At 60.4% G+C, this 56,152-nt stretch carries 54 protein-coding genes (1 of these 54 cut by a window edge); 32 read left to right on the top strand and 22 right to left on the bottom strand.

Annotated elements, in window-relative coordinates; genetic code table 11:
• Both AD662_RS23640 and AD662_RS23635 read left to right on the top strand, forming a co-directional pair.
• Window positions 1–581, top strand: partial view of a DUF1329 domain-containing protein gene (locus AD662_RS23640; protein WP_053189837.1) — the final stretch only. It extends 787 nt beyond the left edge of the window; the window shows 581 of its 1,368 coding nt (coding positions 788–1,368); the start codon falls outside the window, past its left edge; the stop codon is at window positions 579–581.
• A gap of 299 nt (window positions 582–880) precedes the next feature.
• Window positions 881–3,430 (top strand): helix-turn-helix transcriptional regulator, encoded by a 2,550-nt coding sequence (locus tag AD662_RS23635; protein ID WP_053189836.1) that lies wholly within the window; start codon window positions 881–883, stop codon window positions 3,428–3,430.
• Window positions 3,431–3,492: 62 nt separating this feature from the next.
• On the opposite strand, the gene AD662_RS23630 is transcribed toward AD662_RS23635, so the two are convergent.
• Window positions 3,493–4,290 (bottom strand): IclR family transcriptional regulator, encoded by a 798-nt coding sequence (locus AD662_RS23630; RefSeq protein WP_018604204.1) that lies wholly within the window; start codon window positions 4,288–4,290, stop codon window positions 3,493–3,495.
• Between the two features lie 151 nt (window positions 4,291–4,441).
• On the opposite strand from AD662_RS23630, the gene hmgA reads away from it, so the two are divergent.
• Genes hmgA through maiA form a run of 3 tightly spaced genes read left to right on the top strand, consistent with a single transcriptional unit; the run spans window position 4,442 to window position 7,703 of the window.
• On the top strand, window positions 4,442–5,746 hold the full coding sequence (gene hmgA, locus AD662_RS23625) for a homogentisate 1,2-dioxygenase (RefSeq protein WP_053189835.1): 1,305 nt from the start codon (window positions 4,442–4,444) through the stop codon (window positions 5,744–5,746).
• 3 nt (window positions 5,747–5,749) lie between these two features.
• Window positions 5,750–7,054 carry a fumarylacetoacetase gene (gene fahA / locus AD662_RS23620; RefSeq protein WP_053189834.1) on the top strand — a complete coding sequence of 435 codons (1,305 nt, stop codon included), beginning with the start codon at window positions 5,750–5,752 and terminating at the stop codon, window positions 7,052–7,054.
• A gap of 10 nt (window positions 7,055–7,064) precedes the next feature.
• Window positions 7,065–7,703, top strand: a complete 639-nt coding sequence (maiA, locus tag AD662_RS23615; RefSeq protein ID WP_018604210.1) for a maleylacetoacetate isomerase — start codon at window positions 7,065–7,067, stop codon at window positions 7,701–7,703.
• A 142-nt stretch (window positions 7,704–7,845) separates the two neighbouring features.
• On the opposite strand, the gene AD662_RS23610 is transcribed toward maiA, so the two are convergent.
• A complete protein-coding gene (locus AD662_RS23610) occupies window positions 7,846–8,649 on the bottom strand; it encodes a SirB1 family protein (protein ID WP_018604212.1) in 804 nt (267 codons plus the stop codon).
• A 187-nt stretch (window positions 8,650–8,836) separates the two neighbouring features.
• On the opposite strand from AD662_RS23610, the gene AD662_RS23605 reads away from it, so the two are divergent.
• Window positions 8,837–9,856 (top strand): Glu/Leu/Phe/Val dehydrogenase family protein, encoded by a 1,020-nt coding sequence (locus tag AD662_RS23605; RefSeq protein WP_053181781.1) that lies wholly within the window; start codon window positions 8,837–8,839, stop codon window positions 9,854–9,856.
• Between the two features lie 138 nt (window positions 9,857–9,994).
• On the opposite strand, the gene glyA is transcribed toward AD662_RS23605, so the two are convergent.
• Window positions 9,995–11,233, bottom strand: coding sequence for a serine hydroxymethyltransferase (glyA, locus tag AD662_RS23600; protein WP_053189833.1), 1,239 nt, complete (start codon window positions 11,231–11,233; stop codon window positions 9,995–9,997).
• Window positions 11,234–11,361: 128 nt separating this feature from the next.
• Window positions 11,362–12,567 carry a benzoate/H(+) symporter BenE family transporter gene (locus AD662_RS23595; RefSeq protein WP_053189832.1) on the bottom strand — a complete coding sequence of 402 codons (1,206 nt, stop codon included), beginning with the start codon at window positions 12,565–12,567 and terminating at the stop codon, window positions 11,362–11,364.
• Between the two features lie 321 nt (window positions 12,568–12,888).
• Here AD662_RS23595 and AD662_RS23590 point away from each other — a divergent pair, with 321 nt between their 5' ends.
• Window positions 12,889–14,277, top strand: a complete 1,389-nt coding sequence (locus AD662_RS23590) for an aminotransferase-like domain-containing protein (RefSeq protein WP_053189831.1) — start codon at window positions 12,889–12,891, stop codon at window positions 14,275–14,277.
• A gap of 71 nt (window positions 14,278–14,348) precedes the next feature.
• On the opposite strand, the gene AD662_RS23585 is transcribed toward AD662_RS23590, so the two are convergent.
• Window positions 14,349–14,609, bottom strand: a complete 261-nt coding sequence (locus AD662_RS23585; RefSeq protein ID WP_003205410.1) for a YebG family protein — start codon at window positions 14,607–14,609, stop codon at window positions 14,349–14,351.
• A 321-nt stretch (window positions 14,610–14,930) separates the two neighbouring features.
• On the opposite strand from AD662_RS23585, the gene AD662_RS23580 reads away from it, so the two are divergent.
• Window positions 14,931–15,431, top strand: a complete 501-nt coding sequence (locus tag AD662_RS23580) for a phosphate-starvation-inducible protein PsiE (protein ID WP_018604220.1) — start codon at window positions 14,931–14,933, stop codon at window positions 15,429–15,431.
• Here AD662_RS23580 and AD662_RS23575 read toward each other — a convergent pair.
• Window positions 15,428–15,745, bottom strand: coding sequence for a DUF3509 domain-containing protein (locus AD662_RS23575; RefSeq protein WP_018604222.1), 318 nt, complete (start codon window positions 15,743–15,745; stop codon window positions 15,428–15,430). The two genes, AD662_RS23580 and AD662_RS23575, sit on opposite strands and share 4 nt — an antisense overlap.
• 510 nt (window positions 15,746–16,255) lie before the next feature.
• Between AD662_RS23575 and AD662_RS23570 the strand changes: the two genes are divergently transcribed.
• Window positions 16,256–16,666: an HPF/RaiA family ribosome-associated protein gene (locus tag AD662_RS23570; protein ID WP_018604223.1), complete on the top strand. Its 411-nt coding sequence runs from the start codon at window positions 16,256–16,258 to the stop codon at window positions 16,664–16,666.
• Window positions 16,667–16,805: 139 nt separating this feature from the next.
• On the opposite strand, the gene AD662_RS23565 is transcribed toward AD662_RS23570, so the two are convergent.
• Window positions 16,806–17,681 (bottom strand): helix-turn-helix domain-containing protein, encoded by an 876-nt coding sequence (locus tag AD662_RS23565; protein ID WP_053189830.1) that lies wholly within the window; start codon window positions 17,679–17,681, stop codon window positions 16,806–16,808.
• A 136-nt stretch (window positions 17,682–17,817) separates the two neighbouring features.
• Between AD662_RS23565 and AD662_RS23560 the strand changes: the two genes are divergently transcribed.
• Complete coding sequence (locus tag AD662_RS23560; RefSeq protein ID WP_053189829.1) at window positions 17,818–18,714, top strand: DMT family transporter; 897 nt, start codon at window positions 17,818–17,820, stop codon at window positions 18,712–18,714.
• Window positions 18,715–18,767: 53 nt separating this feature from the next.
• On the opposite strand, the gene AD662_RS23555 is transcribed toward AD662_RS23560, so the two are convergent.
• The 5 genes from AD662_RS23555 to norR form a co-directional block, all read right to left on the bottom strand.
• On the bottom strand, window positions 18,768–19,739 hold the full coding sequence (locus tag AD662_RS23555) for a 2-hydroxyacid dehydrogenase (RefSeq protein WP_053189828.1): 972 nt from the start codon (window positions 19,737–19,739) through the stop codon (window positions 18,768–18,770).
• A 228-nt stretch (window positions 19,740–19,967) separates the two neighbouring features.
• The gene (locus AD662_RS23550; RefSeq protein WP_053189827.1) at window positions 19,968–20,717 is read right to left on the bottom strand and encodes a YkgJ family cysteine cluster protein; all 750 of its coding nucleotides are present in this window, start codon (window positions 20,715–20,717) and stop codon (window positions 19,968–19,970) included.
• 79 nt (window positions 20,718–20,796) lie between these two features.
• A complete protein-coding gene (locus AD662_RS23545) occupies window positions 20,797–21,123 on the bottom strand; it encodes a hypothetical protein (RefSeq protein ID WP_018604234.1) in 327 nt (108 codons plus the stop codon).
• Window positions 21,124–21,224: 101 nt separating this feature from the next.
• Window positions 21,225–22,127 carry a chemotaxis protein CheV gene (locus AD662_RS23540; protein ID WP_014340109.1) on the bottom strand — a complete coding sequence of 301 codons (903 nt, stop codon included), beginning with the start codon at window positions 22,125–22,127 and terminating at the stop codon, window positions 21,225–21,227.
• A gap of 325 nt (window positions 22,128–22,452) precedes the next feature.
• Window positions 22,453–24,009, bottom strand: coding sequence for a nitric oxide reductase transcriptional regulator NorR (gene norR, locus AD662_RS23535; RefSeq protein ID WP_053189826.1), 1,557 nt, complete (start codon window positions 24,007–24,009; stop codon window positions 22,453–22,455).
• 152 nt (window positions 24,010–24,161) lie between these two features.
• Here norR and hmpA point away from each other — a divergent pair, with 152 nt between their 5' ends.
• The 9 genes from hmpA (at window position 24,162) to AD662_RS23490 (ending at window position 32,592) form a co-directional block, all read left to right on the top strand.
• Window positions 24,162–25,343, top strand: a complete 1,182-nt coding sequence (gene hmpA, locus AD662_RS23530) for an NO-inducible flavohemoprotein (protein WP_053181748.1) — start codon at window positions 24,162–24,164, stop codon at window positions 25,341–25,343.
• Window positions 25,344–25,664: 321 nt separating this feature from the next.
• Complete coding sequence (locus AD662_RS23525; RefSeq protein WP_053189825.1) at window positions 25,665–26,174, top strand: disulfide bond formation protein B; 510 nt, start codon at window positions 25,665–25,667, stop codon at window positions 26,172–26,174.
• Between the two features lie 776 nt (window positions 26,175–26,950).
• Window positions 26,951–27,898, top strand: coding sequence for a ubiquinol oxidase subunit II (gene cyoA, locus AD662_RS23520; protein WP_024616398.1), 948 nt, complete (start codon window positions 26,951–26,953; stop codon window positions 27,896–27,898).
• Window positions 27,899–27,901: 3 nt separating this feature from the next.
• A complete protein-coding gene (gene cyoB, locus AD662_RS23515) occupies window positions 27,902–29,932 on the top strand; it encodes a cytochrome o ubiquinol oxidase subunit I (protein WP_014340104.1) in 2,031 nt (676 codons plus the stop codon).
• 3 nt (window positions 29,933–29,935) lie between these two features.
• Complete coding sequence (locus tag AD662_RS23510) at window positions 29,936–30,562, top strand: cytochrome o ubiquinol oxidase subunit III (protein ID WP_014340103.1); 627 nt, start codon at window positions 29,936–29,938, stop codon at window positions 30,560–30,562.
• Entirely contained in the window at window positions 30,563–30,898 is a 336-nt protein-coding gene (cyoD, locus tag AD662_RS23505) for a cytochrome o ubiquinol oxidase subunit IV (RefSeq protein ID WP_014340102.1), read from the top strand.
• Window positions 30,899–30,909: 11 nt separating this feature from the next.
• On the top strand, window positions 30,910–31,797 hold the full coding sequence (gene cyoE, locus AD662_RS23500; protein WP_003178131.1) for a heme o synthase: 888 nt from the start codon (window positions 30,910–30,912) through the stop codon (window positions 31,795–31,797).
• A gap of 139 nt (window positions 31,798–31,936) precedes the next feature.
• Window positions 31,937–32,281 carry a hypothetical protein gene (locus AD662_RS23495; RefSeq protein ID WP_013694185.1) on the top strand — a complete coding sequence of 115 codons (345 nt, stop codon included), beginning with the start codon at window positions 31,937–31,939 and terminating at the stop codon, window positions 32,279–32,281.
• Entirely contained in the window at window positions 32,278–32,592 is a 315-nt protein-coding gene (locus AD662_RS23490; RefSeq protein ID WP_003205391.1) for a helix-turn-helix domain-containing protein, read from the top strand. The genes AD662_RS23495 and AD662_RS23490 overlap by 4 nt, the downstream gene beginning before the upstream one ends.
• A gap of 105 nt (window positions 32,593–32,697) precedes the next feature.
• Here AD662_RS23490 and AD662_RS23485 read toward each other — a convergent pair whose 3' ends face one another.
• From AD662_RS23485 to AD662_RS23475, 3 genes are all read right to left on the bottom strand, one after another.
• On the bottom strand, window positions 32,698–33,402 hold the full coding sequence (locus AD662_RS23485) for a hypothetical protein (protein WP_018604248.1): 705 nt from the start codon (window positions 33,400–33,402) through the stop codon (window positions 32,698–32,700).
• A 104-nt stretch (window positions 33,403–33,506) separates the two neighbouring features.
• Window positions 33,507–34,520 (bottom strand): sensor domain-containing diguanylate cyclase, encoded by a 1,014-nt coding sequence (locus tag AD662_RS23480; protein WP_024616397.1) that lies wholly within the window; start codon window positions 34,518–34,520, stop codon window positions 33,507–33,509.
• Between the two features lie 264 nt (window positions 34,521–34,784).
• Window positions 34,785–35,702, bottom strand: coding sequence for a LysR family transcriptional regulator (locus AD662_RS23475; protein WP_053189824.1), 918 nt, complete (start codon window positions 35,700–35,702; stop codon window positions 34,785–34,787).
• A 99-nt stretch (window positions 35,703–35,801) separates the two neighbouring features.
• On the opposite strand from AD662_RS23475, the gene AD662_RS23470 reads away from it, so the two are divergent.
• Window positions 35,802–36,977, top strand: a complete 1,176-nt coding sequence (locus tag AD662_RS23470) for an aspartate aminotransferase family protein (RefSeq protein ID WP_053189823.1) — start codon at window positions 35,802–35,804, stop codon at window positions 36,975–36,977.
• 152 nt (window positions 36,978–37,129) lie between these two features.
• Complete coding sequence (locus AD662_RS23465; RefSeq protein WP_053189822.1) at window positions 37,130–37,864, top strand: YiaD family glycine zipper/OmpA-like lipoprotein; 735 nt, start codon at window positions 37,130–37,132, stop codon at window positions 37,862–37,864.
• A gap of 264 nt (window positions 37,865–38,128) precedes the next feature.
• Here the strand turns inward: AD662_RS23465 and AD662_RS23460 are convergent, their stop codons facing one another.
• Window positions 38,129–38,563, bottom strand: coding sequence for a Z-ring associated ZapG family protein (locus AD662_RS23460; protein ID WP_014340085.1), 435 nt, complete (start codon window positions 38,561–38,563; stop codon window positions 38,129–38,131).
• Window positions 38,564–38,710: 147 nt separating this feature from the next.
• On the opposite strand from AD662_RS23460, the gene AD662_RS23455 reads away from it, so the two are divergent.
• From AD662_RS23455 to zapE, 3 genes are all read left to right on the top strand, one after another.
• Window positions 38,711–39,340, top strand: a complete 630-nt coding sequence (locus AD662_RS23455; RefSeq protein ID WP_053189821.1) for an alpha/beta hydrolase — start codon at window positions 38,711–38,713, stop codon at window positions 39,338–39,340.
• Window positions 39,341–39,364: 24 nt separating this feature from the next.
• Entirely contained in the window at window positions 39,365–40,720 is a 1,356-nt protein-coding gene (locus AD662_RS23450) for a tryptophan--tRNA ligase (protein ID WP_053189820.1), read from the top strand.
• Window positions 40,721–40,822: 102 nt separating this feature from the next.
• Window positions 40,823–41,917 carry a cell division protein ZapE gene (gene zapE / locus AD662_RS23445; RefSeq protein ID WP_053189819.1) on the top strand — a complete coding sequence of 365 codons (1,095 nt, stop codon included), beginning with the start codon at window positions 40,823–40,825 and terminating at the stop codon, window positions 41,915–41,917.
• 193 nt (window positions 41,918–42,110) lie between these two features.
• Here the strand turns inward: zapE and AD662_RS23440 are convergent, their stop codons facing one another.
• Entirely contained in the window at window positions 42,111–43,007 is an 897-nt protein-coding gene (locus AD662_RS23440; RefSeq protein ID WP_172436044.1) for a GlxA family transcriptional regulator, read from the bottom strand.
• Between the two features lie 244 nt (window positions 43,008–43,251).
• On the opposite strand from AD662_RS23440, the gene AD662_RS23435 reads away from it, so the two are divergent.
• A complete protein-coding gene (locus AD662_RS23435; RefSeq protein WP_003205367.1) occupies window positions 43,252–44,388 on the top strand; it encodes an acyl-CoA dehydrogenase family protein in 1,137 nt (378 codons plus the stop codon).
• Between the two features lie 129 nt (window positions 44,389–44,517).
• On the opposite strand, the gene AD662_RS23430 is transcribed toward AD662_RS23435, so the two are convergent.
• The gene (locus tag AD662_RS23430; protein ID WP_053189818.1) at window positions 44,518–45,558 is read right to left on the bottom strand and encodes an NADP(H)-dependent aldo-keto reductase; all 1,041 of its coding nucleotides are present in this window, start codon (window positions 45,556–45,558) and stop codon (window positions 44,518–44,520) included.
• A 245-nt stretch (window positions 45,559–45,803) separates the two neighbouring features.
• Between AD662_RS23430 and rplM the strand changes: the two genes are divergently transcribed.
• The 7 genes from rplM to AD662_RS23395 all read left to right on the top strand — a co-directional run bounded on the left by rplM (window position 45,804) and on the right by AD662_RS23395 (window position 50,681).
• The gene (gene rplM, locus AD662_RS23425) at window positions 45,804–46,232 is read left to right on the top strand and encodes a 50S ribosomal protein L13 (protein ID WP_003205365.1); all 429 of its coding nucleotides are present in this window, start codon (window positions 45,804–45,806) and stop codon (window positions 46,230–46,232) included.
• Between the two features lie 14 nt (window positions 46,233–46,246).
• Window positions 46,247–46,639: a 30S ribosomal protein S9 gene (rpsI, locus tag AD662_RS23420; RefSeq protein ID WP_003205364.1), complete on the top strand. Its 393-nt coding sequence runs from the start codon at window positions 46,247–46,249 to the stop codon at window positions 46,637–46,639.
• Between the two features lie 256 nt (window positions 46,640–46,895).
• Window positions 46,896–47,489, top strand: coding sequence for a ubiquinol-cytochrome c reductase iron-sulfur subunit (gene petA / locus AD662_RS23415; protein ID WP_018604281.1), 594 nt, complete (start codon window positions 46,896–46,898; stop codon window positions 47,487–47,489).
• Window positions 47,489–48,700: a cytochrome b gene (locus AD662_RS23410; RefSeq protein WP_014340078.1), complete on the top strand. Its 1,212-nt coding sequence runs from the start codon at window positions 47,489–47,491 to the stop codon at window positions 48,698–48,700. The genes petA and AD662_RS23410 overlap by 1 nt, the downstream gene beginning before the upstream one ends.
• On the top strand, window positions 48,700–49,482 hold the full coding sequence (locus AD662_RS23405) for a cytochrome c1 (protein ID WP_018604286.1): 783 nt from the start codon (window positions 48,700–48,702) through the stop codon (window positions 49,480–49,482). The genes AD662_RS23410 and AD662_RS23405 overlap by 1 nt, the downstream gene beginning before the upstream one ends.
• 151 nt (window positions 49,483–49,633) lie before the next feature.
• Complete coding sequence (locus AD662_RS23400) at window positions 49,634–50,251, top strand: glutathione S-transferase N-terminal domain-containing protein (RefSeq protein WP_003178195.1); 618 nt, start codon at window positions 49,634–49,636, stop codon at window positions 50,249–50,251.
• Between the two features lie 16 nt (window positions 50,252–50,267).
• Window positions 50,268–50,681: a ClpXP protease specificity-enhancing factor gene (locus AD662_RS23395; RefSeq protein ID WP_018604290.1), complete on the top strand. Its 414-nt coding sequence runs from the start codon at window positions 50,268–50,270 to the stop codon at window positions 50,679–50,681.
• Between the two features lie 1,093 nt (window positions 50,682–51,774).
• Here AD662_RS23395 and AD662_RS23390 read toward each other — a convergent pair.
• The 4 genes from AD662_RS23390 to AD662_RS23375 form a co-directional block, all read right to left on the bottom strand.
• A complete protein-coding gene (locus tag AD662_RS23390) occupies window positions 51,775–52,353 on the bottom strand; it encodes a BON domain-containing protein (protein WP_003178201.1) in 579 nt (192 codons plus the stop codon).
• Window positions 52,350–52,943, bottom strand: a complete 594-nt coding sequence (locus AD662_RS23385; protein WP_007904374.1) for a phosphoheptose isomerase — start codon at window positions 52,941–52,943, stop codon at window positions 52,350–52,352. Before AD662_RS23385 ends, AD662_RS23390 begins: the two co-directional genes overlap by 4 nt.
• 102 nt (window positions 52,944–53,045) lie before the next feature.
• The gene (locus AD662_RS23380; RefSeq protein ID WP_014340075.1) at window positions 53,046–53,408 is read right to left on the bottom strand and encodes a YraN family protein; all 363 of its coding nucleotides are present in this window, start codon (window positions 53,406–53,408) and stop codon (window positions 53,046–53,048) included.
• A complete protein-coding gene (locus AD662_RS23375) occupies window positions 53,408–55,219 on the bottom strand; it encodes a penicillin-binding protein activator (protein ID WP_018606067.1) in 1,812 nt (603 codons plus the stop codon). The genes AD662_RS23380 and AD662_RS23375 overlap by 1 nt, the downstream gene beginning before the upstream one ends.
• Window positions 55,220–56,152: the final 933 nt, after the last annotated feature.

Here is a 56,152-nt window from a genome sequence, read left to right as displayed (position 1 = left end):
AACGCCGTGTGCGTCGCGCCCCGCAAGTAGCCTACGACGGCCCGGGCACCGCCGCCGACGGGTTGCGCACCTCCGACAACTTCGACCTGTTTTCCGGCGCGCCGGACCGTTACGACTGGAAGCTGATCGGCAAGAAGGAAATGTACATCCCGTACAACAGCTACAAGCTCGATTCGCCAAGCCTCAAGTACGACGATGTGATCAAGGCCGGCCACATCAACCAGGACCTGACCCGTTATGAGTTGCACCGCGTCTGGGAAGTGGAAGGTACGGTCAAGCCCAGCGAACGGCACATCTATGCCAAGCGCCACATGTACTTCGACGAGGACAGCTGGCAGGCGGCGCTGGTGGATCACTACGACGGTCGCGGCCAACTGTGGCGGGTGGCCGAAGGTCATGCCCAGTTCTACTACGACCATCAGAACCCGGGCTACACCCTCGAGGCGCTCTACGACATCATCGCCGGCCGCTACATCGCGCTGGGGATGAAGAACGAAGAGAAACACAGCTACCAATATGGTTTCGAAGCCAAGGCAGCCGACTACACGCCGGCGGCGCTGCGTTCGGAGGGGGTTCGGTAACCCTGACTGTTGGAAAGATAACTGTGGCGAAGGGATTTATCTGTGGGAGCAAGGCTTGCCCGCGATGAACGATAACGCGGTTCAGCTTTTGGACCGCGGTGAGGCTATCGCGGGCAAGCCTTGCTCCCACAGTGAATCCTTTCCCCACAAGGTTGTGTCTGACTTGATCATCGTGATCGACCGGCAGCGCTCCTGCCGGTCGTTTTTTTATGGGCGCCAATCAGCGCGCTGAATACTTCTCCAAAGCTCGGCGACACAGGACTAGGGTGGTGAGATAACAATAAACAGGATCTTCCCCCATGACCGCCATGACTCCGTGTCCGGACCGTCCAGGATTGCTGCCGCGCCTGTCCTCGACGCATCTGCCGCGGCGGTCCCTGAGCGAGCCGCTGCTGACGTCCGAAGCGCGGGTAAAACTGCTCTGCGCGCCCCCGGGCAGTGGCAAGAGTGCGTTGTTCGCCGAGTGCTTCCTGCAGGCCCCCAGCGACTGTCGACTGCATTGGTTGCCACTGGGGGGCGCGGCGTTGAGCGCGGCGCAAATGTGCGAGCAGCTGGCGCAGACCCTCGGGCTGCCCCTGCAGGACGAAGCGGGACTGCTGGCCCACCTGGCGCGTTTGCAAACCCCCACATGGTTGTTCCTGGATGATTACTGCCGGGCGCCGAATCCCGAACTGGACCAGTTGCTCGACCGTCTGTTGAACACCAGCAGTCCGGCGTTGCACCTGTGGTTGAATGGCCGCCGCCGTCCCCACTGCAACTGGCCGCGGCTGTTGCTTGATGACGAGCTGCACGAGTTTGATGCGCAGGCGTTGTTTTTCACCCCTGACGATATCCAGCCACTGCTTCGTCATCTGGCCGGCCCCCAGGCTGCCCGCACCGCCCGCGAGGTGATTCAGCGCAACGGTGGCTGGTGTGCCGGGGTGCGCATCACCTTGCTTTCGCGCTGCGAATGGGCGCGCAGTCAGGCGACGCCAGGACGGCCGGGGACCTTGCTCGACTACTTGGAGTACGAACTGTTCAGCACCCTGACCCCGGATCTGGCGCAGGCCTGGCGTGTGCTGGCGCATCTGCCGCGCTTCAATGCCCGGTTGTGTGAACACCTGTTCGGCGACACCGTGGGTGCGCAATGCCTGCCGTTGTTGCTGGAGCTGGGGTGTTTCATCGAGCCGTGGGAACAGACCTCGGATTGGTTGCAGATTTTCCCGGCCCTGGCCCGGCTGGTGCGCGAAGAGCCCTGGTCGCAGGGGCGTTCCTGGCATCGACGGGCCTGTCAGTGGTTTGCTGCCGAGCAGGACTGGCAAATGGCGTTCGAGCAAGCCATGTTGGCCGAGGAGTTCGAGACTGCCGTGAGTTTCTTGCAGCATCTGAGCTTCGAGCACGTCTTGCAGCGCCGCAACGTGGTGCTGTTGCTGGGCTTGCACGATCAACAAGGCGAAGCGCTGAGCCTCGGTACGCCGCAATCGGTGGGGTTGGTCACCGCTGCGCTGTTGTTCGCCGGGCGCTTCGACGCGGCATCGACATGCATTGAGCAACTGGCCCGGTTCATGCCGCAGCCTTCGGCCTGCCGGCAGCGACAGGTGCTGGCCAGGTGGCTGGTCTTGCAGGGCTGGTTGTCGCACCTCTCGGGTGATGGTGAACTGGCGCGCGAGCATTTCCTCCAGGCCCAGGCCAGTCTGGACCCCGACGCCTGGGCCCAAAGGGTGCTGTGCCTGGGAGGGCTGACGCAGCAGGCGCTGCTTGCAGGCGAACTGGCTTCTGCGCATCGGATCAACCGCCAGGCACTGTGCCTGGCGCGTGCGCAAGGCTCGCTGGTATTCGAAGGGTTGCTGGAACTGGACCACGCCCAAGTCCTGGAACAACGTGGCGCGCCTCACCGAGCGGATCATCTGCTGGCCGCCGTTCAGGCGCTGCTGGATAAACCGGGCCAGGATTTTTCCCCGTTGTTGGGACGTATTGCCCTGCGGCGCGGGCGCCTGGCATTGCGCATGGGCTTCGAGGAACGGGCCGCCGAGCAGTTTCAAACGGGCCTGGAAACGGGCCTGCACAGCCAGGACAAACAGGTGCTCTATGGCTTTCTCGGCAAGGCCAGCCTGGCGGCCAACCAGGGCGACTATGGCGAGGCTTTCATGCAATTGCGCGATGCCGAGCGGATCATGCAGCAGCGGCACATCCCCGACACCGTCTACCGTGGCGTGTTGTTGCAAACCAGTTGCCAGTTCTGGTTGCAACAGGGGCGGGCGGAACTGGCCCATGAGGCCTTGATCCGCGTCCTGCGCCATTTTCACGGACCGCAGGCCAAGCACGCACCTCCCGCGACCCTGGAGTTGATTGCGCGGCTTGAATACCTGCTGGTGCTGGCCGAGGTCTACCTGCAACGGGCACAGGATCCGCAGGCGCGCCTGCAAGCCATGATCGACCGGGCACAGCAGAGTGAAATGCACAGCTTGGAAACCGAACTGCATCTGGTATTGACGGAGGTTGTCTGGTTGTCCGGCGATCGTTCCCAGGCCCGGACACTCCTGCAAGAGGGGCTCAAGCGAGTCACTTGCTGGCGGGCCCAGCAAGCCTTGTGCGAGCTGCGCTTGCGCCAGCCCGAGCTGGTGCGCGGGGCACAATCGGCAGAGCCGGTCGAGCTACCTGCCAGCGCCGAGGACACCTTGCTCAGTCATCGCGAACTGGAAGTCCTGGAGCTGATTGCGCAAGGTCATTCAAACCAACAGATTGCCGAAAAACTGTTCATATCGTTGCACACGGTGAAAACCCATTCGCGGCGAATCCACAGCAAGTTGGGCGTCCAGCGGCGTACGCAGGCGGTGGCAAAAGCCAAGGTCATGGGGGTGATGGGCTAATGTCCCCATCGGCAACTGATCACCCTCATCTCAATGATCTAGTGATCAGGATTGTCCCAGATTTACTGGGCTGATCCCGGACTCGCTTCATACCCCATCCGCCAACTCACGGCCCGGGTCGCCGCCAACAGGCGTTGCGCCGCCGGGCCGTTTTCGTCGGCGTGGAACAGCGAGGTCGGACCAACGATGGTCATCACCGCTTTCACCTCGCCGACGGCATTGAAGACCGGAGCGGACAAGGCATCCACGCCCGGCATCAGCAAACCATGCACATGGTGCAGGCCGCGACTGCGAATCTGCTCGCACAGGGCGGCATAGACGTGGTCGTCGGCCAGAGCGTGGCGCTCGGTGCCTTGTACTTCCTGCTCGCGCAAGCCGATGGTCTCGCGCGCCGGCAGATAAGCGCTGAACACCAGCCCAGTGGACGAACTGAGCAGTGGCAATACCGAGCCCAGTTGCGTCACCACGGTCACGGCCCGCACGGCGGGTTCGATGCGCACCACGGTCGCGCCATGGTTGCCCCACACCGCCAGGAAGCAGGTTTCGTTCAAGTCGTCGCGCAATTCGGCCAGGGGCAGGGCGGCCACTTGCAGCACGTCCATGCCGTTGAGCGCTGCCAGGCCTACGCGCAGGGCCTCGCGGCCCAGGCCGTAGTGGTTGGTGGCGGCGTTCTGCTCGGCAAACCCACTGGCGATCAAGGCCTGCAGATACCGATGAACCTTGCTCGCCGGCATTTGCACGTGTTCGGCCAGCCGCGACAGCGACGTGGAGGGCGACAGTTCGGCCAGGGCCTTGAGGATGTCGGTGCCGACTTCGGCCGAGCGGACTTTCTGTTTACCGTTGCTGAGCGGGGTTTCCATAAAGGCGCAGGGTCCAGAGGCGAATGGGCGTCTTTATAGCTTGACGGTCGCTGTCGAGCAAATTACGTTATGCGTAATCGAATTACGATAAAAATAACCCGGTGCGCCTCAACCACTCCGTTGAGTGACGGGCCGCATTCCTGGAGGCTCCATGAACCTCGATTCCCCAGCGTCGGACCTGGCTTACCAATCAGGCTTGGGCAACGAATTTGCCAGCGAAGCTTTACCCGGCGCACTGCCCGTCGGCCAGAACTCGCCGCAGAAAGCCCCGTACGGTCTCTATGCCGAGTTGTTCTCCGGCACGGCGTTCACCATGGCCCGCAGTGAAGCGCGGCGTACCTGGATGTATCGCATCCGGCCGTCGGCCAATCACCCGGCCTTCACCAAGCTCGAACGGCAACTGGCGGGAGGCCCGTTGGGCGACGTCACGCCCAATCGCCTGCGTTGGAACCCGCTGGAGATCCCCGCCGAGCCCACCGATTTCATCGACGGGCTGGTGTGCATGGCGGCCAATGCCGGTGCGGACAAACCGGCCGGCATCAGCCTTTATCAGTACCGGGCCAACCGCTCCATGGAGCGGGTATTTTTCAATGCCGACGGTGAATGGCTGATCGTGCCGCAACTGGGACGGCTGCGGATCGCCACCGAGTTGGGCGTGCTGGAACTGGCACCGCTGGAAATCGTCGTGCTGCCCCGGGGCCTGAAATTTCGCATTGAACTGCTCGACCCGCAGGCCCGTGGTTACCTCGCCGAAAACCATGGCGCGCCGCTGCGCCTGCCGGACCTCGGGCCCATCGGCAGCAATGGCCTGGCGAACCCGCGGGACTTCCTGACGCCGGTCGCCCATTACGAGAACCTCGCGCAACCGACCCCGCTGGTACAGAAATTTCTCGGTGAGTTGTGGGGTTGCGAGCTGGATCATTCGCCCCTCGACGTGGTGGCCTGGCACGGCAACAACGTGCCGTACAAATATGACCTGCGCCGTTTCAACACCCTTGGCACGGTCAGCTTCGATCACCCGGACCCGTCGATTTTCACCGTGCTGACCTCGCCCACCAGCGTCCACGGCCTGGCCAACCTCGATTTCGTGATCTTCCCGCCACGCTGGATGGTGGCGGAAAACACCTTCCGTCCGCCGTGGTTCCACCGCAACCTGATGAACGAATTCATGGGCCTGATCCAGGGTGCCTACGATGCCAAGGCCGAAGGTTTCCTGCCGGGCGGCGCGTCCTTGCACAGCTGCATGAGTGCCCATGGCCCGGACGGCGAGACCTGTACCAAGGCAATCAACGCTGAACTTCAACCAGCGAAAATCGACAACACCATGGCCTTCATGTTCGAGACCAGCCAGGTATTGCGCCCAAGCCGTTTCGCCCTGGACTGCCCGCAACTGCAAACCGACTACGATGCTTGTTGGGCCTCGCTGCCTGTCACGTTCGACCCGACCCGGAGATAACCCATGACTCAACTTTCCCCTGCCCGTAGCTGGGTCGCCTGTGCCAACGGCCATGCGGACTTTCCGTTGCAGAACCTGCCATTGGGTATCTTCAGTGTCGATGGCGGTGCCCTGCGCAGCGGCGTGGCGATTGGCGAGCGGATTTTCGATCTGCAGGCGGCGCTGCACGCGGGCTTGTTTGACGGCGCGGCACGCCAAGCTGTCGAAGCCATGGCCGACGGCCAGTTGAATGCATTTTTCGACCTGGGCCGAGGCGCCCGGGTTGCCCTGCGTGAACGACTGCTGGAACTGCTGCGCGAGGACAGTCCCCTGCGGGGCAAGGTCGAAGCCCAGGGCGCGAAATTGCTGCTCCTCGCTGCCGACTGCCAAATGCACTTGCCGGCCAGGATCAACGACTACACCGACTTCTACGTCGGTATCGAGCACGCGCAGAATGTCGGCAAGCTGTTCCGCCCCGACAATCCGTTGCTGCCCAACTACAAATACGTCCCCATCGGTTACCACGGTCGCGCCTCGACCATTCGCCCGTCTGGCACCGACGTGCGCCGCCCCAAGGGCCAGACCCTGCCGGCCGGCCAGACCGAGCCGACCTTCGGCCCGTGTGCGCGGCTGGACTATGAGCTGGAGCTGGGCATCTGGATCGGCAAGGGCAATGCCCTGGGCGAACCGATCCCCATCGGTGATGCCGCCGAGCACATCGGCGGGTTCTGCCTGCTCAACGACTGGTCGGCCCGAGATATCCAGGCGTGGGAATACCAGCCCTTGGGACCATTTCTGTCGAAGAGTTTCCTGACCAGTATTTCGCCATGGGTGGTGACGGCTGAAGCCCTGGAACCGTTCCGACGCCCGCAACCGGCACGCCCGGAAAGCGATCCGCAACCGCTGCCGTATCTGCTGGACAAGCGTGACCAGGCCGGCGGTGCCTTCGACATCGAACTGGAAGTCCTGTTGCTGACCGAGGCCATGGGCGAGCAAAACCTGCCGGCCCAGCGCCTGACCCTGAGCAACACCCAGTACATGTACTGGACCGTGGCGCAAATGGTTGCGCACCACAGCGTCAACGGTTGCCAGTTGCAGGCCGGCGACCTGTTTGGCTCGGGCACCTTGTCGGGCCCTGAAAACCATCAATTCGGTAGCCTGCTGGAAATCACCGAAGGCGGTAAAAAGCCGATCGAACTGGCGTCTGGCGAAGTGCGCCGATTCCTCGAGGACGGTGACGAAATCATCTTGCGAGCCCGCTGCCGTCGCGAGGGTTTCGCGTCCATCGGCTTCGGCGAGTGCCGGGGCAAGATTCTGCCGGCGCGTTGAGGGGCAGCGCATGGAACTCTATACCTACTACCGCTCCACCTCGTCCTACCGGGTACGCATTGCGTTGGCGCTCAAGGGCCTGGATTACCAAGCCTTGCCCGTCAACCTGATCGCTGCGCCTGGGGGCGAGCATCACCAGCCGGCCTACCTGGCGATCAACCCCCAGGGCCGGGTACCGGCGTTGCGTACCGATGAGGGTGCGCTGCTGGTGCAATCGCCCGCCATCATCGAATACCTGGAAGAACGTTATCCACAGGTGCCGCTGCTCAGCGCCGACCTGGCGGTGCGCGCCCATGAGCGTGGCGTCGCCGCGCTGATCGGTTGTGATATTCACCCCCTGCACAACGTCAGCGTGCTCAACAAGCTGCGGCAGTGGGGCCACGATGAAACGCAGGTGACGGAGTGGATCGGGCACTGGATCAGCCAGGGATTGGCGGCGGTGGAGCAGTTGATTGGCGACGACGGCTATTGCTTCGGTGCAGTGCCGGGGCTGGCGGATGTGTACCTGATCCCGCAGTTGTACGCGGCCGAGCGGTTCAATGTTTCGTTGCTGGCATATCCGCGGATCCGTCGCGTCGCGGCCTTGGCGGCTGGGCATGCGGCATTCCAACAGGCGCATCCGGCGAAGCAGCCGGATACCCCTGCTTGATATTGATGTTGGCTGGTCTGCCGTCTTCGCGAGCAAGCCCGCTCCCACATTGATTCGGGTGTACGCCGATCAAATGTGTGGGAGCGGGCTTGCTCGCGAAGGCGATTCAACCGTCGACAAAGATGTGCAGCCTTACGACCACTCAATGCACCACCGAATTCGGCGGCAAATGCCCCAGCCGCTCCGTCAGCCGGATTCGCTGGATCGGATCGTCGCTGAGCATCAGGGCATGCTCCAGGTCGAAGCGTTCGGCGTTGGGGCAATCGAGTCGTTGATACAGGCTGGCGCGGGCCAGGTAGTCGGCGGCGCTGGCGTTGCCCAGTTCCAGCACCCGTTCGGCGTCGATCAGGGCCGCGATGTAATCGTCGTTCGCCAGATGCAATTGACGCAGGTTGCGCGACAGGCGTTGCAGCATCTGCATCGGCTCGGCGTTGACCAGGTGCTCAGCCTTGAGCGGCATGTTCGCGCCGTATTGGCGCTGTAGCAGTTCCCGGCAGTCATTGGGGTACAACCGGCGGCCACCGCACGGATCGAGCAGGTGATCGGCGCCGGGTACCTTCAATAGGAAATGCCCGGGGAAATTGACACCGACCATCGGAATTTCCAGGCCTCGGGCCAGTTCCAGGGCAATCAGGCCGAGGGCCAGGGGTTGCCCGCGTTTGCGTGCCAGGACTTTGTCCAGCAGCGCCGCTTGCGGCCGTAGAGGTGTGAAGTCGTCCTGGGCGAAGCCCAAGTCATTGAGTCGCCGCAGCAAGGGCTGGCCCAGTTCGCTGACTGGCAGCATCGGCAGGCCATGGCTGACCCGCTGTTGCAGCTCCTTGAAATCCTTCAGCAAGGCCGGTACGTCGACCTCGCGATCATGTTCGGCAGCGATCCACAGCGCCGCTTCGAACAGCGCCGGTGGCGAGCGGTGCAGACAATCAAAAAAGGCTTGGCGCGGTTTCATCAAACTCTCCGGGCTATGCTCCCGTTTTAGCCCTGCCATGGATTTTCGTCCAGTCTCGGAAAGAGGCTGTAACAGGTTATGCCGAAAAAGACTGATCACCCTGGGTACTTATTCCGGCGTGCTCCAGCAAATTTCGACTGCACGCCTATACTGGCGAAACAAACAAAAGTGATTCGGGAGCCTTTCGATGTTTGCTCTCATGCAAAGCTCCCGCCTTGAATCGCTGCACCTAAGCGTAGACCCGGCAACCGGGTTGAAGGCGGTGATTGCCATTCATTGCAGTCGTCCGGGGCCCGCCCTGGGGGGCTGTCGTTACCTTGCCTACCCCGACGACGAAAGTGCCGTGGTCGATGCCGTGCGGCTGGCCCAAGGCATGAGCTACAAGGCGGCGCTGGCCGGCTTGCCCGTGGGCGGCGGGGTGGCGGTGATCATGCGCCCGGCCCATGTCGAGAGTCGGGCGGCGCTGTTCGAAGCCTTCGGCCGTTGTATCGAGCAATTGGACGGGCGCTACATCACAGCCATCGACAGCGGCACGTCGGTGGCCGACATGGATTGCATCGCCCTGCAGACTCGTCATGTCACCAGTACCACGGCCTCGGGAGACCCCGCGCCCCATGCGGCGATGGGAGTCTTTGCCGGCATCCGTGCCACCGCCATGGCCCGTCTGGGCAGCGATAACCTCGAAAGCCTGCGGGTAGCGATCCAGGGCCTGGGCAATGTCGGTTATGCCCTGGCCGAACAGCTGCACGCGGCGGGTGCCGAACTGCTGGTCAGTGACATCGACCCCGGCAAGGTGCAATTGGCGATGGAGCAACTGGGCGCCCACCCGATCGCCAACGACGCGTTGCTCAGCACGCCCTGCGACATCCTTGCCCCCTGCGGACTGGGTGGGGTGCTCAACAGCCAAAGTGTGGCGCAACTGCGCTGCTCGGCCGTTGCCGGCTCGGCCCATAATCAGTTGAGCAACCTGCAAGTGGCCGACCAGTTGGAAAGACGTGGAATTCTCTATGCGCCGGATTACGTGATCAACTCCGGCGGGCTGATCTACGTCGCGCTGAAGCATCGCGGCGAAGAACTGTCGACGATCACTGCGCATTTGTCGAAGATCGGTGCCCGGCTCACGGAAGTCTTTGCCCACGCCCAGGCGGAGAAGCGCTCACCGGCGCGGGTGGCCGATGAGCTGGCGGAGCGTTTGTTGTACCGCTGAAAATCAAAAGGAAGTAATGGGTAGCAGTGAAGCAGCCTATCTGTGGGAGCAAGGCTTGCCCGCGATGCAGGCGCCGCGACTGTTCAGGCTAACCGAGTCATCGTTCATCGCGAGCAAGCTTTGCTCCCACAGCTGCAATTACCTCAGCAGATACACCGGAAAGCACTCGCACAAATGCATCACTCGGCGTCGGGTGTTTTCCAGGCGCGCCGCGTTGTCCGGCTGTTCCAGCAGGTCGGCGATCAAGTTTGCCACTTCGGCACATTCCGCTTCGCCAAAGCCGCGCGTGGTCAGTGCCGGCGTGCCGATGCGAATGCCGCTGGTGATGACCGGTTTCTGCGGATCGTTGGGGATCGCGTTTTTGTTCAGGGTGATGTGGGCGCTTTCCAGCAACGCTTCGGCGTCTTTGCCGGTGATGTTCATCGAGCGCAGATCGAGCAGGAACATGTGGCAGTCGGTACCGCCGGACACCACCCGCAAGCCGCGTCGGGTCAGGACGTCGGCCATGACCCGGGCGTTGTCGATCACCCGCTGCTGGTAATGCTTGAACCCGTCGCCCAAGGCTTCGTTGAACGCCACGGCCTTGGCGGCGATGACGTGCATCAGCGGGCCGCCCTGGTACACCGGGAAAATCGTCTTGTCGAGCAGGGCACCATATTGCGCCTTGGCCAGAATCAGACCGCCGCGCGGGCCACGCAAGGTCTTGTGGGTGGTAGAGGTGATGAAGTCGGCGATCCCCACCGGCGACGGGTACACGCCGGCAGCGATCAACCCGGCGTAGTGCGCCATGTCCACCATCAGGTAGGCGCCGATTTCATCGCAGATTTTGCGAAAGCGCTGGAAGTCGATGGTCCGCGAATAGGCCGAGGCCCCGGCGATGATCATCTTCGGCCGGTGTTCCCTGGCCAGGGCTTCCATTTCTTCGTAGTCGAGGGTTTCGGTTTCCGTGTCCAGGCCATAGGAAAATGCCCGGTAGATCTTGCCGGAAAAATTCACCGAGGCGCCGTGGGTCAGGTGGCCGCCATGGGCCAGGGACATGCCCAGGATGGTGTCGCCGGGTTCAAGTACCGCCAGGAAAACCGCCTGGTTGGCCTGGGAACCGGAGTGCGGCTGCACGTTGACGTATTCGCAGTTGAACAACTTGCGAGCGCGTTCGATGGCCAGGTTCTCGATTTCATCGACGACCTTGCAGCCGCCGTAGTAACGCTTGCCCGGATAGCCTTCGGCGTATTTGTTGGTGAGCACGGAACCCTGGGCCTGGAGCACTTCCTCGCTGACATAGTTTTCCGAAGCGATCAGCTCCAGGTGGGTTTCCTGGCGGTTGCGCTCGCGGTCGATCAGGCGGGCAATGGTGGGGTCGAAATTGTGCAGGCTCATGGTGTGATTCCTTGGGTAAGTGCTTCGGCCACTGGCGCAGTCACGTAGTGCGGCAACATCCGTGGCTGGCTTCAGTCGAGTCGGTCAGGCTGGTGGATGGCAAGCGTTCGATTGGTTGCATCGAGCGGTCATGGTCGGCTGCCCTCGGCGATAACGGTGGCCTTGCGTTCACGGGTGTAGGTCAGCACGAAGTGCGCCACGAGGCCGAAGATCAAGCCCCAGAATGCAGCGGCCAGGCCGAGGAAGCTCATGCCCGAAGCCGTCACCAGGAAGGTGATCAGGGCAGCTTCGCGTTGTTTCTCGTCAGCCATGGCGCCGGTCAGTCCGGCACTGATCGCGCCAAACAAGGCGAGGCCGGCGAGGGAGGCGATCAATTCTTTCGGCAGTGCGGAGAACACCGAGGCCAGGGTGGCGCCAAAGGTTCCCATCAGAATGTAGAACACCCCGCAGGCGATCCCGGCCATGTAGCGTTTATCGCGGTCTTCGTGGGCTTCGCGGCCGGTGCAGATCGCTGCGGTAATGGCCGCCAGGTTAAAACCGTGGGAACCGAACGGGGCCATCAGGATCGAGCCAATCGCGGTGACCGAAATGATCGAGCGTGCTGGCGTGTTGTAGCCCGAGGTGCGCAACACGGCCATGCCTGGCACGTACTGGCCGGTCAAGGTCACCAGCGCCAGTGGCAGGCCGATATTGATGATTGCGTGCCAGCTCCATTCAGGGGCGATGAAGACCGGCTGGGCCACGGCGATGGTGATCGAGGTGCTGTTGAGTTCACCGAACGAGGCGGCCACCGCGCAACCGACGATCAGCACCGACAGGATCGCGTAGCGTGGCGAAAAGCGCTTGAAGATCAGGTACGCCGCGATCATCGCCAACACCAGCGCCGGCTGCAGCTTGATCGAGGTGAACAGCTCGGCGCCGAAGCGGAACAGGATGCCGGCGAGCATGGCGGCGGCAATGGCCTTGGGCAGGCGGCTCATCAATTTGTCGAACGCACCGGACAGGCCGACCAGCGCGATGATCACCGACGCCACCACATAGGCACCGATGGCCTGGGGCAGGGTCACGGTGGGCAGCATCGACACCAGTAACGCCGCCCCCGGTGTCGACCACGCGGTGATGACCGGAACACGCAGGCGCCAGCTCAGGAACAGGCCGGTAATCCCGCTGCCAATGGAAATGGCCCAGATCCATGAAGACACCACGTCGTTGGGCAGGTGCGCTTCCTTGGCTGCCTGGAACACGATGATGAGCGGGCCGGCGTAGGAAATGATCACGGCGATGAAGCCCGCGATGATCGCCGACAGGGATAGATCCTTTCTGAATGTGTCCATGATGCCTCGACTGGGCGCGGCAGGTCGCGCGGTGATCAGGGGAGAATTGAGTCGATTGGTTCGATTCTTTATCAGTGTATTTGAAAGAATTGAGTTGATTCAATTGAGGGGTGATTTGTTTTGCTTGTTTTACCGTTTATTTCTGACTAATTGATTGATTTATAGAGATATAGTTTTTTCTATAATTTTTATCAGGCGGGCTTCCTGATTTGTGTATCGACTCAATCGACTCAATTTTTAGATTCTGTCGATTTGTCAGGCGTTTTACCTCCATGTGATATGCTCGGATATTCATCATTTCTACGATGGCAGCGATCATTCATGTGGGTTCCCCAGCTAAGCGAGTCCAACCAGCCGATGTATTTGTCGATTGCCGATGCGTTGGCGCGCGATATCAGCAATGGCGTGTTGAACGAAGGTGATCGCTTGCCGACTCTGCGCGAGCTGGCCACCACCCTGAATGTCACCCCCGGTACCATCAGCCGGGCCTATAGCGAGGCCCATCGGCGCCGGCTGGTGCAAGGGGAGGTGGGGCGTGGCACTTATGTACTCGGCCAGAAGTCGCTGGAATCGCCGGCGAGCACCGGCGTTGCGCCGCTGAATCTGGGGCAGGCCGAATTACTTGACCTCTCCATCATCAAGCCGTCCAGTGAAACCTTGGAGTACTGGTTGCGCGATGCGCTGGTGGGCATGGCAAAAAGCACCGATTTCGCGCGTGCACTGGATTACGCGCCGGATGGCGGGCACCCGGCGCATCGCGAGGCGGGGGCGCAATGGTTGCGTCATTCATTGCCCGACGCGCAATGGCAGCAAGTGGTGATCACCGCAGGGGCCCAGCATGGCTTGATGGTCGCGATGAGCGCCCTGACCAATGCGGGTGACCTGGTGCTCTGCGAAGCGCTTTGCTACCCCGGCATCATTTCCCTGGCCCATGGCCTGGAGCGCCGCCTGCGCGGCGTGCCGATGGATGACGAAGGCATCATTCCTGAAGCGTTGCGCGAACTGTGCCTGCGCGAGAAACCGGCGATGCTGGTTTGCGTGGCGACCTGCCAGAACCCGACGGCGGCGATCATGTCGCAGAAACGTCGGGCCCAGATCGCCGCGCTTGCCGAGGAATTCGACTTCATCATCCTGGACGATGATATCTATGGCTTCCTCGCCACCGATCCGTCGATCAAGCCACTGTCGGCCTTTGCGCCGGACCGTTCGGTGTACCTGACCAGCCTGTCGAAATCGGTCATGCCGGCGCTTCGCGTCGGTTACATCTACAGCCCGCCTAAATTGCTGTCGCGCCTGACCTCGATGGTGCGCAGCAGTGTCTGGATGCCGTCGCCGTTGACCGCGCAGTTGGCCAGCAATGTGATTACCGAAGGCCTGGACAAGAAACTGATCCGCATCCAGCGCAACGAGGCGGCGGGGCGGCAAGCCATTGCCCGGGAAATCTTTGCCAATTTCGAGCTCAAGACCCAGCCATATTCCTATCACGTCTGGTTGACGCTGCCGGAGCCATGGACCAGCGACGAGTTCACCATGCTCGCCCGAGCCAACGGCGTACTGCTGCTCAGCGGCACCCAGTTCCAGGCTGAGCGCTCAGGCACCACTCGGTGCGTGCGGCTGGTGTTGATGTCCCCCACCAGCCAGGACGAACTGCGCTTCGCCCTGACCAAGCTGGCCAGCTTGATCGATTCGGATCCGCGTCGTTATTACTAAAAAGATCGCAGCCTTCGGCAGCTCCTACACGGTGTTCCACGTAGGGCTGTCGAAGGTTGCGATCTTTTTGGTCATTCGTCCGACGGATTGAGCAGTTCGGACAAGGCATCCGGCTGGCTCTTGAATGCCTTGGCGAACACATCACGATTCTTCGCCATGTAGATCCCGGCTTCCTCGACCTGTTGCTCGCTCAGCGATGGAACGGCTTTTTGCAACACCTCTGCCAGCAATTCGGCGAGTTCCAGCATTTTGTCATGACGGTCAGCTTCGGCTTTATCCATGAACAAGCGCTCCAGATCTCGGCTGCTGCGGTATACCACTTCGACGGCCATTCACCACCTCACATGCCTTCACATTGGTTGTCTTTGTGACTACTGTATTTATATACAGGCAAAAGGATAAGCGAATCCTCTTGCTTTGGATAGTGGCTTTTTAATGTAGACCGATTTCGGCATGTGAGCGCAAAGCTAATGTGAGCAAAGCTTGTGTGGGAGCAAAGCTTGCTCGCGATCAGGCTGCATGAAACTCTCCAAAGTGCCGCATACCAGCCTATCGCCATCTCACCCCCAGGCGCTGGCCTTTTTTCTGCATGCAGAACAACCGTCACGTCCAACCCGCATCATCCGGTCGAACCGACCTAAGGAAACTACATCGTGAAAATCAATTGGGCCGAGAACCTGCGCCAGAACGTCCATCAACTGGCCGAGTCCCTGGGAAACCTGTTCGTCGAGACCTTCCACTACCTGGCGCTGTTCGCCATCGGTGCGGTGACCGCGTGGGCGGCGGTGATGGAGTTCTTGCAGATGCTCGAGACTGGGCACATCAAGATCGACGACATCCTGCTGCTGTTCATCTACCTGGAATTGGGGGCCATGGTCGGGATCTACTTCAAGACCAACCACATGCCGGTGCGGTTTCTGATCTACGTGGCGATCACGGCGCTGACGCGGCTGCTGATTTCCAACGTCTCCCACCACAGCCCGCCCGACCTGGGGATCATTTACCTGTGCGGTGGCATCCTGCTGCTGGCGTTTTCGATCCTGGTGGTGCGCTACGCTTCGTCGCAGTTCCCTTCGGTGAAGATCGAGCACCCGCACCGCAAGGTCGGTGCGGGTACCAGCGAGCATGCCGAAGTGGAGAAAGGAGAAATCTAAATCCCGACGGCAGAGGGCGCCGGCCCCTGGGCGTGCGGTGGTGGCAGCTTGATGTTGTCACCGCCAGTCATGGCTTCGAGGATGGCCACGGCGCTGTGGCCCTGCTCGATGGCGATCCCGAACTGAATACTTTGCACCAGGCGCTTGAGCCGTTCCGGGTCGTTGCGCTGCTGGGCGCTGATCATGCGTTTGGCGACGACGCGCCCGCTCTTGGACAGGGTCAGCATGATGCTGCCATCCAGGCCCTGGATACTCAGGTTGATTTGATAATGCGGCGCAAAAGCGTCGGTAATGATCTGAAAAGGGTTGTCCATGATGCGTCACCGCCTGATTGAACGTGCAGTTGTTGACCGGCCGTGATCGGGATTAGTTCGCAACACCAGACCATCGGCCATTCCATGATCGTGTTCATCGCAAGATTCCTGGGGGCCAGGCAGGCCTCAGGATCAAAAGATCGCAGCCTGCGGCAGCTCCTACAGGGAGTTAGCAAGTGGCATGCCGGAAAAACTGTCGGACAATGATCCCGGAGCCTAAGCGCCGGACGCTCTGGAATGCGGCTATGGCCGCTGCCCGTTTCGGGGCAATAACGCGCGGATGTTCGTTGACGGTGCAGGCGGGGGGGATGATTTGCGGTGGGTAGGCAGGGCAGGGGTAACTCCCGACATTAACAGCGCTTTTGCCCGTTGTCTGGCTTTATTTGCGTATGAATATTTATCTTTTTCTAGGGGTTGAATTGTTCTTCCGCCAGCCCGACTCTGTATTCAAGGGGCCGTTGCATCAACGTCGACGGCCCCCGGCGAGCTAGCTGAAATAAGGGATGAACTATGCAAATCCAAGTCAACAGCGATAACCATATTCAAAGCAGCATCCGACTGGAGGAGTGGGTACGTACTACCATCGAAAGCACGCTCGAACGTTATGAAGAGGACCTGACACGGGTTGAGGTTCATTTGCGGGACGAGAACGGCGACAAGCCCGGTCCCCATGATCTGCGTTGCCAGCTTGAAGCACGGCCGAAGGGCCATCAGCCGATTTCCGTGACGCACAAGGCCGACTCGCTGGAACTGGCGATCGAAGGCGCGGCGACCAAACTTGAAAGTGCCCTGGAGCATTTGTTCGGCAAACTGCGCGGCAAGCGCGCCGCCGTTGAGAAATCGAGCGAATCCGTAGCCTTGGCCGATGCGATGCTGGAAGAGGAGTTCCTGGAAAACGAACGGGCCGCGCTTCACGGCTAAACCCTCGTTCATTTCACTTGCGACTGAAAAACGGGCCTGCAATCGCAGGCCCGTTTTGTTTTATTGGTTTGGTTTCCGCTTCTGCATTGATCACATTCTCCTGTGGGAGCGAGCCTGCTCGCGATGGCGATAGCCGGGGTTAACGCAAATACGCCTGCCGATACTCTCCAGGCGTCGCGCCCAGGGCCTGGCGGAAGCGATTGGTGAAGTGGCTGGCGCTGGCAAATCCGCAGGCCAATGCCACCTCGCCCAACGGTTGTGAAGTGCTGCGCAACAAATGCCGCGCGCAGGTCAAGCGTCTAGCCAGCACATATTGATGCGGCGGCAGCCCGAAGCTTTCGCGGAACATTCGCGCGAAGTGGTATTCGGACAACGCACACAACGCCGCCAATTGGCCGAGGCTGATGGCATCGGCCAAGTGGCTGTCGACGTAATCCACCAGCAACCGCCGCTGATGAGCGGCCAGGCCGCCTTTGAGGCGAAGTCCCTGACGCTGGCCCACCTGGCTGAGCAGCAGGTGATTGAGCAAGTCATGGGCCAGGCTGGTGGTCAGCAGGCGTTCACCGGGTTCGTCCCAGTTCAGCGCGATCAACTGGCGAAAACGCTGTGCCTGTCGCGGGTCGTCGAGGAACGTCTCCTCGTGCAGTTGCACCTGCCGCGGTTCGCGGTCCAGCAGCGTGACGCACCCCAGGGCGAATTGTTCAGCGCTGAAATACAGGTGGGCAAGGCGAATGTCGCCGTTGATGACCCAGGCCGATTGATGTCCGGCGGGCAGTACGCAGAGTTTGCCCGGCGCGCCCGTGGTGTCGGGCCGCTCGCGGCGAAACGTACCGGTGCCGCCAGCGATGTAGCATGACAGCGTATGGTGGGTCGGCGCCTCGTAGTCCTGGGCGTCGTGGTGATTGCTCCACAAAGCGGCCGCCAAGCCGTCCCCGAGCTCGGCGCTGTGCTCCAGGCGAGCATTGGGCGAGCTGTTGAGGGCTTGAAAGACTTGCAGGGTTTGCAGTGTGGGCATGATCGGTTCTCCAACGCTTGCATCCTACTCCGTCGGCCGATCCACACCAGCCAGCCTGCCGAAAAAACCGCAAGTTTATGCAAGCGCCGGGTCAATGGCGGCGCGACACTGGGGGTCATTGCCAGGAGTCGCCGTCATGAACCTCTCGTTGTACCTGCTCACCGTGCTCATCTGGGGCACCACCTGGATTGCCCTGAAACTGCAACTGGGCGTGGTCGCCATCCCGGTTTCGATCGTTTATCGGTTTGGCCTCGCGGCGTTGATCCTGTTCGCGATGCTCCTGCTCAGCCGGCGCTTGCAGGCGATGAACCGGCGCGGCCATTTGATTTGCGTTGCCCAGGGCCTGTGCCTGTTCTGCATCAACTTCATGTGCTTCCTGACCGCCAGCCAATGGATTCCCAGTGGGTTGGTCGCGGTGGTGTTTTCCACCGCCACGCTCTGGAACGCCCTCAATGCCCGCGTGTTCTTCGGTCAGCGGATTGCGCGCAACGTGCTGTTGGGTGGCGCCCTGGGGCTTTCGGGGCTGGCGCTGCTGTTCTGGCCGGAACTGGCCGGCCATAGCGCAAGCCCGCAAACCTTGCTTGGCTTGGCGCTGGCGTTGCTGGGCACCTTGTGTTTCTCGGCGGGCAACATGCTTTCGAGCCAGCAACAGAAAGCCGGCCTCAGGCCGTTGACCACCAATGCCTGGGGTATGGCCTATGGCGCGGCGATGTTGGCGGTGTGGTGTGCGTTCAAAGGCATTCCGTTCGACATGGAATGGAACACGCGCTACATCGGCTCGCTGTTGTACCTGGTGATCCCGGGGTCGGTGATTGGCTTTACCGCCTACCTGACGCTGGTGGGGCGCATGGGGCCGGAGCGGGCGGCGTATTGCACGGTCCTGTTTCCGGTGGTGGCGTTGAACGTCTCGGCGTTTGTCGAGGGCTACCAGTGGACGGCGCCGGCATTGGTGGGGTTGGTGCTGGTGATGCTGGGGAACGTGCTGGTGTTTCGCAAGCCTCGGCCAGTGGCCGCGAAAGTCGCGCTGACATAACGTCTAGCGATAATCCCGTGGCGAGGGAGCAAGCTCCCTCGCCACAGTGCGTTCTATTTCCAGACTTGCGGGTTGACCAGGTTCTTCGGTCGCTCGCCCAGCAATGCACTGCGCAGATTATCCACAGCCAGATCGGCCATGGCGGCGCGGGTTTCGTGGGTGGCCGAGCCGATGTGGGGCAGGGTGACGGCGTTTTTCAACTGAAACAGCGGCGATTCGGCCAGGGGTTCTTTCTCGTAGACATCCAGCCCGGCGCCGCGGATGCGATTGTTCTGCAGGGCTTCGATCAGCGCTGGTTCATCCACCACCGGGCCCCGGGAAATGTTGACCAGGATGGCGCTCGGTTTCATCAGGCCCAATTCACGCTGGCCGATCAGATGGCGGGTCTTCTCGCTCAATGGCACGACGAGGCAGACGAAGTCCGCTTCGGCCAGCAACTGGTCCAGTTCGCGAAATTGTGCGCCCAATTGGCTTTCCAGTTCGGTCTTGCGGCTGTTGCCGCTGTAGAGGATCGGCATGTTGAACCCCAGCCGGCCACGTCGGGCAATGGCCGCACCGATGTTGCCCATGCCGACGATACCCAGGGTCTTGCCATGTACATCGCTGCCAAACAGTTGCGGGCCGACTGTCGCCTGCCATTGCCCAGCCTTGGTCCAGGCGTCCAGTTCGGCCACGCGCCGGGCGCTGCTCATCAGCAGGGCGAAGGCCAGGTCGGCGGTGCTTTCGGTGAGCACGTCGGGGGTGTTGGTGAGCAGGATCCCGCGCTCATTGAAGTAGGCCAGGTCATAGTTGTCGTAGCCCACCGATATGCTGGATACCACTTGCAGGTTCGCGGCGCCTTGCAGTTGCTCGCGCCCGAGCTTGCGACCGACCCCGATCAGCCCGTGGGCGTAGGGCAGGGCTTCGTTGAACTGTGCGTTGATATCGCCCTTGGACGGGCTCGGCACGATCACGTCGAAGTCCTGTTGCAGGCGCTCGACCATCTGGGGCGTGATACGGCTGAAGGCAAGTACGGTTTTTTTCATCGTGCAAGGCTCGTCGGGGAGAAGATACCAAGCACGCTAACATTCCTGGCGAGGGTTAGGCGAGGGGGAGTTTGATTGGGAATGTAGCCAACCCCTGTGGGAGCGAGCTTGCTCGCGAAGGCGTCGGGTCAGCTTGCATTGATTTTGAATGCCAGACCGCTTTCGCGAGCAAGCCCGCTCCCACATTTGATTTGTGGTGGGCTCAGATTTTGTAACCACTAAAAATTCTTACGCCGCCCGCAGTGAAATAAAGGCGTAATTGACCGGCGCTTCGGTGACCACCCGCGCGCCGCTGGCCGATACCTGGTGGGCCACATCATCGCCAGACAGATGGAACTGCCACTCACTGATGTGTTGTTGCGCCGGTTGCAGGCGCGCCTGATCGAGGGCGGCCACGAATGCGCTCATGTCCGGCAGATACGCGGTGAAACCGTCGCCCTTGAGCGCGGTGGTGCGGATGCCCAGGGCAGCGCAGATGCGGTCCTTGATGGCGATTTCTTCACGGTCGGCCTGGCGTGAACGCTCGATCAACCGGACCAGTTCCTGGTCGACCAGTTCACCGCCGAGTATCAGTTGTGGCCCGGTTTCCCATGACTCTGGCGGGCATTCCTTGATGGCGATATTGAGGGGGATGTGCGGGTTGATTTCCATCGGATAGATGCGGCACACCAAGGGTCGGCGCTCGTAGATGCGGCACAGGTTTTCTTCGTCAAGATTACGACAACGGCCGACGTTGTAGGCGGCAAAGGTGATCGCCACAAGGGCCTCGGTGCTGCCGCTGTGAACCACCGCCGAGCGGCGCTCGGCATGCTCGCGTTGCCCTGCCGGCAGGCCGAGGCCGTTGGGCAGGAAGGCTTCCACCAGGACAATCACCTGGCCGCCGTCGCCAGCCCACATCCGGGCCTCGTCGAGAGTCAGGGGGACGTGGTGATCGGTGCAGCATTTGCCGCACCCTACACAGGAAAACGTTGTGTTCATTGAGCGCCCGGTCGCAGGAAGCTGGGGACGGCGACAGAAAAACGCCGTGATGGACCGTGCGAAGCAAGTTATGCGCCACTCACCGGTCGGTAGCGGCAGGGCGGATCGAGTCCCACTCGGTCACGTAGGCGGTTTTGGTTTGTTTGCGGTAGAGGCACAACTCGGTGCCGATCGCCCCTTTCATGTGCTTCTGCGGATATTGACCTTGCAGCAACAGCGCGGTGTAGCCGACCCGGTCGTCGAATTGAGCGGCGCTACCCACCGGCTCAGCACTCTTCAAACCGCTGGCCTTGATGCAACTGGCCAGCACGGCTTTGTCGTGGGTGGCCCAGGCGTCCGGGCTGGAGGCATGAGCCTGGGAGGCCAGGACAGTGAGGCCAAGGAGAATCAATAGACGGTTTTTCATCAGGGCGCCTTGTTCCGGGAAGCCAGGACAAGAGTATGCCTGAGGTTGTCGGACGGTGATCGCTCCCGCGCTGGAACGCAGAAGCGAGCAACCGATATGACTCAGTGACCTTGTTCGGCAACGGCCTTGGCCGCCGTGATCAGGCACTTGGTCAGTTCCGGTGAGGAAAACTTGGTGAGCACACCGTTGGCGCCGGCCAGCCGGGCTTTTTCGCTGTTCATGGCGCTGTCCAGCGAGGTGTGCAGCAACACGTAGAGGTGGGCGAAGTCCGGTGTTTCGCGCAGGGTCCGGGTGAGGGCGTACCCGTCCATCTCCGACATCTCGATGTCCGAGACGATCAGGTTGATCTGTTCGGCCGTGCCTTGCAGGTCCAGCAGACACTCGATGGCTTCCTTGGCACTGCGGGCGGTGTGGCATTGCAGGCCGAGGTTGCGCAGGGTGTGCACCGATTGCTGCAGCGCGACCTGGCTGTCATCGACCACCAGGATCCGTGCGTTGCCCAGCACCTCGGCGTCTTCCATGCTCAGTTCGGTCGGCGCGGTTTCGATCTGTGCCGGTGCGATGCCGTGGATGACCTTTTCGATGTCCAGTACCTGCACCAGCGTGCCGTCCACCGAGGTCACGCCGGTGATGTACGAACGCACACCGCCGGAGCCGTAGGGCGGCGGTTTGATGTCGGTGGTCAGGCAATGCACGATCTTGCTCACCGCTTGCACATGCAAGCCCTGTTTGGAGCGGCTGACGTCAGTGACGATCAGGCAGCCGCCATCCGGGTCTTCCAGGGGCCGCTCGCCAATGGCGCGGCTCAGGTCGATCACCGACAACGATGTCCCGCGCAGGGTGGCGATGCCTTTGACGTGCGGATGCGACTCCGGCAGCTTGGTCAAGGGTGGGCAGGGAATGATTTCACTGACCTTGAGCAGGTTGATTGCCATCAGCTTGCCGCTGCGCAAGGTAAACAGCAGAAGCGAAAGTGAATCTGCGCGGGCTTTGTTGGAAGACATAAAAACCTTCTGTGGAAAAAGGTGGGGCGAGCATAGCGATCGCCAGAACAGCTTGTGATATTGGGTTATCGACTTGTTGGGGACAGGCTTTAGGGCGAAAGCCGTCGACAGTCAATTTCAAGTCAATGAGCTGTGAGTACACACCTTGTGGCGAGGGGATTTATCTGTGGCGAGGGGATTTATCCCCGCTGGGTTGCGTAGCAACCCCCAGAAAGATTGAACGCATTTAGCCGGGTACTCCGAGGCGAGAGGTTTCAGGGCTGCTTCGCAACCCAGCGGGGATAAATCCCCTCGCCACAACAGCGGTCGGCAGCAACAGACGGGATTATTTAAGCCCCAACCGCCGGGCCATCCGCCCCAGGTTCGCCCGGTCCAGCCCCAGCTCCCGGGCGGCGCTGGCCCAGTTGTGCTGGTGACGCTCCAGGCAAGTGGCGATCAGCGTGCGCTGGAATTCGTCCACCGCTTCGCGCAAGTCCCCTGTTATGCCCTGCGCGGTCGGTACCGGGTTGATGGACGAAGGTGTGGGGCTGTCTACAGGCGCCTGGGGCAAATCCAGGTCCTGGGCGCTGAGGCTGAGAATTTTCGGGCGCGTCGCGCACCGGCCCAAGGCCTTCAAGGCGCTGCGGCCGATCAGGTGTTCCAGTTCGCGCACATTGCCCGGCCAGTCGTAGGCCAGCAGCGCGGCCTGGGCGTCGCTGGTCAGGCGCAGGCTGCCCAGGCCCATGCGCGAGCGATTGTGTTCCAGGAAAAAACCGCTGAGCAGCAGCACGTCCCGGCCGCGATCGCGCAGCGCCGGCACCTGCAGCGGATACACACTCAAGCGGTGATAGAAGTCGGCCCGGTAACGGCCGTTGCGCACTTCTTCGGCCAGGTCGCGATTGGTCGCCGCGATCAGGCGCACATCGACCCGGTGTTCCTTGTCCGAGCCCAGGCGTTGCAGTTGACCGCTTTGCAGTACCCGCAACAACTTGGCCTGGACGGTCAGGGACAACTCGCCCACTTCGTCGAGGAACAGAGTGCCACCGTCGGCCAGTTCGAACTTGCCGTGCCGGTCGTTCGTGGCCCCGGTGAAGGCGCCTCGTACATGGCCGAAGAGTTCACTTTCCACCAGCGTATCGGGCAGGGCGGCGCAATTGAGGCTGATGAGTGGCTGCTCGGCACGTTTCGACGCGGCATGGATGGCCTGGGCGACCAGTTCCTTGCCCACGCCGGTTTCGCCGGTGATCAATACCGTCAGGTCGCTGCCGCCCACCAGCGCGATCTCTTCCACCAAGCGCTTGTGGGGCTTGCTCTGGCCGACCATGTCGCGAGGTTGTTGGCCGCTGGCCTGGCGATAGACCTCGGCGCGACGGTGCTCGTCCTCGGCCTTCAGGGCCAGGCGCTCGATGCGCTCGGCGGCGCTGACCGTGGCGGCGGCGAGGCTGGCGAAGGCTTGCAGGGCACTCAGGTCGATGGGCTCGAAGCGCTCCGGATCCAGCGAATCCAGGGTCAGCAGGCCCCAGGGCCGTTCGTCGACGAACAGCGGGCAGCCCATGCAGTCATGAACCTCCAGATGCTCGGCGAGCCCCTCGACCAGTCCGTCGTACGGATCGGGCAGGCCGCTGTCGGCGGCGAAGCGGGTGGGTTGCGGGTTGGCCAGCAACGCTTCGAAGCGCGGGTGTTCGCTGACCCGGAATCGCCGGCCCAGTGTATCGGTGCTCAGGCCATCCACGGCGAGCGGCACCAGGCAGTCGCCGTCCAGGCGCAACAACGCCGCCGCATCGCACGGCAGCAGGGTTCGCAAGGTGCCGAGCAGGCGCCGATAACGTTCGCCTTCAGGCAGTTCGCGGGACAGATCGGCCACCAGTGGCAGCAGGGAGGTCAGCAGGGCGGTTGCGGTCATAATGACTCCATGTAGTCGTAACGACTATAAGACTGGCCGTGTCGATATGACTACATTGTTTTTAACTGGCTGATTTTAAAGACAAAAATTTATGGCATGGAAACTGATATGACTTACCTAACTGTTATCGGTCATACGCCAGGAGTCACCCTATGCTCAGTCGAGAAGAACGCGCCATCATTCGCTCCACCGTTCCGTTGCTTGAAAGTGGTGGTGAGGCGCTGATCACTCACTTCTATCGCATGATGCTGTCCGAATACCCGCAGGTGCGCCCGCTGTTCAACCAGGCTCACCAGGCCAGTGGCGATCAACCGCGGGCCTTGGCCAACGGTGTGTTGATGTATGCGCGGCACATTGACCAACTCGATCAATTGGGCGACCTGGTGGCGAAGATCGTCAACAAGCACGTTGCCCTGCAGATCCTGCCGGAACATTACCCGATTGTCGGTTCGTGCCTGCTGCGAGCTATCGCCGAAGTGCTGGGCGCGGAGATCGCCACACCCGAAGTGATTGCGGCGTGGGGCGCAGCCTACAATCAGTTGGCCGATATCCTGATCGGCGCCGAAGCCGGCATGTACGACAAAAAGGCCGAGGCCCCGGGCGGCTGGCGTGGCGAGCGTGAATTCATCCTGACGGCCAAGGTGCAGGAAAGCTCGGAGATCACTTCGTTTTACTTTGAGCCGGCGGACAAGGGCCCGATCCTGTTGGCCGAGCCGGGCCAGTACATCGGCATGAAGCTCATGCTCGATGGCGAGGAAGTACGCCGCAACTATTCACTGTCAGCCCTGGCGGACAATGGTCAATACCGTATCAGCGTCAAGCGCGAGCCGGGCGGACGGGTGTCCAATCACCTGCATCATCATTTCGACGTCGGCAGCCGCATCCAGTTGTTCCCGCCGTCCGGGGATTTCTACCTGACTGCCAGCGACAAACCGCTGGTGCTGATCAGTGGTGGCGTTGGCATCACCCCGACCCTGGCCATGTTGCAGGCGGCGCTGCAAACCGAGCGGCCGGTGCATTTCATTCATTGCGCGCGCAACGGCCGTGCCCATGCCTTCCGTGACTGGATCGACGACCTGGCCAAGCGGCATCCGCAGCTCAAGCGCTTCTACTGCTACGACGAAGACGACGGCTTGAGCCCGGCCGCCGACAAGGTGGGGCTGTTGAGCCAGGAACAACTGGCGCAATGGCTGCCACAGCAACGTGACCTGGACGCCTATTTCCTAGGACCGAAGGGCTTCATGGGCGCCGTCAAGCGCCACCTCAAGGCCTTGGGCGTGCCGGAGCAGCAGAGCCGTTACGAGTTCTTCGGGCCGGCGGCAGCGCTGGAATAAGGTCGCGGCCAACTTGGGAAACCGGGTTGGCCTCATCGCGAGCAGGCTCGCTCCCACAAGGGGTTTGCTGTGGACACGATTCCTGTGAACACCGCAAAAAAACTGTGGGAGCGAGCCTGCTCGCGATGGCGGCGGCAGGTCCATCCCGGGTCCAACTGACCAGAATTAATCCGCACTTAACCTTCTTGCGCTCTATTCCCCTTTCAATGTCGACGCCCGCTGCTCGTTCACTGTCATGGTCTGCGTGTAGACTTCGGGCATCCGACCGCGCGCGAGTGTCGCCGTGCTGCGCGTCGATCCATGCAGACAAAGGGAAACGCAATGAGTGAGGAAATGATGCGCTTAGGCCGTGAGCGGCGCTATCTGGTGCTACTGGGGCTGATCTGCCTGGCGCTGATCGGCGGTGCGCTGTACATGCAGGTGGCCCTCGGTGAGGCACCGTGCCCACTGTGTATCCTGCAACGCTATGCACTGTTGCTGATCGCGATCTTCGCCTTCATCGGTGCCGCCATGCGCACCCGCCGCAGCCTGACGATCTTCGAAGGCCTGGTGGTGCTCAGCGCCCTGGCCGGGGCCGGTGTGGCAGGGCATCACGTGTACACCCAGTTCTTCCCCGCGGTCAGTTGCGGCATCGACGTGTGGCAACCGATTGTCGATGACCTGCCGCTGGCGAAGATTTTCCCGCTGGGGTTCCAGGTCGATGGCTTTTGCTCCACACCCTACCCACCGATCCTGGGACTGTCCCTGGCGCAATGGGCACTGGTGGCCTTCGTGTTGACCGTGGTGCTGGTGCCATTGCTGGTGTCACGTAACCGCAAACAGCTTCGCTGAAACGCCTTGATGAAACGCCCCGGTTTCTCTCCTGGAGAACCGGGGCGTTTTACGTTTCACTCTCGAACCGGATCGTCCTTGATCCGAGGCAAGAATAGGCCGCGACAATGTGCGACATGTTGTCACATATCTTGAGGCGCTCAGCCTTTTCAGGGGCGATTAGGCGCTGCTTCCTGTAATAAAAAACCGTCTGGTTTCGCAACCTGCGTATTGCCTGCAGCAGGCATTTCTAACAGCGAAGCGTCAGGTGCCAGAGGCCCCGAAAACTGGGCGCTTGCCGGGTAAAAAACCTCCTCGCGATCCCCCCGAGCTGTCTAAATCGGGCGTAGTAGCCCTACGTTTTTTGGGGTTCTTGTTGAGAATTAATTTCGATAACATGCTGGCTTGTTGCAATATCGGCGAAAGATTGTTGCCGGATCGGATAAAAATTATTTCGGGATGAGACATGGTCTACAGCGCCTCAGCTCACTACAATCGCCCGCACCGATTTTCCGACCCGGCTCAAGCTTGAGCACGAGAGTGGTCGAAGGGCGCCAGCGCCCCATGCGACCCCAAGGTGTCGGTGCCTCCAACTACCCGCACCAAATGGAATTGGGCTTGAACTAGGCCTTTGACCAACGAATAAGAACTCACTGCTGGCCCAGGATGTGTCGAACAGCCGCTGACGTTCGACGGGCAGCCCTTATTCAATCCAAGAAAATGCCAACCCTTGGCAGGGTGAAGTGTTGGCGATCAAAACCCAACTGCATTGCGCAAGCTGCTTTAGAGGTCGTGAGATGAGTAAAAACAGGTACCCCCGATTACTAGGCTTGTTGCCGCTGCTCGGCACGTTGCTGCTGGGAGGCTGCAACATGACCTTGCTCGATCCCAAGGGCCAGGTCGGCCTGGATGAGCGAAACCTGATCATCACCGCCACGCTGCTGATGTTGCTGGTCGTTGTGCCGGTCATCGTCATGACCTTCCTGTTCGCCTGGAAGTACCGCGCAACCAACACCCAGGCCACCTACACGCCGAAGTGGTCGCATTCGACCAAGATCGAAGTGGCGGTGTGGACTATTCCGGTGCTGATCATCATTGCCCTGGGTTACATCACCTACAAGTCGACCCACGCCCTGGACCCGTATCGTCCGCTGGATTCCGACGTCAAGCCGATCACCATTGAAGTGGTCTCCATGGACTGGAAGTGGTTGTTCATCTATCCAGAGCAAGGCATTGCCACGGTCAACAAGATCGTGTTCCCGGCTCATACGCCGATCAACTTCAAGGTCACTTCCGACACCGTGATGAACTCGTTCTTCATCCCGGGCCTGGGTGGCCAGATCTACGCGATGGCGGGCATGCAGACCAAGCTGCACCTGATCGCCAACCAGAACGCCGAACTCGACGGTATCTCCGCCAACTACAGCGGCGCGGGCTTTACCGGCATGAAGTTCAAAGCAATCGCCACGACCCAGGAAGATTTCGACGCCTGGGTCAACGATGTGAAGAAGGCACCTAAACAGCTTGAAAAAGCTGAATACGAAGCCCTTTCCAAACCGAGCCAGAACAACCCAGTCGAACTCTACTCGTCGGTTACGCCGAACCTGTTCCAGACCATCATCGACAAGTATGAAGGGATGAATCCGGGCAAGCCGATGCACCACGAGAAGAACGAGAAGGAAGTGGCTCACAACATGGAAGGGATGGACATGAGCTCGCATTCAGCTGCCGGGGCAGAGGAGTAAACGATGTTTGGTAAATTAAGTTGGGAAGCGATCCCGTTCCACGAGCCGATTGTCATGGTGACCCTCGCCATCATCGCGCTCGGCGGTCTGGCGCTGTTCGCGGGGATCACTTACTTCAAGAAGTGGACCTACCTGTGGACCGAGTGGTTGACGTCGGTCGACCACAAGAAAATCGGCGTGATGTACATCATCGTCGCCATGGTCATGCTGCTGCGCGGTTTTGCCGACGCCATCATGATGCGTACCCAACTGGCCATGGCCACCGAGGGTTCGCCTGGCTACCTGCCACCTGAACACTATGACCAGATCTTCACCGCCCACGGTGTGATCATGATCATCTTCATGGCGATGCCATTCTTCACCGGCCTGATGAACCTTGCTGTGCCGCTGCAGATCGGCGCCCGTGACGTTGCCTATCCGTTCCTGAACTCCCTGAGCTTCTGGCTGCTGGTGTCCGGCGTGGTGCTGATCAACCTGTCCCTGGGCGTCGGCGAATTCGCCAAGACCGGCTGGGTTGCCTATCCACCGCTGTCGGGCCTGCAATACAGTCCGGGCGTGGGCATGGACTACTACATCTGGGCGCTACAGCTATCTGGATTGGGGACAACGCTGACGGGGGTCAACTTCCTCGCCACCGTGCTGAAAATGCGTACCCCGGGCATGAAGCTGATGGACATGCCGATCTTCACCTGGACCTGCACCTGGGCCAACGTCCTGATCGTCGCTTCGTTCCCGATCCTGACCGCTACCCTGGCCCTGCTGACGCTTGACCGCTACATGGATTTCCACATTTTCACCAATGAACTTGGTGGCAATCCAATGATGTACGTGAACCTGTTCTGGGCCTGGGGTCACCCTGAGGTGTACATCCTGATCCTGCCGGCGTTCGGGATTTTCTCCGAAGTCATCTCGACCTTCTCCGGCAAGAAACTGTTCGGCCACCACTCGATGATCTACGCCAGCGGCGCGATCTCGGTGCTGGGCTTCATGGTCTGGCTGCACCACTTCTTCACCATGGGCTCGGGTGCCAGCGTCAACGCGTTCTTCGGCCTGGCGACCATGCTGATCTCGATCCCGACGGGTGTGAAGCTGTTCAACTGGCTGTTCACCATCTACCAGGGCCGCCTGCGTTTCACCAGCCACGTGCTGTGGACCCTGGGCTTCATGGTGACCTTCGCCATCGGCGGCATGACCGGCGTACTGCTGGCCATTCCAGGTGCTGACTTCGTGCTGCACAACAGCCTGTTCGTGATCGCGCACTTCCACAACGTGATCATCGGCGGTGCGGTGTTTGGCTATATCGCCGGCTTCGCCTTCTACTTCCCGAAAGCGTTCGGCTTCAAGCTGCACGAAGGTTGGGGCAAGGCAGCGTTCTGGTTCTGGATCTCGGGCTTCTTCGTCGCGTTCATGCCGCTCTATGCACTGGGCTTCATGGGCATGACTCGTCGCCTGAACGCCACCACCAACCCTGAGTGGGTGCCGTACCTGTACGTTGCCATGTTCGGTGCGGTGATGATCGCTGTCGGTATCGCCTGCCAGCTGATCCAGTTGTACGTCAGCGTGCGCGATCGCAACAAGCCAGAGAACATGTGCGAACACGGCGACCCGTGGAATGCCCACACCCTGGAATGGTCGACCTCTTCGCCACCGCCGTTCTACAACTTCGCCGTACTGCCCAAAGCAGACGTCATCGACCCGTTCACCGAAGCCAAGGAAGCCGGCACTGCGTACCAGGCTCCGGCCAAGTACGAGCCGATCCACATGCCCAACAACACCGCTACCGGTGTGGTCATGGGCGCGCTGCTGACCGTGTTCGGTTTCGCAATGATCTGGCACATCTGGTGGCTGGCCATCGCCAGCCTGGTTGGCACTGTCGTGTACTTCACTATCCATGCCGCCCGTGACGATCAGGGTTACATGGTGCCGGTGGATGTCATCGAGCGCATCGAAGCCGAGCAGCACAAGCGCCTGGTAGCGGCCGGGAAAGTCCCCGCCACCGCCACCCGTGTTGAAACCTCGTTGGAACAGGCTTAAACCATGTCGAATTTAGTGACCACTGTTGGACACGCCCATGGTCATGACCATGGGCACGATGACCATCACCACGACTCGGGCGAGATGACCGTATTCGGTTTCTGGCTCTACCTGATGACCGACTGCATTCTGTTTGCGTCGATCTTCGCGGTGTACGCGGTGCTGGTAAACAACGTTGCCGGTGGCCCGTCGGGCCACGACATCTTTGAACTGCCGTACGTACTGGGCGAAACCGCGCTGCTGCTGTTCAGCTCGATCACCTACGGCTTCGCCATGCTGGCGTTGTTCAAGGGCAAGAAAACCCAGGTGCTGGGCTGGTTGGCCATGACCTTCCTGCTGGGCGCCGGCTTTATCGCCATGGAGATCAACGAGTTCCATATCCTGATCGCCGAAGGCTACGGTCCAAGCCGCAGCGGCTTCCTGTCCGGGTTCTTCACCCTGGTCGGCACTCACGGCCTGCACGTGACCAGCGGCCTGATCTGGATGGCGATCATGATGTACCAGGTCCATAAAAACGGCCTGACTGCCACCAACAAGACGCGCCTGAGCTGCCTGAGCCTGTTCTGGCACTTCCTGGACGTGGTGTGGATCTGCGTATTCACCGTTGTTTATCTGATGGGGACCCTGTAAATGGCTAACGCACATTCCCATGATGGCCATGACGCCGGCCACGGCAGCGTCAAGTCCTACGCCATCGGTTTCATCCTGTCGGTGATCCTGACCGTCATCCCGTTCGGCCTGGTGATGTACCCGTCGCTGCCCAAGAGCCTGACCCTGTGGATCATCCTGATCTTCGCCGTGGTCCAGGTACTGGTGCACCTGGTGTACTTCCTGCACCTGGACCGCTCCGCCGCCCAACGTAACAACGTGGTCGCGTTTGTCTTTGCCGCGATCGTGATTGTCCTGCTGGTCGGCCTGTCGTTGTGGATCATGTTCAGCATCCACACCAACATGATGGCGCACTGAGGAAAGTCCGGATGTCCCTGAAGCACTTTATCCAAATCACCAAGCCGGGGATCATTTTCGGTAACGTGCTTTCTGTGGCAGGCGGTTTTTTCCTGGCCTCGAAAGGGCATGTCGATCTGGCCATCTTCCTGGCGGCGATGATCGGCACTTCCCTGGTGGTGGCGTCCGGTTGCGTGTTCAACAACTGCATCGACCGCGACATCGATATCAAGATGGAACGCACCAAGAATCGGGCGCTGGTCCAGGGCCTGATTCCGGTGCAACTGGCCCTGGCATTCGCCACGGTGCTGGGCGTGGCCGGCGTGGCGCTGCTGTACTGGGTGGCCAACCCGTTGGCGGCGTTGTTCGCGGTGATCGGTTTTGTCATCTACGTCGGCCTCTACAGCCTGTACCTCAAGCGCAAGTCGGTCCACGGCACGCTGGTGGGCAGCCTGTCGGGGGCGATGCCGCCAGTGATCGGCTACGTAGCGGTGAGCAACAGCTTCGACATGGCGGCGCTGACGCTGCTGGTGATGTTCAGCCTGTGGCAGATGCCGCATTCCTATGCCATCGCGATCTTCCGCTTCAACGACTACCTGGCGGCCTCGATCCCGGTATTGCCGGTCAAGCGCGGCATCCGCGTGGCCAAGAAGCACATCCTGCTCTACATCCTGGCCTTCCTGGTGGCGACCTTGATGCTGACCTTCAGCGGCTACGCCGGCATGAGCTACCTCGCCGTCGCCGCTGCCATGGGCATGTACTGGCTGTACATGGCCTGGACTGGCTACAAGGCGGTGGATGACACGGTCTGGGCACGCAAGCTGTTTGTGTTCTCGATCTTCACCATCACCGCCCTGAGCGTCATGATGTCCCTGGACTTCAAGGTGCCAAGTGAGCTGCTGCTGACCTACGCGCCTTAAGCTTCAGACGCTGCAAAAAAAGCCCCGCCTTCGAGAGAAGCGCGGGGCTTTTTGTTGAGGTGAGGTGTGGATTGGCTGTCATTCGTCGCAATAGATTATGGTTTGTTGAACTATGCGCAATTTGCCTATAGTTTCTGCCATGCGTACCCTATTTTTTGAAACGACTACATTCACCGACACGGTTGGCCATTACCTGACTGATGATGAGTATCGCCTGCTTCAGTCCTATATGCTGCAGCATCCAGAGGTTGGTGACGTCATGCCACGTACCGGCGGCTTTCGTAAGCTGCGCTGGTTCGATGAACGTCGTGGTAAAGGGAAGCGAGGCGGGTTGCGCGTTATTTACTATTGGCTCATGAACGATCGTCAGTTCTGGATGTTTGCGATATATGACAAGGATGAGCTGGAAAACCTGACTTCCGAGCAAGAGAAAACGCTCAAGCGCGCCATAGAAGCTGAGTTGAAAGTACGAGGTACCTTATGAAAAAGCGCGATCTGTTTGCCGAGATGATGCAAGGCGTCGAGGAGATGGCCGCTCACCGGGAGGGCAAGATTACCCTTCGCCAGATATCGATTGAAGACAAACCGGTTCCCGAGGTGTCTGCCCAGGAAATCGTGGCGTTGCGCGACAAGCTCCACATGTCTCAAGCCGTTTTCGCCAAGAGCATCAGGACCAGTCCAGGTACACTCAGGAACTGGGAGCAGGAGAAGTCCAAGCCTAACGCCCAGGCGGCTTTGTTGATCAAACTGGTCGAGAAGTTTCCAGATATGGTCGAACGGCTTGGTGCTGTTTGATCAGCTCTTATCCATGAAAACAGCCCCGCCTTCGAGAGAAGCGCGGGGCTTTTTAATGCGTATTACTTTGGACTTCTGTGTGAGCAAGCTCGCTCCCACATGGGCTTATTGCTGGGCGATGCTGTAGCCGTCGAAGGCTTTCTGCTGTTGCAGGGCGGTGACGATGCCTTTGCGGGTGGCCGGTTGTTCGGTGCCGTCGTTGTCCAGGAAGGTTTCGCTTTCCAGCTCGGCTTCGTCGCCTTCGCCGACGAAGTTGAAGCCCAGGAACTCGAAGGCCTCGCGGTCGACGTTCGGCTTGGAGCGTGGTGTGCGCAGGGGCAGGGTGACGCTGATGCCGTCCTTGCTGATGACAAACACTTCGGCTTCCTTCTTGGCCCGCGAGGCCTTGCCCTTGCTGCCGCTCGGGTTGCTGATGGCCTGGTGGGTCTGGTTCAGCACTGTCAGGGCCAGGCCGTAGACCAGCTCCTGGAACGACGGGTCGTCCTTGTAGCTGGAGAGGATGCGGCTGATCGGGAAGCGGCTGCTCAGGTCTTCCAGGGCCGCGAAATCGGCGGCTTCGGCGTCCTTGAGTTGTTTGAGCTGGCCCATCAGTTCGTAGGCCTTGTCGTCGTCGAAGGCATCGTGAGCCTGGCGGATGGCGTTGCGCAGTTCGCGGATCTGGTCGCTTTCGCGGTTCGACTGGAACGCATCGAGGACCATTTCGCTGATGGTTTTAGCCTGGGGCAGATGCTGTGAAAGATTGATGGAGTTTTCGTATTCCGCTTTGGACGACAGGGTGACTACGGATTCAGCGGTGTTGGAATCGGACATTGAAATTTCACTACTTCTGTTAGCGGGATGAGGCGAGAAAGGCATTGAGCTTTTTTCCGGTCGCCTAATCTATTGGACGCGGGCGGTGTTGTCACGGTCGGAGCTCATTCACAAATCACATTCTTGCCCGACAGCTTGGAGCGATACAGCGCCTGGTCCGCCCGATGCAGCAACGCTGCCTGCTGTTCATCCTCGAACCGCTGCACCACGCCAAAACTCATGGTGATCTGGAAGTCGCCCACTGGCAGCAGGTCGGACAGGCCCCGGCGAATGCTTTCCGCCAGCAGGCGAGCATCGGCCAGGGTGGTGTTGGGCAAGATCATGATGAATTCGTCACCGCCCCAGCGCACCAGCAAATCGCCGTCGCGCTCGCAGCGCTTGACGCTCTGCACCACTTGTATCAACGCTGCGTCGCCAAAGGCATGGCCGTAGCGATCGTTGATGTCCTTGAAATCATCCACGTCCATGGCGATCAGCGACAGCGGCTCGCGGAAACGCTGTGCGCGCTCACAGGCCAGTGGCAGCGCCTGGTCCAGGCGATAACGGTTGGCGACCCGCGTCAGGGAGTCGGTTTCGGCAAGCCTGCGGTTCTCGTCGAGCTGGATCTGCAACTGATGGTTGACCCGAGACAGCTCGCGGGTGCGTTCCTCGATGATGGCTTCCAGGGATGTGTTGCGCCGCTCCAGCTGTTCGAACAGGCGCTTCTTGTCATCGATGCTGCGATGGGCGCCGATCATGCGCGCCACCGTGCCGTCCGGGTTGCGGGCGATCACGTAGCCGCGATCCTCGATCCAGATATAGGAACCGTCGTGGGTGCGGCAGCGGTATTCGGCTTGATAGACGTGGGATCGGTGTTCCAGGTAATCGTCGAACAACGCCATGACCCGTGGGTAGTCATCCGGGTGGATCACGCTCTCCCAGGTCAGCACAGTGTTGTCCAGTGAGTGGGGCAGGTAGCCAAGCATCGTGTACCAGCCGGGGTTGCGGTAGACGAAGCCTGTGTTGGCATTCCAGTCCCAGATGCCATCGCTGACCAGTTCCAGGATGGTGTGCAGTACGCCTTCGTCCAGATCGGACAGGTCGAACCGCAGCATGTCGATGTTCGAGGCATCTCCCATCGTTGTTCCCTCAATCAGCCTTGATATCAAAATGCGCGTCCAAGGAGGAAGAGTAGTTGATGGGGGGCGGGGTCACTAGCGGGGTAGCGACGTCCAGCCAAGCCAGGGCACGCTTTTGTGGCGAGGGGATTTATCCCCGCTGGGTTGCGCAGCAACCCCAAAGCTGTCGGTTCACATCGCAGGTGAGTCGGGTTGATGATTTTTGGGGCCGCTACGCGACCCAGCGGGGATAAATCCCCTCGCCACAAGGGCTTGTCCACAACATCATTCGGCTGGGGTTGGGTGTTTGCCCCATTTCTCCAGCGCGAACTCGACAAAATGGCGCAGTTTCGGCAAGCGATAGCGATCCTGCGCGTACATCAGGCTCATTGGGCGATGGGGCAACTGGTAGTCCTGCAACAACGCCACCAGGTGACCATCCTTCAGGTCCTGGGCCACCAGCGCATCGGGTAGCATCACCACGCCCATCCCGGCCAGGGCGGCGCGATGCAGGCCCGAGGAGCTGTTGATCAGCATCGGGCCGTTTACCGGGACCTTGATCTCGCCTTCCGGGCCGTTGATCGGCCAGAGATCCTGGGCGAAGCGCCAGTCATCCCCTGCCAAATAGGCGAACGACAGGCAATCGTGCTGTTGCAGGTCGACGGGTTGTTCCGGCGTGCCTCGCCGTGCCAGGTAAGCAGGGGAGGCGCAGATGGTCAGGGTGTAGTCCACCAACGGGCGGGCAATCAGTTTCGGGTCGGGATGGCCGAGGCGGATAGCGACGTCGAATCCATGTTCGAGCAGGTCCAGGCGCTGGTTGGTCAGCACCACGTCGAGCTTGACCTGGGCGAAGCGCTGGCTGAATTCAGCCAGCGCCGGCGCGAGGCGTTCGGAGCCGAAGGTCAGGGGCGCGGTGATGCGCAGGGTGCCGTTGGGCTCGCCCTGGGTCTGTTCGGCCAGGCGCTCGGAATCGGCCACCAGCCCCAGCACTTCCAGGCAGCGTTGGTAGTAGGTCGAGCCGAACTCAGTCAGGCGCTGGCGCCGCGTCGTACGGTTGATCAAGCGCACGCCGAGACGTTGCTCCAGTGCACGAAGATGATTGCCCACCATGGTGGTGGACATTTCGCACGCCTGGGCCGCCGCCGTCAGGCTTCCGGTTTCCACCACCTTCACGTAAACGGTCATCGCCTGGAACAGGTCCATTATCAAGCTCAGCTTTTAAATGATTGAAGTAAAGCAGCGTTTATCCAGCCTTGGTGGCTAACCATACTGGAAAAAACCAACCAAATGGAGCTTGATGCCATGACCGCTGCCTGCCTGATGACCACTTACCAACCCCTGGCGCTGAGTTTCACCCATGGCTTGGGGACGCGCCTGTGGGACCAGGACGGCCGCGAATACCTCGATGCGGTGGCGGGCGTGGCGGTGACCAATGTCGGCCACTCCCACCCGCGACTGGTGGCCGCCATCAGCGAGCAGGCCGGCCTGCTGTTGCACACGTCCAACCTGTACAGCATCGATTGGCAACAACGCCTGGCACAAAAGCTCACTCAGCTGTCGGGGCTGGAGCGGGCGTTTTTCAACAACTCAGGCGCCGAGGCCAACGAAACCGCACTGAAACTGGCGCGCCTCTATGGTTGGCACAAGGGCATCGAGCAGCCGTTGGTGGTGGTCATGGACAATGCGTTCCACGGGCGCACATTGGGCACGATGTGCGCCAGTGACGGCCCGTCCGTGCGGCTGGGCTACAACCGGTTGCCGGGGGATTTCATCAAGGTGCCGTTCGGCGATCTCGCGGCGTTGGAAGCGATCCAGCAGGCTCATGCCGAGCGCATCGTCGCGGTACTGGTGGAGCCGATCCAGGGCGAGAGCGGTGTGCAAATCGCCCCGCCGGGTTACCTCAAGGCCTTGCGGCAGTTGTGCAGCCGGCGCGCCTGGCTGTTGATGCTCGACGAGATCCAGACCGGTATCGGTCGTACCGGCCAATGGTTCGCGTTCCAGCACGAGGGCATCGTGCCGGACGTCATGACCCTCGCCAAAGGCCTGGGCAACGGTGTGCCCATTGGGGCCTGCCTGGCGCGAGGCAAGGCAGCCGAGCTGTTTACCCCTGGCAGCCATGGCAGTACGTTCGGCGGTAATCCGCTGGCCTGTCGGGTCGGCTGCACGGTGCTGGACATCATTGAGCAACAAGCGCTGGTGGACAACGCCAGGCATCAGGGCCAACAGTTGCTGAGCCGGCTGCGGGCCGAGTTGGCGGACAATCCGAATGTCTTGGCGATTCGCGGCCAGGGTTTGATGATCGGCATCGAACTCAAGCAACCGATCCGCGACCTGGCCCTTCGTGCCGCCCGGGACCACGGCCTGCTGATCAATATCACTCGGGGCCAGACCATCCGCCTGCTGCCGCCGTTGACGATCGATGGACGGGAAGTGGAGATGATTGTCCGGGGCGTGAGCCGCTGTCTGGCGCAGGGGTGAGGGGCGTTCGCCCGGACGACGAATTCTTATTGGTCAGCCGGGCGAAGCGCGACGCAGCGCGACGGAATTTTTAACGATTGCCGCGTTCCAACGCCTGCCAGAGTCGATTGCCTACACTTTGGCATTCAGACTGAAAACCCAGGAGCATCTTCATGTTCACCTCGCGTCGCTTGATCGTTGTCGTAACTGCCGTGGCCTTGTTGTCCGGCTGTGCGTCGCCTAACCCCTATGACAACCAGGGCCAGGCCTCTACCGAATCGTCGGGCATGAGCAAAACCGCCAAGTACGGCGGCCTCGGTGCACTGGCGGGTGCGTTGGCCGGTGCGGCCATCGGTCACGATAACCGTGGCAAGGGTGCGTTGATCGGTGCAGCGGTGGTGGGGGCTTCCGCGGCCGGTTACGGCTACTACGCCGACCAGCAGGAAAAGAAGCTGCGCGCGAGCATGGCCAATACCGGCGTTGAAGTGCAGCGCCAGGGCGACCAGATCAAGCTGATCATGCCGGGCAACATCACCTTCGCCACCGACTCGGCGAACATCGCCTCCAGCTTCTACCAGCCCCTGAACAACCTGGCCAACTCCCTCAAGGAGTTCAACCAGAACCAGATCGAAATCGTCGGCTACACCGACAGCACCGGCAGCCGCCAGCACAACATGGACCTGTCCCAGCGTCGTGCGCAGAGCGTGGCGACCTACCTGACGTCCCAGGGCGTGAGCGGTGCCAACCTGTCGGCCCGTGGCGCCGGCCCGGACAACCCGGTGGCCAGCAACGGAGACGTCAATGGCCGTGCGCAAAACCGTCGTGTCGAGGTCAACCTCAAGGCCATTCCCGGCCAGCAGTACCAGGCGCCGCAGCAGCAGGGCCAGACTTACCAGCAGTACCCGTAAGCGCTGGGCGGTAAATGAAAAGGGGGCTCTGGAAACAGGGCCCTTTTTTTGTCAGTCAGTTTCTATCCGCCTGATGCAGCCCCTTGTGGTGAGGAGATTTGTGGGAGCAAAGCTTGCTCGCGATGGCGGTGTGTCTGAGACGGTGATGTTGGATGTGCAGGCGTCATCGCGAGCAAGCTCGCTCCCACAGGGGGATTTTCTTGAGGCAATAAAAAAGCCCGCCCGATCATGTGATCGGGCGGGCTTTTAGGTGTTGCCTGGAAATTACTTCTTCAAACCGTAATGCTCATCGAGCATGCCGGGCGAATTCGGGGCCTTGGGGGCGTAGTCCCGGGGCGGTTCCTGATCCTTTGGCGGGGTCAGGCGTTCCCGTGGCGTCTGTGCCGAATCGGCTTGCAGGGCGGCCAACAGGCGTTGGCGAGTCTGCTCGTCCAGGGCCAGGCGATTGGCACCCTCGGACAAATGATCCTGGACTTCCTGGTAGCTCTGGGTGAGTTTTTTCACCAGGGACGCGGTGCTGTTGAAGTGGGTGACCACTTCATTCTGATAACTGTCGAAACGTTCCTGAATGTCGTCCAGCTGACGTTGCGTGCTGTTGGGCACCGCGTTGGGCAGCAGTCGGGCAAGCAGGAATCCAATGGCGACACCGGCAACCAGGGCAAGAGTCGGCAACAACCAAACTAAGAGCGAGTGTTCCACGAGTCCTTCCTCTATAAACGGCTTTGCTTTACGTTAACGGCTCGGACCTGCGCTGTATACCGCGAAGAACATCGCAATCATGCCAGGCACAGACTTTAGCTAGACGAGTCGACCCAATTCGAGGTCACGGAGTTCTTTCCCTTGCTTATGCGCGAAACCCCTGTAGTCATCGATGGCCCGGTGGGCCAACTGGAAGCCTTGTACCTGGACAGCGAGGCTCCCCGTGGCCTGGCGCTGATCTGCCACCCGAACCCGGTGCAGGGCGGGACCATGCTCAACAAAGTGGTCTCGACCCTGCAACGCACTGCCCGCGATGCTGGCCTGGTTACGTTGCGTTTCAATTATCGTGGCGTGGGTGCCAGTGCCGGCACTCATGACATGGGCACCGGCGAAGTGGACGACGCCCAGGCTGTCGCCCAATGGCTGCGGGAAAAATACCCGCAATTACCCCTGACCCTGTTCGGTTTTTCCTTTGGCGGCTTTGTCGCCGCCAGCCTGGGCGGGCGCCTGGAAGCCCAGGGTCAGTCGGCCAAGCACTTGTTCATGGTGGCCCCAGCGGTGATGCGCCTGGACGAGCAGTCGCCCTTGCCGATGGGCGGCGAGTTGACCGTGATCCAGCCGGAAACCGACGAAGTCGTCGATCCGCAGCTGGTTTACGAATGGTCCGACACGCTCCAACGTCCCCATGAGCTGCTGAAAGTGGCAGAATGCGGACACTTTTTTCATGGCAAGCTGACCGATCTCAAGGATCTGATCCTGCCGCGCCTCTCGAATTGACAGCAGTCTGACAAGCGATAACCCATGACGACGCGTACCCGTATCCTGACCGGCATCACCACCACCGGCACCCCGCACCTGGGCAACTATGCCGGCGCCATCCGTCCGGCGATCCTCGCCAGCCGCGACAGCAACGCCGATTCGTTCTACTTCCTGGCTGACTACCACGCCCTGATCAAGTGCGATGACCCGCTGCGTATCCAGCGTTCGCGCCTGGAAATCGCCGCTACATGGCTGGCCGGCGGCCTGGATGTGGACCGCGTGACGTTCTATCGCCAGTCCGATATTCCCGAGATCCCGGAGCTGACCTGGCTGCTGACCTGCGTCGCCGCCAAGGGCCTGCTCAACCGCGCCCACGCCTACAAGGCGTCGGTGGACAAGAACGTCGAGACCGGCGAAGACCCGGACGCCGGCATCACCATGGGGCTGTACAGCTACCCGGTGTTGATGGCCGCCGACATCCTGATGTTCAACGCCCACAAGGTGCCGGTCGGTCGCGACCAGATCCAGCACGTGGAAATGGCCCGCGACATCGGCCAGCGCTTTAACCACCTGTTCGGCCAGGGCAAGGAGTTCTTCACCATGCCCGAGGCGCTGATCGAGGAAAGCGTCGCCACGCTGCCGGGCCTCGATGGCCGCAAGATGTCCAAGAGCTACGACAACACCATCCCGTTGTTCAGCAGCGCCAAGGACATGAAGGACGCGATTTCGCGAATCGTCACCGACTCCCGCGCCCCGGGCGAAGCCAAGGATCCGGACAATTCGCACCTGTTCACCCTGTTCCAGGCCTTCGCCACTGCCGCACAGTCCGCGGAGTTCCGCAGCGAACTGCTACAAGGCCTGGGTTGGGGCGAAGCCAAGAACCGCCTGTTCCAGTTGCTCGACAGCGAGCTGGGTGAAGCGCGTGAGCGTTATCACCAGTTCATCGAGCGTCCGTCGGACCTTGAAGACATCCTGCAACTGGGCGCGAAAAAAGCCCGGGCCGTGGCAACGCCGTTCCTCAACGAACTGCGCGAGGCCGTTGGCCTGCGTTCGTTTGTCAGCCAGGTCCAGGTGGCCGCCAGCACCAAGAAGAAAGCCGCCAAGGCTGCACGCTTTGTCAGCTTCCGCGAAGACGACGGCAGTTTCCGCTTCCGACTGCTGGCCGCCGACGGCGAGCAACTGTTGCTGTCGCGCAACTTTACCGATGGCAAGGCGGCCGGCCAGGTCACCAAGCAACTGCAAGCCGGCCAGCCGCTGGATGTACGAAGCGACGACCTGGGTTTCAGCGTCTGGCTCGACGGCGAGTGCGTGGCGAATAGCCCAGCCTTTGCTGACAGCGCCGCGCGGGATGCCGCCGTCGATGCGTTGCGCGTTGCCTTGACGCCTGCCCAGGACTGATCCCGACACGTCACCCGACCATCGGCCCGAATAAGGGCCGATTGCCATTCCTCTGGGCCGTCGCTACAGTGACGGCCCGTTTTTGTTGCCTTGCTAACGAATATGACGCCCCTAGAACGATATCAAGCTGATCTGAAACGCCCGGAGTTCTTCCACGATGCAGCCCAGGAAACGGCGGTGCGGCATTTGCAGCGCCTGTACGATGACCTGGTCGCGGCCTCGAACAACAAGCCCGGCCTGTTGGGCAAACTGTTCGGCAAAAAGGACCAGGCTCCGGTCAAGGGCCTGTATTTCTGGGGCGGCGTGGGCCGTGGCAAGACCTACCTGGTGGACACCTTCTTCGAAGCGTTGCCGTTCAAGGAGAAGACACGGACGCACTTCCACCGCTTCATGAAGCGCGTGCACGAGGAAATGAAGACCCTGGGCGGCGAGAAGAACCCGCTGACCCTCATCGCCAAGCGATTTTCCGACGAGACCCGGGTGATCTGCTTCGATGAGTTCTTCGTTTCCGACATCACCGACGCCATGATCCTCGGCACCTTGATGGAAGAGCTGTTCAAGAACGGCGTGACCTTGGTCGCCACCTCGAACATCGTGCCGGACGGCCTGTACAAGGACGGCCTGCAGCGGGCGCGTTTCCTGCCGGCCATTGCGCTGATCAAGGAACACACTGAAATCGTCAACGTCGACAGCGGCGTCGACTACCGCCTGCGTCACCTCGAACAAGCGGAGCTGTTCCACTTTCCGCTGGATGCCGCTGCCCAGGAGAGCCTGCGCAAGAGCTTCCGCGCCCTGACGCCGGAATGCACCCAGGCCGTGGAAAATGATGTATTGGTCATCGAAAATCGCGAAATCCGCGCCGTGCGTACGTGCGATGACGTGGCCTGGTTCGACTTCCGCGAACTGTGCGACGGCCCCCGCAGCCAGAACGACTACATCGAACTGGGCAAGATCTTCCACGCCGTGCTGCTGAGCAACGTCGAGCAGATGAGCGTCACCACCGACGACATCGCCCGTCGATTCATCAACATGGTCGACGAGTTCTACGACCGTAACGTGAAGCTGATCATTTCGGCCGAAGTCGAACTCAAGGACCTCTACACCGGCGGTCGCTTGACCTTCGAATTCCAGCGGACCTTGAGTCGCTTGCTGGAGATGCAGTCCCACGAATTCCTGGCGCGGGCGCATAAGCCGTAGGGAAATTCGGAACACCAAAAAAGGCCTGCGATTGCGGGCCTTTTTTGTACGCGTGAGTTTGAGCAGTTCACTGCATAACCCTGTGGGAGCGGGCTTGCTCGCGAAGAGGGCGGCATGTTCAGCATCGATGCAAGCTGACCCACCGCTTTCGCGAGCAAGCCCGCTCCCACACTGGATCGTATTCAGTTTCGGTTCACGCCGCCTGCTGAAACTGCTGCCGATACTGGTTCGGCGACAGGTCGGTATGTTGCCGGAACAACCGGGCAAAGAAGCTCGCGTCGTCGTAGCCGACTTCATAGCTGATGGTCTTGATGCTCTTGCGGCTGCCGGAGAGCAGGCCCTTGGCGGTTTCGATCCGTAGCCGTTGCAGATAATGCAGCGGTTTGTCACCGGTGGCGGTCTGGAAGCGGCGCATGAAATTGCGGATGCTCATGCCATGTTCCCGGGCAACATCCTCGAAGCGGAATTTATCGGCGAAGTGCTCTTCGAGCCATTGCTGGATCTGCAGGATGATCACGTCCTGGTGCAGTTTCTGCCCGCCGAAGCCGATCCGCCCTGGCGAATAGCTGCGCTGCACTTCATACAAGATATCCCGCGCCACGGCCTGGGCGACGTTGGCGCCACAGAAGCGTTCAATGAGGTAAATGTAGAGGTCGCAGGCTGAGGTCGTGCCGCCGGCGCAGAATAGGTTGTCGGCGTCGGTCAGGTGCTTGTCCTGGTTCAGGTATACCTGGGGGAAGCGTTCCTTGAAGGCGTTGAAGAAACGCCAGTAGGTGGTGGCTTCCTTGCCATCGAGCAGCCCGGCCTCGGCCAGCCAGAACACCCCGGTGGCTTCGCCGCAGAGTACTGCGCCGCGCGCGTGTTGTTCGCGCAGCCAGGGCAAGACCTGGGGATAACGTTGGCAGAGGGTGGTGAAATCATCCCAGAAGGCCGGCAGGATGATGACGTCGGTATTTTCCAGGCCACCGTCCACCGGCATGATCACGTCGCTGAAACTGTTCACCGGTTTGCCATCGGGGCTGACCAGCCGGGTTTCAAACGCCGGGGTCAGGCCGTGGCCCAGTTGTTTGCCATAGCGCAGGCTGGCCAGGTGGAAAAAATCCTTGGCTTGCATGAGGGTGGAGGCGAAGACCCGGTCGACTGCCAGGATGCTGACGCGCCGCAAGGGCGTGGAGGCGTGCATAGACATAGTTCATCTTTATTTTTATAGGGGAAAGTGGTCAACAGACGGCTGGATCGTCTTATTTTTTGTCGGATGTGTCCAGTGTCCTGTCGCACACCGCAGGCTTAGGCTCTGTCGGATAACCATGCCCAACAATAACCAAAGGTGCGCCATGATCCCAAGAACACTGTTCAGTCCCGAGCACGAATTGTTTCGCGACAGCGTACGAACCTTCCTTGAAAAAGAAGCCGTGCCGTACCACAGCCAGTGGGAAAAACAGGGGCATGTCGATCGCCAACTCTGGAACAAGGCGGGGGAGGCGGGCATGTTGTGCTCGCACCTTCCTGAAGCCTATGGGGGGCTGGACGCAGATTTTCTCTACAGCACGGTGGTGATCGAGGAGATCGGGCGCCTGGGGCTGACGGGGATCGGCTTCTCGCTGCATTCCGACATCGTTGCGCCGTACATCCTGCACTACGGCAGCGAAGCGCTGAAACACAAGTACCTGCCGAAGCTGGTGTCTGGCGAAATGGTCACGGCCATCGCCATGACCGAGCCGGGCGCCGGTTCCGACCTGCAAGGGGTAAAGACCACGGCGGTGCTGGACGGTGATGAATATGTCATCAACGGCTCGAAGACCTTCATCACCAACGGCTTCCTGGCAGACCTGGTGATCGTGGTCGCCAAGACCGATCCGAAGGCCGGCGCCAAGGGCACCAGCCTGTTCCTGGTGGAAGCGGGTACGCCAGGCTTTGAGAAGGGCAAGCGCCTGGAAAAAGTCGGCATGAAGGCCCAGGACACGTCGGAATTGTTCTTCCAGGATGTCCGTGTACCGAAGGAGAACCTGCTCGGGCAGGCCGGCATGGGCTTCGCCTACTTGATGCAGGAGCTACCCCAGGAGCGCCTGACCGTCGCCATAGGCGGCCTGGCGTCAGCCGAAGCGGCGCTGCAATGGACCCTGGACTACACCCGCGAGCGCAAGGCGTTCGGCAAATCCATCGCGGACTTCCAGAACACCCGTTTCAAGCTCGCGGAAATGGCCACCGAAATCCAGATCGGCCGGGTCTTCGTCGACCGCTGCCTGGAATTGCACCTGCAAGGCAAGCTGGACGTGCCGACGGCGGCGATGGCCAAGTACTGGGGCACTGACCTGCAATGCAAGGTGCTCGACGAATGCGTGCAGTTGCATGGTGGCTACGGCTTCATGTGGGAATACCCGATTGCCCGGGCGTGGGCGGATGCGCGGGTGCAGCGGATCTATGCCGGGACCAATGAGATCATGAAGGAGATCATTGCGCGGTCGCTTTGATGTCGTAGTGACTGTTAGGCCGCTATCGCGAGCAGGCTCGCTCCCACAGGGGTTGTATGTCGATCACAAATGAGTGGTCAGACATAAATCCAATGTGGGAACGAGCTTGCTCGCGATGAGGCCTATGGATCAAGGCGCCGGGTTCGGCTGATCCTTGTGAATCGCCTCGATCCCCGCCAGCACTTCATCCGACAGTTTCAGCTCGAAACTGGCGATGTTGCTGTCCAGTTGCTCCAGCGTGGTGGCGCCAATGATGTTGCTGGTCACGAACGGCTGCCGGGTGACGAACGCCAGGGCCATCTGCGCCGGGTCCAGGCCATGTTCACGGGCCAGGGCGACATAACGGCTGCACGCTGCTTCCGATTGTGGGTTGAAGTAGCGCATGAAGCGGCTGTACAGCGTCAGGCGGCCCTTGGCGGGCCGTGCGCCGTTTTCGTATTTGCCCGATAGAAAGCCAAATGCCAGTGGCGAGTAAGCCAGCAGGCCGCATTGCTCGCGAATGGCGATTTCCGACAGGCCGATCTCGAAGCTGCGGTTGAGCAGGTTGTACGGGTTCTGGATCGACACCGCCCGCGGCCAGCCACGGGCCTCGGCCAGGGCGAGGAATTTCATGGTGCCCCACGGCGTTTCGTTGGACAGGCCGATATGGCGGATCTTGCCGGCGCGAACCTGTTCGTCCAGGGCTTCGAGGGTTTCCTCCAGCGGGGTGAACGTTTCGTCGGACTTGTGCTGGTAACCCAGTTGACCAAAGAAGTTGGTGCTGCGCTCCGGCCAATGCAGCTGGTAAAGATCGATCCAGTCGGTCTGCAGGCGCTTGAGGCTGGCGTCCACGGCTTCGACGATGTGGCGGCGGTTGTGCTTGAGGTTCTTGTCGCGGATGTAGTCGATGGTATTGCCGGGGCCGGCGATCTTGCTCGCCAGGATCCAGTCGGCACGGTCGCCGCGACTCTTGAAGTAATTGCCGATGTAGCGTTCGGTGGTGGCGTAGGTTTCGGCCTTGGGTGGCACCGGGTACATCTCGGCGGTGTCGATGAAATTGATGCCGGCAGCCTTGGCGCGTTCGATCTGGGCGAAGGCCTCGGCCTCGCTGTTCTGCTCACCCCAGGTCATGGTTCCGAGGCACAGGGCACTCACGTTCAGATCGGTACGGCCTAGCGGGCGATAGTCCATCGGGAGCTCCTTGGGCAAAACAATCATAAAAGCAGGTTGAAATATTTTTCGCAATCTGCATAATTGCGCACCTCTTTCTGCAGTGGAAGTGATGCGCCGCCGCCGAAGAATCTTGCCGTTGAACGGACGCGCCGACCCGAGCCCCCGAAAGCGTCTGTATCCGGCTGCCTTTGACTTGTCAAAGTACGCACTATTCAGTAAGATCCGCCGTCTAATTTACAGGGCGGCCCCTGAGGCTATAAAGAATGAAAACTTTTACTGCTAAACCGGAAACAGTAAAGCGCGACTGGTTTGTCGTCGACGCTGCTGGTCAGACCCTGGGTCGTCTGGCCACCGAAATCGCGAGCCGTCTGCGTGGCAAGCACAAGCCTGAGTACACCCCTCACGTTGACACCGGTGACTACATCGTCGTGATCAACGCTGAGCAAGTACGTGTTACTGGCGCTAAAACCACTGACAAAATGTACTACTCCCACTCCGGTTTTCCTGGCGGCATCAAGTCGATCAACTTTGAAAAGCTGATCGCCAAAGCCCCTGAGCGCGTGATCGAGACCGCGGTTAAAGGCATGCTGCCTAAGAACCCACTGGGTCGCGACATGTATCGTAAGCTGAAGGTTTATGCGGGCGCTGCTCACCCTCATACTGCTCAGCAGCCCCAAGAACTGAAGTTTTAACGGAATAGTTCATTATGTCGGCGACTCAAAATTACGGCACTGGCCGTCGCAAGACTGCAACCGCACGCGTTTTCCTGCGTCCGGGCACTGGTAACATCTCCATCAACAACCGCTCCCTGGATAACTTCTTCGGCCGCGAAACTGCCCGCATGGTAGTTCGTCAGCCGCTGGAACTGACCGAGACCGTCGAAAAATTCGACATCTACGTCACTGTTATCGGTGGTGGTGTAAGTGGTCAAGCTGGCGCAATCCGCCACGGCATCACTCGCGCCCTGATGGATTACGACGAGACTCTGCGTGGTGCTCTGCGCAAAGCCGGCTTCGTAACTCGCGATGCTCGCGAAGTTGAACGTAAGAAAGTCGGTCTGCGTAAAGCGCGTAAGCGTCCGCAGTACTCGAAGCGTTAATTTCGCTTCCGCTTTCAAAAGGCGCCCAGTTCCTCACGGAGCTGGGCGTTTTTTTATGGGCAAAAGAATTGCTCTGTGACAACTTGCCACATTCGTAGAGCCCCTATACTACAAGGCTTGGCGGTTTGGCCGCATGGTAATTACCTTGTCAGAATTGGGGCTTTTCATTACCATTCGGCAAAATTTTTATAAGTTCAGATTTTTACTTAGTAGACGCCTGATCTAACAGGCCACAAAGCTGATGGGAGAGGACTGAATGAGCAATGACGGCGTGAATGCAGGCCGGCGTCGCTTCCTGGTAGCAGCCACATCCGTGGTGGGTGCTGCAGGAGCGGTGGGGGCTGCGGTCCCGTTCGTGGGGTCATGGTTTCCCAGTGCCAAGGCGAAAGCCGCAGGTGCACCGGTGAAAGTGAATGTCAGCAAGATCGAGCCAGGCCAGCAGATGATTGCTGAATGGCGCGGCCAGCCGGTGTTCATCGTCCGCCGTACAGAGGAAATCCTGGGGAATCTGAAAAAGATCGAGGGTCAGTTGTCCGACCCGTCCTCCAAGAACTCGGTCCAACCGGAATACGTCAATCCTGAAACGCGTTCGATCAAGCCAGAGGTTTTGCTGCTGATCGGAATTTGTACGCACCTGGGTTGCTCGCCAACGTTCCGTCCTGAAGTGGCTCCTGTCGATCTGGGCAAGGACTGGGTCGGTGGTTATTTCTGCCCTTGCCACGGCTCCCACTACGACCTGGCTGGTCGCGTCTACAAGTCGCAGCCTGCACCTCTGAACCTGCCAGTTCCCCCGCATTCCTATGAGACCGACGACATCATTGTCATCGGCGTCGATACGGAGAAAGCGTGATGAGCAAATTCATGGATTGGGTTGATGCGCGCTTTCCCGCGACCAAAATGTGGGAAGACCATCTCAGCAAGTATTACGCTCCGAAGAACTTCAACTTTTTCTACTTTTTTGGCTCCCTGGCGCTGCTCGTTCTGGTCAACCAGATCGTTACCGGTGTCTGGCTGACCATGAGCTACACCCCGTCGGCGGAAGAAGCGTTTGCTTCCGTCGAATACATCATGCGCGACGTCGAGTACGGCTCGATCCTGCGTCTGCTGCACTCCACCGGCGCTTCGGCGTTCTTCATCGTGGTCTACCTGCACATGTTCCGTGGCCTGCTCTACGGTTCGTACCAGAAGCCTCGTGAACTGGTGTGGGTCTTCGGCATGCTGATCTACCTGGCGCTGATGGCCGAGGCCTTCATGGGCTACCTGCTGCCGTGGGGCCAGATGTCCTACTGGGGTGCCCAGGTGATCATCTCGCTGTTCGGTGCGATCCCGGTCATCGGTGACGACCTGACCCAGTGGATTCGTGGTGACTACCTGATCTCGGGCATTACCCTGAACCGCTTCTTCGCCCTGCACGTGGTCGCGCTGCCGATCGTGATCCTTGGCCTGGTGGTGTTGCACATCCTGGCCTTGCACGAAGTTGGCTCGAACAACCCGGATGGCGTGGACATCAAGAAGCACAAGGACGAGAACGGCATACCGCTGGATGGCATCGCCTTCCACCCGTACTACACCGTGAAAGATATCGTCGGCGTGGTGGTCTTCCTGTTCATCTTCTGCTCCATCGTGTTCTTCTTCCCGGAAATGGGTGGTTATTTCCTCGAGAAGCCGAACTTCGAGCAGGCGAACGCCTTCAAGACCCCTGAGCACATTGCCCCGGTCTGGTACTTCACGCCGTTCTACGCGATCCTGCGGGCGATCCCGGACAAGCTGCTGGGCGTTATCGCCATGGGCGCGGCCATCGCTGTGCTGTTCGTCCTGCCGTGGCTGGACCGCAGCCCCGTCAAGTCGATGCGCTACAAAGGCTGGCTGAGCAAGATCTGGCTCGTGGTGTTCTGCATCTCGTTCGTGATCCTCGGCGTGTTGGGTGTGCTGGCGCCGACGCCAGGACGCACGTTGCTGTCGCAGGTTTGCACCTTCCTGTACTTCGCCTACTTCATTCTGATGCCGTTCTACACCAGGCTCGAGAAGACCAAACCGGTTCCGGAAAGGGTGACTGGCTGATGAAAAAGCTATTTGCTGTACTGATTCTCGCGGCTATGCCTGCACTGTCCTTTGCTTCTGCCTCTGCTGGTCCGGAGCTGGAAAAAGTCGACATCGACGTTTCCGACAAAGCGGCCATGCAGGACGGCGCACGTACGTTCGCCAACTACTGCATGGGTTGCCACAGTGCCAAGTTCCAGCGCTACGAGCGCGTTGCCGATGACCTGGGCATTCCTCATGAGCTGATGCTCGAGAAAGTGGTGTTCACCGGTGCCAAGCTGGGCGATCACATGACCATCGGCATGCAGCCTGCGGACGCCAAGACCTGGTTCGGCGCCGCGCCGCCGGACCTGACCCTGGTCGCCCGTGTGCGTGGGACTGACTGGCTTTATGGTTACCTGCGTTCGTTCTACGAAGATCCTGCGCGTCCATGGGGCGTGAACAACAAGGTCTTCCCGAACGTCGGCATGCCTAACGTTCTGGTCGGCCTCCAGGGTCGCCAGGTGGTAGGCTGCAAACAGGTTCAGATCGTTGAGGACGGTAAGAAGCAATTCGATCCGCTGACCGGCACCGCTTTGACGCATGAAGCCTGCGACCAGCTGACTGTATTGCCGAACACCGGCAGCCTGACGCCGGAGCAGTTCGACGAGAAGGTCAAGAATCTGGTGACCTTCCTGGCCTACTCGGCCAACCCGGTGAAGCTGGAGCATCAGCGCATCGGTACCTATGTATTGCTGTACCTGGCGTTTTTCTTCGTATTCGCTTACCTGCTCAAGCGTGAATACTGGAAAGACGTGCATTGATAAAGCTGTAAGCCATTGCTGTTAATCGTGCGCGCCCAAGGGCGTCTCTAGACATGTAACGAGCCTGGCTCGCCAGGTGTTACGGGAGACGCCCTCTGGGCGCGCTCGTTTTTCCGTTTTTCGATAATTTCAACAAGCGAGGAGGATCGCCATGGGCGTGACCAATCGGTTGGCCTGTTACTCCGACCCCGCCGACCACTATTCCCACCGGGTACGCATCGTACTGGCAGAGAAGGGTGTCAGCGCCGAGATCATTTACGTTGAAGCGGGCCGTCAGCCGCCGAAGCTGATCGAGGTGAACCCTTACGGCAGCCTGCCCACACTGGTCGATCGTGACCTGGCTTTGTGGGAGTCGACCGTGGTGATGGAATATCTGGATGAGCGTTATCCGCATCCACCTTTACTGCCGGTGTACCCTGTCGCGCGTGCCAACAGCCGTTTGCTGATCCATCGCATCCAGCGTGACTGGTGCGGGTTGGTGGATCTGATCCTGGATTCTCGGACCAAGGAGCCGGCGCGGGTCGTCGCGCGCAAGGAATTGCGTGAAAGCCTGACTGGCGTATCGCCACTGTTCGTCGATAAGCCGTTTTTCCTCAGTGAGGAACAAAGTCTGGTGGATTGCTGCCTATTGCCCATACTCTGGCGTTTGCCGATTCTGGGTATCGAACTGCCGCGGCCTGCCAAGCCGCTGCTTGATTATATGGAGCGCCAATTCGCGCGTGAGGCTTTCCAGGCGAGTCTGTCTGGCGTCGAACGTGACATGCGCTAAGGCTTAAGGAGCCGCTATGAACTCCAGTCGACCTTATCTGGTCCGCGCGCTCTACGAGTGGATTGTGGACAACGATTGCACCCCGCACATGCTGGTCAACGCCGAGTTTCCGTCGGTGCAGGTGCCGCAGGGTTTTGCCAATGACGGGCAAATTGTCTTGAACGTGTCGCCAGCCGCTGTGCGTCACCTGCACATGGATAATGATGCTGTCAGCTTCGAAGGGCGCTTCGGTGGTGTGCCGCACACTTTGTACGTGCCTATTGCTGCGATCCTGGGGATTTATGCTCGGGAGAATGGCCAGGGCATGGTGTTTGAGCTGGAAGCGCCGATTGATGGCGAAGAAGAGTTCGAGCCGGATGATGATCTGCCGCCACCGGATGACGAGCCGCCGCGTCCTAGCGGGCGGCCGAGTCTGAAAGTGGTGAAGTAGGTAGATATGTGCCGGATACAGGCTGTTTGAAAGCTTGGTGACTTGGTTAAGAAAATGCCCGTGTCGTGAGATGTGGGCATTTTTTTTGTGTCATGGTTGGTGTGTATATCCGTTGCTGCGGTAACGGCCGCTTTGGGTTCCGCCCTGACGGCGGGTCACTTTCGAAAAGCGCGAAAGTAACCAAAGCGCTTTTGCCCCACCACTTGGTGCCTCGCCTAGGCTCGGCATGCCCTCACTCCGGCATTGCTCCGTGGGCCCGCCGCGAAGGGCCATCCATGGCCCAGCGCGGCTAACCCGGCATCCATGCCGGGATGCCCACTGCGCAATGCCTGCGTTCGGCCAGCGTGGTTAACGGGGCGCCGAGATCAACGTCCACCGCGAGGCGGCCTAACAGCCGACCTGACTCTCCCGGTCGTACACCCGTTAGATCTGTGGGAGCAAAGCTTGCTCGCGATAGCGGTCTGTCAGGCAACATCAATACTGACTGCCCCGCCGCCATCGCGAGCAAGCTCCCACACATTCGATTTTCAGTGAACACAAAACTTATGCTCAACACAGTCCCTCTGCGGGAGCGGGCTTGCTCGCGAAGAGGTCAGCACATCCAACATCATCATCGACTGTGACGCCGCCATCGCGAGCAAGCCCGCTCCCACAGGAGAAACGCGGTCCCCATCAAGAACCAGGTCGGCTCTAAGGCCGCCTCGCGGTGGACGTTGATCTCGGGCGCCCCGTTAACCACGCTGGCTGAACGGAGGTGTTGTGGAGTGGGTAGCCCGGCATGGATGCCGGGTTAGCCGCGCTGGGCCATGGATGGCCCTTCGCGGCGGGCCCACGGAGCAATGCCTTCGTTCAGGCATGCCGAGCCTAGGCGAGGCACCGAGTGGTGGGGCAGGAGCGTTTTGCTTACTTTTGACTGGGCCGGCTCCCGGGCTTCTCAAAAGTGAGCCGCTGTAAGAGCGGAACCCTAAGCCGCCGTTACCGCAGCAACGGATATACACACCGATCACACCCCAAAAAAAGCGAAGCCCAAAAAAAACGGTGCTTTCCGTCTCGGAAGAAGCGCCGTTTTTCTTGAGCAACTGAAATTCAATAATCAGTCAATGTACTCAAACAACTTGACGATTTTCTGCACCCCAGACACACCTTGCACCAGGTTGGTCGCCTGCGCAGCCTCTTTTTTGGTCAACAACCCCAGCAAATAGACGATGCCATTCTCAGTCACAACCTTGATACGCGAGCCGGGAATGCTGGCGTCGGTGAGCATCTGGGTCTTGATCTTGGTGGTCAACCAGGCGTCGTTCTGGCGTGCCAGCAGCGAGGAGGGTTGCAGGACCTGCAGTTCGTTGTGCACGGTCTTGACCCGTTGCACGGCGCTGGCTTCCTGTTCGGCCTTGGCCTTGAGGTCGGCGCGCGGGGTCTGGCCGGCCAGCAGTACGACGCCGTTGAAGCTGGTGACGACGATGTGCGAGTTGTTGTCCAGGTCCGGGTCGGCCTTGGCGATGTTCACGCCTACCTTGGTTTCAATCAGGGAGTCGTCGATCTTGCTGCCGAAGGTGCGGGTGCCGCGGTCATCTTCAATCGGCTTTTCCCGGCTGGCGTTAACCACCGATGTGCAGCCGCTGATGCCGAGGCACAGGGTCAGGGCCAGTAGGCCTAGGCGATTAGGGGTCATTCTTCACTCCCGAACAGTTGGCTGTCGATCAAGTCGCAAAGGCAGTGGATCGCCAGCAGGTGGACTTCCTGGATACGTGCGGTGACATTGGCCGGTACGCGGATCTCGACGTCTTCTGGCAAGAGCAGGGACGCCATGCCGCCGCCGTCACGACCGGTCAATGCTACGACAATCATTTCGCGATCATGTGCGGCCTGGATCGCTTGAATAATATTGGCCGAATTGCCGCTGGTGGAAATCGCCAGCAGTACATCGCCGGGTTGGCCCAGGGCGCGGATCTGTTTGGAGAAAATTTCGTTGTAGCTGTAGTCGTTGGCGATCGAGGTGATCGTCGAGCTGTCGGTGGTCAGGGCGATCGCTGGCAGGCTCGGGCGCTCGCGCTCGAAGCGGTTGAGCAGTTCCGAAGAGAAGTGCTGTGCGTCGCCGGCCGAACCGCCGTTGCCGCACGAAAGCATCTTGCCCTCGTTGAGCAACGCGTTGACCATCACTTGGCTGGCTTGCTCGATGTGCGGTGCAAGTACGTCCATCGCCTGTTGCTTGGTGTCGATACTGGCCTGAAAAAGCTGGCGAATTCGCGATTGCATGTCCATCTGTGTGACCTTAAGTAGCGCGGCTTATCGGCACAAACATGTGCGGCGCGCAAAGCAAAGAGCAAAAAAGTTAGGTGAAGGTGTCCGGCTCGGCATGGGCGCTCAACTGTCGAAAGCGTTCTGCAGCCAGTTCAACTGAGCGGCGTTGCTGTCGATGGCAACCACGTCGAAGCGGCAGGGATGATCGGCCCAGCGAGACTCGCGTTGCAGAAAATACTGCGCGGCGAAAATCAGCTTCTGGCGCTTGCGCTCGTCAATGCTGTCGAGCGCGCCACCCCATTGAGTATTTTTTCTGTAGCGGACTTCGACGAATACTACTGTATCGCCGTCAAGCATGACCAGATCAAGCTCGCCGCGTTTACACAACCAGTTCTGCGCCACCAGCCGCAGGCCTTGTTGCTGGAGATGCGCGAGGGCCTGGCCCTCGGCATCCCGTCCGCTTTGCTGGCGTGATCGGTCAGGCATCAGCGCTGGGTATCCGGCAGCCGCTGCACCTGGCCGTTGACGAACTCGGCCCATGGCAGTTGACGCTGTACGCGCTGGGTTGGAGACACTGCCAGGCTGCCCGACAGGCCTTCGATTCGGCTGTCCGGCAACGTCTTGAGCTGACCCAGGCGCGGTGCCAGGCGATAGGCGTCTGCACCCATCGCGTACAACCGACCCAGGCTGCCGCCCGCCTGGGGCCACTGGGCGGTGACCTGCTTGCGCAGCGGGTCATTGGCGTCGAGCAGCCACGGGGTTTCGCAGAAGCGGATACCGCTCATGTCGTTATATTGATTCTGGTCGCCGCTGGCGCTGAACACTGAAGACGTCGCGTAGACCGGCACGTCGCCAGCGTACTGGAAGTTCAGGGTCGGCTTGATCTGCTGGGCCTGTTGCGGCGTCGATGCCAGGAAGATGAACTCGATGTCCTGGCGACGGGACGGCTGGGCCGCGACCGTGGTGCCAACGGTGCTTTGCAGGCTCTTGGCGCGACCTTCGCTCTGGCGCAGCTGGAACATGTCGGCGATCTGCTGGGCCAGTTGGACCGGTTGGTCGACCCGTTCGATTGCGATGATGGTACCGCCATTGGCCTGCCAGTCCTGGCTGAAGGCTTTCAGTACACGATCGCCCCATTCACTCTTCGGTACCATGACGGCGGCGCGATGCAGGCCGTCGGCGCGGGCGCGGCGGGAGACTTCGCGAGCTTCATCCTCCGGTGCCAGGCCGAACTGGAACAGTTGCGGTGGCCCCTGCTCGCCTTCGCTGTAGTTCAGCGCCAGGGTGGTGATCGGCAGTTGCGGGCGGGTGCTGATTTGCTTGACCAGTGGTTTTTCCAGCGGTCCGACTACCAGCTGCACGCCATCGGCCTGGGCCTTGCGATAGAACTCGTCCATGGAGGTCAGGCTGGAGCTGTCGTAGAGCTGGATGCTTGGCGGCTTCTGCCCGGCCTGCTGGGCCTGGTAGTGCGCGGCCATGAAGCCCTCACGCAAGGCCTTGGCAACTGCAGCCAACGGGCCATTCTGTGGCAGCAGCAGGGCAATCTTGCTCAGCGGCTGGCTCGCCAGTTCCTTGAGCTTGACCAGGGGGGTAGGCAACTGCAGGGCGGCGGGGTGCTTCGGGTTCTGTTCGCGCCAGTGGTCGATGGCCGCCTGCTGTTGTTCCAGGGTGCCGGCGGTCTTGACGGCCTGGGCCAGGCTCAGCCAACCGCCTAGGTCGTCGTTGGCGCTTGGCTGCAACTGATCGGTGGGCAGCGAGGCGATCAACGACCAGATGGCTTCGTGGTTTTTTGCCGCAGCGTCGTTTTCCAGCAGGGGCGCGATGAAAATGCGCTCCTTGGCGGCGGCCAGGGTCTGGCCATCGGCCTCCAGGGCGCGGGCGCGGACGGTACCGGTACGGACCTGCTGCTCCACCGGCATTTCGCTCAGGTGTTGCAGGCTTGGGTGGCTCAGGGCGGTCAGTGCCGCCTTGGGCTGGTTGCGGGTCATCGCCAGTTCAGCCGACAGCGTGCTGGCGAAAATCTGCTGGCCGGGCTTGAGTTGCTCCATCGGCACTTGTTGCAGGATCTGTGCGGACTGGCCGGCATTGCCCTGGCGGTAGGCCAGGTCAGCAGCGCTCAGGCGCAGCAGGGCGGCTTTTTCCGGATTCTTGCTTTGAGTGGCCTGTTCGAGCAACTGCTCGATACTGGCATCCGGGGTGCGTGGGAGTTCGCCAAGGCTGGACGAGGGCGAGCTGGCGCAGGCCGCCAGGAGGGCAGCGAGGCAGAGGGCGGAGAGCAGCCGCAGGCAAGCGATCATGTAAGTGTTCCTGATACGAGATCAAATAAGCGTCGAATTGTACCCAAGCACTGGCCGGGGCGCGATGTTAGTGGTGTGAATCGATCAATTTAGGTATTTCAAAGAGTGCGGTGCACCACAAAAGACGGGGATATTGACCTCCGTGGTGAGGGAGCAAGCTCCTATCAAAAAAAAACGCAAGCAATTGATTTTCTATAACAAACTCCAGGTCAAGGCTTCACGGTAGCGAAAAGGTTCAATTTCCACGGGAAATGTGGTGCCCAGAATCTATGGTCAACTATCAGACCGCCTTCGCGAGCAAGCTCGCTCCCACAATTGGACCGGAGTACGACCGGACGAGCCAGGTCGGCTACTAGGCCGCCTCGGCGTGGACGTTGATCTCGGGCGCCCCGTTAACCACGCTGGCCGAACGCAGGCATTGCGCAGTGGGCATCCCGGCATGGATGCCGGGATAGCCGCGCTGGGCCATGGATGGCCCTTCGCGGCGGGCCCACGGAGCAATGCCGGAGTGAGGGCACGCCGAGCCTAGGCGAGGTGCCGAGTGGTGGGGCAGAAGCGTTTTGCTTACTTTTGCGCTTCTCAAAAGTGAGCCGCCGTCAGGGCGGAACCCTAAGTGGCCGTTACCGCAGCGATGGATATGTACTCGGCCATAATCCTGGCCAACTGTCAGACTGACTTCGTGCGCAAGCTCCTATTCAAAAACTCAGGTATCTGATCTTCTAAATAGATTCCAAGACGCAGGCTACACAGTGGCGAAAGGGTTCACTCTCCTATACGTGGTCACAGCATGCTATGCCAACAACGACTCCACGCCGATACCGTGTGGGCCGCTCTCCCTCTCGGGTGCGAACACGCCAGTGATAACTGCGGCCTCTGTCCTGCGCGCACCTCCTATCTGAGGCCGAATAATTGTTTGCTGCGCGACAGCGCAGC

It is taken from the genome of Pseudomonas kilonensis, assembly GCF_001269885.1.
In the GTDB taxonomy this organism is placed as follows: domain Bacteria; phylum Pseudomonadota; class Gammaproteobacteria; order Pseudomonadales; family Pseudomonadaceae; genus Aquipseudomonas; species Aquipseudomonas kilonensis.
Note: the sequence above shows the minus strand (reverse complement) of the source record. Positions and strands in the feature narration are given on the sequence as shown.

Excerpts from the sequence above, each read along its gene's own strand:
- rplM (WP_003205365.1), top strand. The coding sequence starts at position 45,804 with ATGAAAACTTTTACTGCTAAACCGGAAACAGTAAAGCGCGACTGGTTT.
- norR (WP_053189826.1), bottom strand. The coding sequence starts at position 24,009 with ATGACCGCAACCGCCCTGCTGACCTCCCTGCTGCCACTGGTGGCCGAT.
- AD662_RS23550 (WP_053189827.1), bottom strand. The coding sequence starts at position 20,717 with ATGAACACAACGTTTTCCTGTGTAGGGTGCGGCAAATGCTGCACCGAT.
- AD662_RS23540 (WP_014340109.1), bottom strand. The coding sequence starts at position 22,127 with ATGTCTTCCAACAAAGCCCGCGCAGATTCACTTTCGCTTCTGCTGTTT.
- AD662_RS23390 (WP_003178201.1), bottom strand. The coding sequence starts at position 52,353 with ATGACCCCTAATCGCCTAGGCCTACTGGCCCTGACCCTGTGCCTCGGC.
- AD662_RS23450 (WP_053189820.1), top strand. The coding sequence starts at position 39,365 with ATGACGACGCGTACCCGTATCCTGACCGGCATCACCACCACCGGCACC.
- cyoE (WP_003178131.1), top strand. The coding sequence starts at position 30,910 with ATGTCCCTGAAGCACTTTATCCAAATCACCAAGCCGGGGATCATTTTC.
- AD662_RS23395 (WP_018604290.1), top strand. The coding sequence starts at position 50,268 with ATGAACTCCAGTCGACCTTATCTGGTCCGCGCGCTCTACGAGTGGATT.
- AD662_RS23465 (WP_053189822.1), top strand. The coding sequence starts at position 37,130 with ATGTTCACCTCGCGTCGCTTGATCGTTGTCGTAACTGCCGTGGCCTTG.
- AD662_RS23380 (WP_014340075.1), bottom strand. The coding sequence starts at position 53,408 with ATGCCTGACCGATCACGCCAGCAAAGCGGACGGGATGCCGAGGGCCAG.
- AD662_RS23485 (WP_018604248.1), bottom strand. The coding sequence starts at position 33,402 with ATGTCCGATTCCAACACCGCTGAATCCGTAGTCACCCTGTCGTCCAAA.
- AD662_RS23435 (WP_003205367.1), top strand. The coding sequence starts at position 43,252 with ATGATCCCAAGAACACTGTTCAGTCCCGAGCACGAATTGTTTCGCGAC.
- AD662_RS23555 (WP_053189828.1), bottom strand. The coding sequence starts at position 19,739 with ATGAAAAAAACCGTACTTGCCTTCAGCCGTATCACGCCCCAGATGGTC.
- AD662_RS23590 (WP_053189831.1), top strand. The coding sequence starts at position 12,889 with ATGTGGGTTCCCCAGCTAAGCGAGTCCAACCAGCCGATGTATTTGTCG.
- AD662_RS23570 (WP_018604223.1), top strand. The coding sequence starts at position 16,256 with ATGCAAATCCAAGTCAACAGCGATAACCATATTCAAAGCAGCATCCGA.
- AD662_RS23430 (WP_053189818.1), bottom strand. The coding sequence starts at position 45,558 with ATGGACTATCGCCCGCTAGGCCGTACCGATCTGAACGTGAGTGCCCTG.
- AD662_RS23495 (WP_013694185.1), top strand. The coding sequence starts at position 31,937 with ATGCGTACCCTATTTTTTGAAACGACTACATTCACCGACACGGTTGGC.
- hmgA (WP_053189835.1), top strand. The coding sequence starts at position 4,442 with ATGAACCTCGATTCCCCAGCGTCGGACCTGGCTTACCAATCAGGCTTG.
- AD662_RS23560 (WP_053189829.1), top strand. The coding sequence starts at position 17,818 with ATGAACCTCTCGTTGTACCTGCTCACCGTGCTCATCTGGGGCACCACC.
- maiA (WP_018604210.1), top strand. The coding sequence starts at position 7,065 with ATGGAACTCTATACCTACTACCGCTCCACCTCGTCCTACCGGGTACGC.
- AD662_RS23410 (WP_014340078.1), top strand. The coding sequence starts at position 47,489 with ATGAGCAAATTCATGGATTGGGTTGATGCGCGCTTTCCCGCGACCAAA.
- AD662_RS23510 (WP_014340103.1), top strand. The coding sequence starts at position 29,936 with ATGTCGAATTTAGTGACCACTGTTGGACACGCCCATGGTCATGACCAT.
- AD662_RS23595 (WP_053189832.1), bottom strand. The coding sequence starts at position 12,567 with ATGGACACATTCAGAAAGGATCTATCCCTGTCGGCGATCATCGCGGGC.
- rpsI (WP_003205364.1), top strand. The coding sequence starts at position 46,247 with ATGTCGGCGACTCAAAATTACGGCACTGGCCGTCGCAAGACTGCAACC.
- AD662_RS23630 (WP_018604204.1), bottom strand. The coding sequence starts at position 4,290 with ATGGAAACCCCGCTCAGCAACGGTAAACAGAAAGTCCGCTCGGCCGAA.
- AD662_RS23490 (WP_003205391.1), top strand. The coding sequence starts at position 32,278 with ATGAAAAAGCGCGATCTGTTTGCCGAGATGATGCAAGGCGTCGAGGAG.
- AD662_RS23475 (WP_053189824.1), bottom strand. The coding sequence starts at position 35,702 with ATGGACCTGTTCCAGGCGATGACCGTTTACGTGAAGGTGGTGGAAACC.
- AD662_RS23400 (WP_003178195.1), top strand. The coding sequence starts at position 49,634 with ATGGGCGTGACCAATCGGTTGGCCTGTTACTCCGACCCCGCCGACCAC.
- fahA (WP_053189834.1), top strand. The coding sequence starts at position 5,750 with ATGACTCAACTTTCCCCTGCCCGTAGCTGGGTCGCCTGTGCCAACGGC.
- glyA (WP_053189833.1), bottom strand. The coding sequence starts at position 11,233 with ATGAGCCTGCACAATTTCGACCCCACCATTGCCCGCCTGATCGACCGC.
- AD662_RS23405 (WP_018604286.1), top strand. The coding sequence starts at position 48,700 with ATGAAAAAGCTATTTGCTGTACTGATTCTCGCGGCTATGCCTGCACTG.
- AD662_RS23385 (WP_007904374.1), bottom strand. The coding sequence starts at position 52,943 with ATGGACATGCAATCGCGAATTCGCCAGCTTTTTCAGGCCAGTATCGAC.
- cyoA (WP_024616398.1), top strand. The coding sequence starts at position 26,951 with ATGAGTAAAAACAGGTACCCCCGATTACTAGGCTTGTTGCCGCTGCTC.
- hmpA (WP_053181748.1), top strand. The coding sequence starts at position 24,162 with ATGCTCAGTCGAGAAGAACGCGCCATCATTCGCTCCACCGTTCCGTTG.
- AD662_RS23605 (WP_053181781.1), top strand. The coding sequence starts at position 8,837 with ATGTTTGCTCTCATGCAAAGCTCCCGCCTTGAATCGCTGCACCTAAGC.
- AD662_RS23455 (WP_053189821.1), top strand. The coding sequence starts at position 38,711 with ATGCGCGAAACCCCTGTAGTCATCGATGGCCCGGTGGGCCAACTGGAA.
- AD662_RS23545 (WP_018604234.1), bottom strand. The coding sequence starts at position 21,123 with ATGAAAAACCGTCTATTGATTCTCCTTGGCCTCACTGTCCTGGCCTCC.
- AD662_RS23610 (WP_018604212.1), bottom strand. The coding sequence starts at position 8,649 with ATGAAACCGCGCCAAGCCTTTTTTGATTGTCTGCACCGCTCGCCACCG.
- petA (WP_018604281.1), top strand. The coding sequence starts at position 46,896 with ATGAGCAATGACGGCGTGAATGCAGGCCGGCGTCGCTTCCTGGTAGCA.
- AD662_RS23635 (WP_053189836.1), top strand. The coding sequence starts at position 881 with ATGACCGCCATGACTCCGTGTCCGGACCGTCCAGGATTGCTGCCGCGC.
- AD662_RS23470 (WP_053189823.1), top strand. The coding sequence starts at position 35,802 with ATGACCGCTGCCTGCCTGATGACCACTTACCAACCCCTGGCGCTGAGT.
- AD662_RS23585 (WP_003205410.1), bottom strand. The coding sequence starts at position 14,609 with ATGGCCGTCGAAGTGGTATACCGCAGCAGCCGAGATCTGGAGCGCTTG.
- AD662_RS23375 (WP_018606067.1), bottom strand. The coding sequence starts at position 55,219 with ATGATCGCTTGCCTGCGGCTGCTCTCCGCCCTCTGCCTCGCTGCCCTC.
- AD662_RS23480 (WP_024616397.1), bottom strand. The coding sequence starts at position 34,520 with ATGGGAGATGCCTCGAACATCGACATGCTGCGGTTCGACCTGTCCGAT.
- AD662_RS23525 (WP_053189825.1), top strand. The coding sequence starts at position 25,665 with ATGAGTGAGGAAATGATGCGCTTAGGCCGTGAGCGGCGCTATCTGGTG.
- cyoD (WP_014340102.1), top strand. The coding sequence starts at position 30,563 with ATGGCTAACGCACATTCCCATGATGGCCATGACGCCGGCCACGGCAGC.
- cyoB (WP_014340104.1), top strand. The coding sequence starts at position 27,902 with ATGTTTGGTAAATTAAGTTGGGAAGCGATCCCGTTCCACGAGCCGATT.
- zapE (WP_053189819.1), top strand. The coding sequence starts at position 40,823 with ATGACGCCCCTAGAACGATATCAAGCTGATCTGAAACGCCCGGAGTTC.
- AD662_RS23565 (WP_053189830.1), bottom strand. The coding sequence starts at position 17,681 with ATGCCCACACTGCAAACCCTGCAAGTCTTTCAAGCCCTCAACAGCTCG.
- AD662_RS23575 (WP_018604222.1), bottom strand. The coding sequence starts at position 15,745 with ATGGACAACCCTTTTCAGATCATTACCGACGCTTTTGCGCCGCATTAT.